Raw genomic sequence first — 57,671 nt, 5'->3', positions numbered from 1 at the left:
TCTTGGAATATAGGCGATATTCCCGCTCAATACTGGGACTTTCCTCAGCAGCACAGTGATCGGATAATCGTCTACAACTAGACGAAGCGGCTGCCAGAGTGGTTGCTTTAGATCTCCCCATTCCCATGATTGGAGGATGCTGAGCTGGAGCTCATCCCAAAGCTGTCTATATTTAGCTTCATCATTTATCTCTTGCACCATGAATTGTCGCTCCAGATTAATTTATCTTCTTAATTTGCCTTCGCTCTGTACTGGCTCAAGAATTTCTCTTTTAATGCCGGATTTACTCTGCCTTCGATGAGCAAGACGCTCTGATTGCCGAGGCTCTTGCTTAGCTCATCATACAGCTTCTCCTCACTATTATAATGCTTTCCGTTTTGCAGCTCATACTTAAAGAAGAATGAGTCAGTGGTCCACAATGTCGCACCAGTTTTGTTTATCTGGGCTGTGAGTTTTGCATATATTTCCTCTTTATCTCCACTGAGCTCTAGTAGCCCTCGCGATACAATGTGTAGGTCGCCACCTATTTGCTGCATTACATCTAGTGCTGCCAAGAAGCCCTCAAAGCTGGAATTGTAGCTATCATCAAGCAGTTTTATACTGCCTAAATCAACCAGATTTAATCTCTCTTTCGGTGCGGTTAGGGCATTAAGTCCATCTTGAATCTCACTCTGGCTCATTCCTAAGTCGAGAGCAATCGCAATTGCAGGTAAAAGATTTAAGATATTATGCTTGCCCAACACCTCGCATTCAAATTCATAATGATTCCCTTTATATTCGACCTTAAATGAAGATTTGGTTTTTATATCGACAACAATCTCACTAGCATATAGATCTGCCGAGCGATCTTCGAGAGAGTAGGTGATCTTTCTCCCTTTAATCAGGGGTAGGATTTCCGAGTAGTGAGCCGTGTCACAGTTAAGATATGCGACTCCATCCTCAGGTAGCTTCTGGAATAGCTCTGATTTGGCCTCGATTAGGTTCCTTTGCGAGCCAAAAAGCTCTAGGTGTTGATTGCCCAAGCCGGTCAGTACGGCGAATTTGGGTGGTAAGAGCTCGACCATCTCTTTGATCTCGCCTTTTCGATAAGCACCATACTCGGCGACTAAGTACCGGTCGTCACTTTTGAGCTGGTGAAGTATGGCTAGTGCATGTCCTAGAAGGGTGTTATTGTTGCTGGGAGTTTTAGCGACTTTAAATTTTGTCGCGAGTATCTGCGCGATATTTTCTTTCACAGAAGTCTTGCCATACGATCCTGTGATTCCGATCACCTGTAAATCCGGAAATTGAGCTAACCTCTGCCTTGCTGAAGCAATCTGCTTGCTGCGCTTTATATTCGCTATAAAATTACTTGCAACTAAAGCAAGTAGGAGATAGAGCTTGCCAAGTAGTGCCCAGACAATAGTAATTGCTGCAAGATGGAGATAGCTATCTATGGCTTCATTTTGCAGCAAGAATAGATATGTCGCGAGATTTGCAAGGCCTGCTAATCCAAAGATGATCAGGTTGTGCGTGCTCTTTGCAGGGAGCTTAAACGGGATCAGGCCGAGACGATTATCACCCCTTCTGAGGATGCGATAAAGCATATGGTCTTGTGTCTGGAATTGATAGATTGTAGGAAGCGAGCCAACAACAATCGTTAGGAAGAGGGTTGTCAGTATTATGAAGCTTACAGTTTGCATATGTGAAATGATAACAGATTGGTGCAGGAGTTGTCAGTTTTCATGATTTAATCTACTGGTGAGGGTATAGGGCCAACGGGTTGAGTAGATCTATTTCTTGCGACGACAAATCGCTCTTTTTCGTAGATATCTTTTACAGACTCACCGCTTAGATCTGTCTTGAGCAGTAGATTAAGGATACCATCTACGACTGATGGGGATGTCTCAAATATTACCGATATAATTTTGATAGACTTTTCATTAATTTCATTAACTATTCTTCGGTAAAATTGTAGACCTTCCTCATCAGCGACGAGCGCTATCTTTGGCTCGTACTGGGTCACTGACTTGTCTGCCTCCTCAAACTCAGCGCTGGTCACATATGGCGGGTTGCTTACAATAAATGTTGGTAGGGTGAAGTCAATGCTTGTTGCTCGGCTAAGCAGATCCGAGTGGATAAAAGTAATGCTATCTCTAGCTATTTCATTAAGCGCAGCGTTGCTTTTTGCTACCTCTAGAGCATCTTCGCTAATGTCGATCGCATAAAAGTTAAGTTCATTAAACTGCTCTTGAGGAAGTTCCTGTCTCAGTTTAATGAAAATGGAGGTGATTATGCAGCCGCTGCCTGTACCTATATCTATAATGTTTATTCTGCCTTTCTCCCTGGCGGGTTTAATGAAATTTTTAACTTCATTAAACATCAGCTCAACTAGCTGCTCACTTTCGGGCCGAGGGATTAAGACAGAAGAGTTGACTATAAATTTGTGGCCAGAAAAAAATGTCCAGCCCTGGATATACTCCCATGGCTCATCTTGCTTAATGCGGTCAAGAGTCTCGTAAACCGCTAATCCATCGCCCTTGCAAAATTCAACAATCTCACGAGCAATTCGATCAGTGTCGAGATAATGTTTAGACTCTAGAACGCTTTTTGCGTGGAGCAGCAGCTTAAGCTCTTCCGGTGTGGAATTAAATCTATATGGGGTAGGGGAGCCCTGGTGAGATTTCATTAAAACCTAATGAAAGTTTAATCTTTTAGCTCATCTAGCATCTGCTGCATCATCCCTCGATTTACCTCTTCGACTACCTCGTCGAGGTAACCATTTAAGATCGCTTCAAGGTTGTGCCATGAGGCTTTAACACGATGGTCTGTAATGCGGCTCTGGGGATAGTTGTAGGTGCGGATTTTCTCTGAGCGCATTGCTGAGCCGATCTGTGAATGGCGCATGTCTGAGCGCTTGCGAGCCTCTTCCTCGCGCTTCTGCTCATATAGACGTGCCTTAAGCATCTGCATTGCCAACTTGCGGTTCTCCTGCTGTACACGCGACTCTTGAGAGCTTGCAAATATGCCTGTGGGGATATGCGTGATTCGGATTGCTGAAGAGGTCTTGTTGACATGCTGGCCGCCTGCGCCAGAGGCACGCATCACCTCTACTTTAAGATCCTTCTCGTCAATTTCAATTTCCACATCCTCTGCTTCAGGTAGGATAGCTACAGATGCAGTAGAGGTGTGGATACGGCCACCTGACTCAGTTGCTGGGATGCGCTGAACTCGATGCACACCGCTTTCATATTTCAGATGCTTAAAGACATCACGGCCTTCGATGCGGGCGGCGAGATACTTAATGCCACCATTTTCGCTAACACTGTTTTCGATCACGCTCATATTCCAGCCTTTCATATCTGAAAATGCCTTATACATGCGGAATAGGTCAGCACCAAAAAGTGCAGCCTCTTCGCCACCTGCGCCAGGTCGGATTTCTAGGATTACGGACTTCATGTCGTCTGGGTCGGCAAGCTTCTTTTCAATCTCTTTTTGAGTTATCTGCTCATCTAATTGAGCTATCTTTGGCTCTAGGTCGGCTACTTCAGCACGGGCCATCTCTCCAAGCTCTGTATCACCCTCTGCGATTAGCTGTTGAGCTTCGTCGTACTTGCGCGCGGCTGAGTAGAGTGAGTCAACAAGGAGGTAGAGGTCAGAAATATAGGCTAGCTCGGCCGAGATCTGAGACATGTTTGCTGATGGGTTGCGGTGGGCACTGCCCATTCTTTCTTCGAGGGCTTCTTTCTCAGATTTAATCTTCTCCAGGTCATATTTTTTCTTTATCTCTTCCAGTTTCATTAAAATTTCATGAAGCTAAAATATTACTAAAGCGTAGTAGGGCAGATTAAAACCACTGAATTATATGCCAAAAGCCCTTGATTCACCAACTAAATGGCCGCATACAATAAGGAAGTGTAACTATTTGCCTGAACCGGCAAGAAGATCTTTGAGTGTAAGACCTTGTGAGGCCTCTGATTTCTCGTTGAGCTTTGTGAGCTTTTTCTTTCGCTCAGCCATTTTCTGCTTCTTTGAGCGGAATGATGTGCTAGCCTTGGCTCGCTTCTCTTCGAATTTGGCAACGAGGTTCTCTGTGTCAACAATCTTCTGCTCACCAGTGTAGAAAGGATGGCAATTTGAACAGAGCTCTGTCTTGATCTCCTCAAGGATTGAGCCTGTTATAAATGTGTTGCCGCATGAGCAAGTTACTTTGACGTTGTGGCTATATTTTGGATGGATATCTTTTTTCATACGGGGTGATTATATCAGAGGGTAGGGCGATGCGCAATCTATAAATCCGTTTAAATTCCATATTTGCATATATAAATCACATGTCTGCAAGTGAGTTGACATATACCCCGCGGGGTATTAAGATCGCTGATATATAACCTTGTCCCCTGGTATAAATGCCCAAGAAAGGCCCATCCACAATAAGTGAAAGGCTAAGCCGTGCATCTGGCCAGCTAAAAGCGGTCGAGCATATGGTGAAAGAAGAGCAAGATGTGCAAAAAGTAGTGATCCAGCTCCAGGCAGTCATTTCTTCGCTTGAAAGCGCCAAGCTTGAGATTATTAAGCAGCAGATCCGCTCCGAGATCCTCAAGGCTCTCGATAGCAGTGTCGGCTTGATCAAGTAAGCATGGCTCAGCCCCAAACAGGGCGTCCCTGACCCGGGACGGCCTACTCAGGGCTGCCTTGATTTGTGCTAGAATTGCAATGAAATATATGGAGAATCGTAATTTAATCAACAGCTCAATAAGCACAGGTGTAAGTAGCGCTAGGGTAGCAGCACTATCCAAGTCAAAAGATAGGCGTTTCAACATGCGAAAACCAAGCTTCGATATGCCTCGGATTAAGGCACCAAGTTTCTCCATACGCCATAAAGGAACACTCACAAACATCGCGCTTGCGCTCATCGTGATTATCTCGCTTTACCTCATACTTGCACCACTCGCACCATCACTCAACTACTACCTCAACAGCCTGACAGGCAAAGAGTACGACAACCGCGCCAACGACGACGGAGGAGAAGAGCAGGGAAGAGATTACCAGCTCTCGCTCAAAGGAAAAAATCAGCAGAGCGACTACTATAAAGATGACATAGTCCTTATCCCATCAATCGGCGTAGACATGGACATAGTAGAGGGCACAACTGACAAGGCGCTCGACAAAGGAGCGTGGATCCGTCCAAATGGTAGTACACCGAACAAAGGCAGCAACACAATTCTTACTGCACATAGATTTAGCTATCTGGATGGTGGGCGATCTTTCTATCATCTCGACAAGGTGCAGGCAGGCGATGAGATAATCGTGTATTGGAAGGGTGATAGGTATAGATATATCGCTAAGGATAGTAAGGTCGTAAGGCCAAGTGCAGTAGAGGTTGAGGATAGCAGCAGTGAGCCGATTTTGACGCTATACACCTGCACTCCGCTCTGGACAGCCGCCAATCGACTTGTTATAACTGCTGTGCCGGATGAACCGACCATAAATTTAATCGCCAAAAGGGCATCTCGCTAACTTATCATTCTTCGCTAAAGCTACGAATGATGAATTAAGGGTTGGTCGGAAGATAAATTACTTGCTAGAAAGACAATACAATGACGATCAAATCACTAGGATTCACATCATTTAAGATCTCGTTCAGAGAGGTCGACTTTATTACAGATCCGCTCCGCACAGAAGCAGCCGGTCTAAAAATTGGCTCAACCACGGGCGATGCAGTACTGATCACCGGCGACGAGAACCTCGGGAAAGAGAATATCTTAGCAGAAGCAGGCTTTAAAAAGATCAGCCCAAGCAACCGCGAGAATATTTTTGAGATCAATAACCCTGGCGACTACGAGCTGGGTGGTGTACTGGTAAGGCGCTTTGAAGGTACAAATACATATATATTGGCCCGCAAAGATCTGCGCTTGGTCTATATCGGCGCGCGCGACAACAGCATCGACGTAGACCAGTTTAAGAAGATTGAGGGTGATGTAGATGTATTGATCTTGCCAATCGGAGATGGTGAAACGCTTATTTCGTACGATAAGATTGAGAAGATAATCAACTATGTTGACCCTACATATCTTGTGCCATCAGCCTACAAGGTGGATGGCTTGAAAGCACCGTATGATAGCTTGAAGAGTGTGGATGATTTTGTGAAGCATTTTGGCTATACACATGTGAAGAATGAGAAGAGCTTGAAGGTTGTGAAGGGTGGGGGAGAGGAGAAGGCGGTTGAGGTGATTGTGTTGGGGTAGTTTGCCGGTTGGTTTTCATGATTGTAGGAAATACATCTATACGCTCAATTGTTTGAGTGCATAGATGTATTCGAAGAACGCTAAAAGCTTTGACAGGTCTAACCTGGTTTGGCTCCTAACGGAAGCATTTGGTCCTCCTCGGGCCAATATTGAGGCTTTTACCTTCGAACACTTGTTTGTTTTACCCTTCTGGGGACAGTTGGCCGGTTAGCTCATAAACAGCAAAGTCAAACAGCTCTGTCCAGCCAATGCTCCACTCTCGCGGAAATCTGTAGTCATACTGGAAGCTACCTTTTTCCTCATTGATTAACTGGAAGGAGGCCATACGGTCGCTTTGCACGTTGTGAATGTTTCCAACACTGCCGCCAAAGTAAAATCGGGATCCATTCTGGAGGTGACTACCATCATTAGTTATGTATACGTTATTCCGAATAACGTATACATCTAATGTAGATGTTTCCTGCATCCGCCATTCAGCGCCTTTGGGCTGGAACTCGATTTTTTGAAGGTTGTCACAAGCGTCGTATCCTGTCGAGAATGCATTGGTGTCGAGCCAATAGCCTTCGATCTGTATCCACCAGCTAACTGCAAACTGTGGATCAGTTCGACTACAGCTGGTTGGATCTGAGTTAAACTCTGTCCCTTCCTCCATTATCTTGAATGGTTGTCCATCCAGTGCGTACACGACCGCATCTCTACTCAGAATAAACCCGGGAGCTTCCTCTGTGGGAGAAACAGTCGGTGTGACTTCCACGATCTCTATCTCCACGACAGTTTCAGTAATCACACGGGTCACTTCCTCGATCTCTATCTCCACGACAGTTTCGGTAACCACGCGGGTCACTTCTATCGTTTCCGGCGTGTTGACGCACCCTATCAGTATCAACAGTAAAAAAGTGTAAAAGAAAAAGCGTAACATTGGTTATCTCCTTGGCTTTCGCCATTTTTTTGTTTCAGCCTCTAAATTTTGGGCTTTTATCACCCTACCAAGCGATAGGGTAATAAAGGCCCAAATTAGGACTGCAAAACTTCTTAAAGGAGAATGTGTTCAAAAGTTGCGTTCTTCGATTGTTAATGAACAGGAGACCTCAAAATGGGGCACTCCTAGCTATAATTCCAATCGAATTAAGCTGGAGTATTATACCACTATGGGTCTGAAATGTCAACGTATTGCGCCGCCACAAACGCTATGGCTGCGGGGAAAGTTTCAGTTTGGTAGAGTCTCTGGAAATAGGACACATTATCAATAATTCAACCCAACTAGATTAACTCTATCCATACTTCAGTAAAGCAGGGTGGGTGGATCTCTATTTATTTAATGAAACTTTCATTAACCGCTTTCACCTGATATTATCGGGTCATGAGAATTTGTTCGGCCACGTTCTTCGCAAGTGTCCTCACAAACTCTCGTGACCCGAATGCATTTACCAAATAAATATGGAAAAGATACCACCACAAAACAGCGAAGCAGAAAAGTCCGTCCTAGGCTCAATGCTCCTCGACAAGGACGCAGTGATCAATGTTGCCGGAATACTGTTGCCCGAGTACTTCTACGAGGAGCGCCATATGCAGATATATGCCAGCATACTCGAGCTGTTTGAAGAGGGGCTCCCAATCGACCTGGTCACATTGACTGACAAATTAAAGAGCAAGAAGCAGCTAAAGAAAGTAGGTGGACGAGCATATCTGACAGATCTAGTGTCGTTTGTGCCGACCGCGGCGCATGCGGAGGAGTATGCCAAGATTGTGAAAGGGAATGCGATGAGAAGGAAGCTGATCTCGACCTCGGCCAAGATTGCCGAGTATGCGTTTAATGAGGAGATCACGGTGCAGGATGTGATGGATAAGTCGGAGCAGATGCTATTTGGAGTGGCGGAGCAGGGGGTTACTACCAATTTCGTACATATCAAGGACCTGTTGAAAGATGCCTATGAGCGCGCTGAGAAGGCCGATGGGGACTCGGCCGTGCGGGGTGTGTCAACAGGTTTCAAGGATCTTGATGCGCTTCTTGGCGGCTTCCAACAGTCGGATCTGATAATCTTGGCCGCACGGCCGTCAGTCGGTAAGACCTCGTTGTCGCTGGATTTCTTGAGGCATGCGGCGATATCGGAGAAGAAGCGGTGCGCATATTTCTCATTGGAGATGGGCTCGATGCAGATTATCGACCGTATCGTGGCTATGCAGGCAGGCATCCCGTTTTGGGAATTGCGAACCCGTCAGATTAACGACGAGAAGCTGCTAAAACTGGCCGACGCGATGGGTGTGCTCTCTGAGGCTGATATTTTCATCGACGATAAGCCGGGGCAAAGTATCAACGAGGTGCGAACCAAGGCCCGCCGATTGGCATTGGAGCGTGGACTCGACATTATAATGGTGGACTACTTGCAGCTTATGCGTGCCGAGACCAAAGAGGGTAGGACGCAGGAGGTATCGATGATCTCGCAGGGATTGAAGAATATCGCTCGTGAGCTTGAGGTGCCTGTTATAGCTCTGTCTCAGCTATCGCGTGCGATTGAGACCCGCAACACGCGTCGGCCACAGCTATCTGACCTGCGCGAATCGGGAGCGATCGAGCAGGATGCTGACGTGGTAATGTTTATCGACCGTGAGGAGAGCTGGAATCCGGATACTGAGCGCAAGGGGGTAGGGGATCTATTCGTAGCAAAGCATCGTAACGGTCCTACTGGCATCATTGAACTGGCTTGGGTAAAGGATATTGCGAGTTTCCGAAATATTTATCGCGGAGCCGCTAACTCATAGTGTGTTTCTGAGTAGGCTAGGAGATAGCCCGGCAAAGCCACATTTGCCTGTTGCCACAGGATTTAATGAAGTCTTGTTACTCTATCCAGTCGTTTTGCGTTGTTTCTACAAATAGGGGATCTGCATAGTTCACAAATATTGCACTACAGGTTAGCGGCATGGACAATGGCGTGGCTTTATCGTAAAATAAGCCGTCTGGCGAGCTTTTTAGCACACCAGCTGTTTGTAGATATTAAGGTCGAGTGGTGGAACTGGCAGACACGCGGGACTCAAAATCCCGTGCTAGCAATAGTGTGAGGGTTCGACTCCCTCCTCGACCATATTGCCCCACAAAACTGCTTAATACGGTTAAGATTATTTTTAGAAATTATGGACTTCGAACAGTTTCTGCTGGGCTTCCTTGAGGGGAATGCACAGGTCAATTACAATGCCCTCATCTATACTATAGGGGTTGGGTTGGTACTACTCTGGGTATTCTATATCTTCTGGGTGTGGAATGATGCTTCACAGCGATCGACCAATCTATTTTTCAGAATCGGCAGTCTACTGCTTGTGACACTCCTAAGCTATATCGGGCTCATCATCTATCTCGTAATCAGGCCGAAGTTTACTATCGAGCAGATTTACTGGATGGATCTTGAGAGACGATACCTGATTTTTGAAACTGCAGACCTGAGAGATTGTGTTAGTTGTGGCTACCAGTTGAGACCAGAGTTTAACTCGTGCCCGCAGTGTGGCAATGCAATCAATGTCCCATGCGAGCAGTGCAATGAGATGATCAATCGATATTGGAAGTTTTGTCCTTACTGCGCATTCCAGGCTCGAGACCGTAGGGCTCCTGTAGAAGAGGTAATTAGCCAAGAGGTGATGGAGAAGAGCATCGAGGAGTCTGCACAGGAGGCGGTTGAGCATGTTGAGAGCAAGAAGGCTCGCTACGCTCGCCAGACAAGCATCGCAGCTTCGATCGGCAACTGGGTGATCGCGAAGGTAATGGTGGTTGGCAAGATGGTTGATAGGTTTATGCGCAGAACCTTTGGCATGAGGAAGAGGCCAGCTGCTGTAGCGGAGGCTAAAGAGGCGACCGAGCTGAATGGCCGTGTTGTGATTGACACACAATTCACCAAGAGCAAAAAGAAGAAGGATAAACGTAAAAAACGCAAGAAAAAGCGCAGGTAATCTCTCCGCTCAGGTGGCTCATTCAGTAAAGCTCCAAGACCCATGACAATTACTTGGCTCTGTGACTTTATTACCTGAAGCAAGGTCAAAAGTATAATCATAATAAACATTCACAGTTAGAAAGAGCCACGTAAGTGGAATGGGTCTTGGAGCTTTTATATGATATTATTTACCCATAAATGGAGCTACTTAACACAGAATTCATTAACAAAATCTTTCAAAGTCTCGGGTTCCTCACGGTGCTTCTAATAGTCTACCTCATTGCGCTGCTTTTCTTCTGGTACGAAAGCATGCGGGCAAACAAAAACCGCAACGCCATCTTCGACCAATGGTTTGTGACGACCATAGCCATGATCCTTTGGGGGCGCTTCATGTTCCTGTTGACCAACTGGAAAAGCTTCATCTATAGCTACTGGTTTTGGCTACCGTATGAGAAATATGGTGAGAATATCTATTTCTTCAGGGCAATGCCTTGGAGAGTCTTGCAGATATGGGATGGTGGATTCCTCTTTATTCCGATGTACTTTGCATTTCTCGTGATCAACTACCTATATGTGGTGATTTTCAAAAAGTGGAGATGGAAAGAGATGATGTACACAGTGCTGGCGTCGGCTAATATGATGCTGGGTGGTACGCTTTTTGTGTATGGCTATTTCATCCAGTCAAACGAGGTGGTTAATTACGGGCTTTATCTTTTGGCGTTCTTCCTGCTCTTCTGGTCACTACGCGGTGTCTTGAGAATGCTTTACAGGAGAGATAAGTTGAAGCTTGAGAAGATGATGGATCTATTCTCGGCGATCTATCTGGTGCTTTCTACAATCCTCATAGGGTATATATTCTTGAGTCAGGATATCTCTACGGTGGACAAGGTCCATGTTTATGCGACACTGGCTTTCTCGGCATTCATGCTTATGATTTTTCTGCTTGATGTGCGACGGGGTGAAGTTGCCCCACCTCAGCCAGACCTATCAATGGGGAAGGATAGGACGATTACATTGAATCAATCGATTAAGATTAAACCGCGCTAAAGGCATCGCCTTGAAGCCGGATAGCAGCTCTAACCAATGGAAATTTTGCAGATAGGTGACAATCATGTAGGGCAGCGGATCGACAAGGTGCTGCTCGAAGAGGCTAGGAAGGCTTTGCCGCAAGAGATCTCGGCCGTCTTATCTCGCACCATGCTGCAGAAAGCACTGGGTGAGAAGCTATTGAGGGTGAATGGCATCCCAGTAAAGCTTGCTTATAAGATCGAGCCAGGAGATAGGGTAGAGGTTGATTGGGAAGGGTTGCGTGCTGTACTTCAAAAGCAGGTAGAAGCAGCCGATGTACTGGGCAATATTGAGCCAGAAAGTGGCAGGCTGGACATTGTGGCTGAAACTGCTGAATATCTGGTGATCGATAAGCCGGAGGGAGTGCTAGTGCACCCAACTTTGGCCGTCAAGAAGGGCACAATCGCCAATTGGGTAAGGCAATATCTTGAAGAAAAGGGTGAGTATGATATTCGTGTGGAGCGCGCAGGAATCGTCCACAGGCTGGATAGAGATGTCTCAGGAGTTATGGTTATTGCCAAAACACGGGAATCACAGCTCAATCTAAAGTCGCAGTTCGAGAGCCATAAAGTAGTAAAGATCTATCTGGCAAGTGTGGAGCCACTTGGGGGTAGGGCATCTTCGCAGTTAATGAAGGGTGACGAGGAGCATGGGCTTGATGAAGGTATCGCGGCACTAATTGCAGATAATGAAGATGAAGGGGTCTATAAGCTTTCGGGCTACATTGGGCGTGATAGCGGTGATAGAAGAAAGATGAAGTTTAATGAGGCTAAGGGTCAGACTGAAAGCGCAATTACCAAAGAACGGCATGCTGTTAGCTCATTCTTCGCATTGAATGAAAATGCTGTACTAATAAGGATACACACAGGTAGAATGCACCAGATCAGGGCTTCATTGCTCTACCTGGGCTATCGAATAGTAGGAGATAGGATGTATGGAGATGCCAGCGATAGGAGAAAAATGGGTCTTCGATCTATCTACATAAACTTTACTGATTTAGCGGGCAATCCCGTTGAGTATATCCTGAAGGATAATCATATAGGTCTTGAAAATTGAGGCAAGAGCAGCTCTTGTCTCTCGAGGGAGTGCATTGGGGTCTATAACGTTGGATTGTATCAACCTGTCACAAATCTCCTTTGTATGAGCGATGATTGTACAGGGTAATAAATATATCCATATGTCATATCCTGTAAAAATTATTTAATCATCAAAAATGAGCAAAGCTGTTTGAATTGGTGCATATGCTAATTAGTTGGGTAGCGTGGGTTAATTACCGTAATAATTATATAACAGAGAAAAATGCGCGAAATTGGGAGGTTAAAGCCGAGTAAATACAGAAGTTGACCGCTATGGGGTGGTTGTAGAGTGGCACCGTTTACGATATTTTTAACTATGAGTCCGAAAGTTTCAAAAAGGAAAAACCAGAAAAGAGAAGCAAGTACTCGAAGGACGGTTGAGCCCGGAAGACGACCTGCGGCCAAGAGCACTAAATCTGCAAACAGGTATCTACAGCTGCTTCCCAAATTGATCCTAATTGTTCCCGTACTGTTCCTGATCTATAAAGTAGTAGACTTTGCCAGCTTTTATAGGAATGTTGAGGTAGGGGACGTTGTGAGGGGTCAAAACGCCTCAATAATTGATATCGAGAGGGAGAAGGAGGTCCAGCGTGTTGCACTAATTATTGAGGATGATTCTCAAGAGACGCACATTAGCTTTGTCTCTTATATGCTGCTCAATACTGAGAGTGGTAAAGGAATGGTTATTTATATACCTGGCTGGGTATATATGGAGCCATATTCAGATGGAATAGAGTCAAAGTATAAATTGGCTGATCTCTTATATTTAAGCAAAATTGTAGCACCTGAGAATCCGTATCAATTGGCCTTGCATGAGCTAGAAAATAATCTAGCAATGGAGATTGACGATTATATATGGTTTGAGCCTGGTGCATTTCAGCATATGCAGGAGATTAGCAACAACAAGCTGGTAGCAGAGGGTGATGCTCAAAATATCCATACATTATTAGATACATTTTCACGAATAAACCTCTTCTTTAATGCAAGCTCTGCTGAGAATCTATTTCAGCACACTTTATCTAGCTACTCATTTGTAAATATCTGGTCGGAATCAAATAAATTTAATGCTTTGATTGATAGCGGCTCTGTAGAGATAATTGAGGTGAGTGGGGAATGGGGCGTTGTGGAAGAGGCATTACCGATCGGGAAGACTATATATGTATATGGTTTCCAGGAAGTAGATGCGAAAATTGCGGAATATAGGGAGCTAGTAAGGAAGAAAGATGTGCAGAAAGAGCAAACAAAGATCGAGGTGTTTAATGGGTCTGAGGTGTCTGGATTGGCAGGTAAGTATGCAAGGCGGTTTGATAACGCGGGGATCGAGGTGATACGCGTAGATAACGCCGTAGAGCTATATGATAAGAGCACTCTATATATAAGCTCGCCTGAGAAATATGACGATTCGCTCGAGGTAGTTAAGGCCATTGTGGCGGATGCAGCTTTTAAAGAGGTTGATGAGATCGTAGTTGTAGAGAGTCGGCCGCACTTTTTGACTACCGGGGATATCGTGGTCGTCTTAGGCAAAGATGTGAAATGATATGAAATGGGGCAGCCCTGGTCCGGGACGCCCTAGAAGTGTCAGCCCGATGGCGGTGCAACCGCTGTCGGGCTGACACTTTATTTGCTAGAATGTAACCACTATGACATTATTCTGGGCAATACTGTTCGTATTTGCGGTTGGATTCAGCATTTTTGCACTGCTATACGGAAGAAGCCGCCCCTCAGAAGAAATCGAAGTATTTGAGGAAATCCGAAACCCTGTCATGATGCAGGTTTTGGTCCCTAGAGAAAACGATAAAACACCGCTCGCAGCGGAGCAGATGTTCGCTTCAATTCACGGTATTGTTAGAGACTCCAAGAAATCACTAGACATGATTGCATTCGAGATGGTGTCTACTTATAACGATGGACTGAAATTTTACATCGTGTGCCCCCAACACCTCACCAAATTTATCGAGGGTCAGATATATGCACAGTATCCAAACGCCAATATTGCGTATGTGCAAGATTACACTCAGAAACCGCTCCCAGCAACACTATCTAGCGGGCAGCCATATCAGGCATTTGTTACCACTGGTGAGGTCGAGCTGACGAAAGATTTTATTTTTCCAATCAAGACATTCAGAAGCTTTGAGGTAGATCCACTGGCTTCAATCACCAGCGCTATGTCAGAGCTAAAAGAGGGGGAAGAGGTGTGGGTACAGCTGATTGCTAGACCAGTCTCGGATTATTGGCAGGCTGAATCAAAGACATATATAAGTGCGATCAAAGAGGGGAAAGACCCTGCTGGCGGTCCGACGCTGCTTGAGCAGTTCTTCAAGGATATGGGTAGGGCATTTTCAACTTTGGGGCGCACTTCGGCTGATGGCAAATCGCCTGCAAAAGAGGTTGTAAAGCTTGCTCCTGGCCAAGATGAAGAATTGAGACAGATCGAAGAGAAGATGCTGAAGCCAGGCTTCGAGATCAAGATCAGGATCGTCGCTAAGTCTACCGATAATTTCCTATCCGAGCAGCTACTTCGAGATGTGGTGGCCAGCTTCAAGCAGTTCACAACCGCCCACCTAAACAGTTTCACCCATGCAACTCCGGAGAAGACCGGCGAAGAGATCTACAACGATTACCTCAAGCGACACATGCCAGCCGAGCCGTTCGACATCGTCAATATCGAAGAGCTGGCCTCAGTATTCCACCTCCCAAACAACTCAGTTGAGACACCAAATATCAACTGGAGCCGCGCTCGCAAGGCCGAGCCACCAATGAACCTCCCAACATTCAACGACGACGTCAGCATATTCGCAGAGACCGACTATAGAGGCGAGCGCGTAGAGTTCGGGATCAAGAGAGCCGACCGCCGCAAGCATATGTACCTGCTGGGTAAGACAGGCGTGGGCAAATCTTCAACATTCAAAAATATGTTTATCTCAGATATCCTGCACGGCGATGGTGCTTGCTTCATAGACCCACACGGCCAAGATATCGAGGATCTCCTCAACTATATCCCGCCAAACCGCATGAACGATGTGGTCTATTTCGATCCCTCTGACATTGACCATCCGATCGGCTTCAACCTACTCGAATTAGACGACCCAAGCCAGCGAGATCTGGTAGCTGATGGCGTAGTGGAGGTATTTAAGAAGCAGTTCGGCACATCTTGGGGACCAAGATTGCAATATATTTTGCAAAACTCTGTTGCAACTGTGCTTGAGGCGCAAGGGCAGAGCATCCTTGGTGTGCAACGAATCTTGATCGACAATAATTACCGCAAGTTTATCTTGAAGCAGGTGAAAGATCCGATCCTCCTCAAGTTCTGGGAAGAGGAGTATGCACAGATGGCGCAAAATTCACGGCTAATCACTGAGGCTGTCGCACCTATCCAAAATAAAGTGGGTCGCTTCATCTCATCTGCAGTCATCCGCAACATCGTCGGCCAGGTGAAATCGACAATAGATCTACGGCAAATTATGGATGAAGGTAAGATTCTGTTGATCAATCTCGCACAGGGCAAGATCGGTGAGGAGAGCGCTGCGCTGCTAGGCGGGATGGTTATCTCGAGGCTTCAATCGACCGCGATGAGTCGTGTCGACATCCCGGAAGATGAGCGACGAGACTTCTTCCTATTTGTAGACGAGTTCCAGAATTTCGCTACAGATTCATTTGCCAAGATCCTCTCAGAGGCTAGGAAGTTCCGCCTCAACCTTGTAATGACCAACCAGTATATCGAGCAGATTCCATTGACTGTGCGCCATGCTATTTTCGGTAACGTTGGGACTCTCTCATCATTTGTGGTAAGTCAGAGCGATGCTGCTATCTTGGCGCATGAGTTTGCGCCGATATTCACGGCTGAAGATCTGGTCTCGCTCGAGGCTCACTCGATGTATCTGAAGCTGAGCATCGACGGGATGACCTCGAAGCCGTTTAGTGCCAAGTCATTGAATTATAAAGATCGTCTGCAGCGCTTTGACCAGGCGGAGACTATTCGCGCGATGTCCCGCGAGCGGTATGGAACTGACCGGCTGATAATCGAGGATAAGATCATAAGGTGGGCGAATCAGAAGTATAGCGAGAAGGGGAATCGTTCGTCGATGGAGAAGCCCGCAACTGTGGTAAAATAGCCCAGAGCAAATATTTAGTGCATAAATCCAATGTCTGGTCATTCAAAGTGGGCAAAAATTAAACATAAGAAGGCAATCACCGACGCAAAGAAGGGGAAAGCATTCTCAAAGACAGCGCAGCAGATAGCTGTAGCCGCTCGAGATGGCGGCCCTGACCTCGATGTCAATTTCAGCTTGAGGCTCCTCGTCGATAAGGCGCGTGCAATAAGCATGCCAGCCGAGAATGTGAAGCGAGCGATCGAGCGTGGCTCAGGTACTGGGAAGGAAGCATTTCAGGTAGATGAAATCGTGTATGAAGGATATGGTCCTGCAAAGGTCTCATACATTGTAAAGACATTGACCGACAACAAAAACCGTACGGTGGCTGACTTGCGAAAGCTATTCTCTGACTATGGTGGCAACCTTGGCGAGTCTGGGTCTGTTTCTTGGAATTTTACCCAGAAAGGTATGGTGATCGTCAAAGCTGCACGGCTAGAGAAGTCAGAAAAATTTGGTGAGGATGCTGCCGAAATTTCATTAAATAAAGATGAAGTGGAATTATCACTCATGGATATCGCCGGAGTCTCAGATATTAAAGAGGGTGAGGAGAGCTACCTTATTGTTTATACCGACCCGAAAGAGTTGGCTAAGGTGCGAGATGCGATCTCGGAGCTGCAGTTTATTATTGAGGAGGCTGAGCTAGTCTGGGTTGCAAACAATGAGAAGGATGCAACCGATGATGATATCGAGAAAACTGAGAACTTTATCGAGGCTCTCGAAGAGATAGAGGATGTCCAGAGCATCTGGACCGATGTAGATAGCAAGCTTTAGGTCCTGAAATAGCTCTGGTTCAGGTAAATTTAATGATATTCTCATGAAAGTTTTAGGAATTGACCCAGGTTATGCGATAGTAGGGTGGGGGGTAGTCGAAATCGACGGCACTACATCTTCGGATTATAATGGGATCACACTTATAGAATGTGGTGTTATCCGGACCGACTCGAAATTAACTCTGCCCGAAAGGCTTAATGAAATTTTCACAGACATTAACCAGATCTTTGGTGAATTTAATCCTGATCTAGTTGGGATAGAGACCCTGCTTTTTCAGACCAACGTCAAGACGGCTATGGCAGTGAGCGAGGCTAGGGGAGTGATAATGCTGGCAGCTCACCAGGCGAACTTAACTGTTCAACCGGTTACACCGTCGCAGGTCAAAAGCTCGATTGCAGGTTACGGCAAGGCAGACAAGAAGCAGGTTCAAGAGAGTGTAAGGCTTCTTTGTGGGCTAGCAGAAGTGCCGAAGCCGGATGATGCTGCCGATGCCGTAGCAATTGCTATTGCGGCCAACTCGCTATACAGAATGTAACTCAAGCACATAGTCACATTTTTAAAAGAGATGTATAATCGCGTAGCTTAGTGCGACTTGCCCCACCGCCGAGGTCTAGATAACATCATATATTATACTCAAATATGGTAAGACATAAGTTTACCCTCCCTCTGTTTTTCCTGATTGCGCTATTCACGTTATTCTTCCTTAATGCACCTATTTACGCGGTCAAAGATAAATCAAATAGTACGACTATTTTTCATGGGAACAAAGTTTCCCAACCTAATACTGCTACACTCTTGCGTTACTATCCTGAAGCACCAGAGGCACACTATGTTGGCGATGGTTTTGAGGAGGTACAGACTTTTGCCTTTAGGTCCGACGGGGGTATATTAGCGGCTGATTACTATCTGCATGGTGGACCTATGCGCATTTACAACGGTGATGCATCATTTAAGATCTCAAGAGAAGGTAAATCGTATAGTCCAGATATGATGGATGTCGACAATGAAGGCAACGTGTACGTTGTTAACTGGAACTGGGGTGCTATAACAAAATATAATGAGAACGGAAAGAAGCTATTGGATATAGTCTGTTGGGAGGTTAAGGATCAGTCTTACTGTTTTGATTATACTTGGTTAGATATAGCTGTTGATGATCTCGGTTACCTGTGGGTGGCTGACTATACGCAAGGCTTGATGAAATTTGACTCAAGCGGTCAATATATCTCAACGCTTTCAGAAGTAGCACCTCTAGGAGTAGATGCAGATGATGAATATATCTACATATCCAGAGGGAATAAGGTCGAGCGCAGAAGGGTTACTGATTATCAGCTTGTAGGCGAGTTTACATACCCAGGGGTTCAAAGCTTTACATCATTAGAAGCAACAAACGACTCCAAGCTGTATGCAGCCGCAGATAATACTTCATTAGTTGTGTTCGATCTAAGCAATGTAGCTGATTCCTCAGCTGTACTTAACAATATCGAGGATGTATCTCAGGTAAAGCATATTGAATCCAATCAAGATGGTACGGTTTTAATCAAGGCGAGCTATCTCGGAGTGCCAGGCGTGTACTGGCTTAATAGCAAGGGGGTTACTGGCGAGTGGAAAAGTCGTGCTGGAGAGGAGCCACAGTTCTTTTCATCTCCTCGTGGAATCGCTAGGGACGGTGCGGGTAACTTCTATATATCCGATACTGAGAACAGCAGGGTTGAAAAGTATGATAGTAATTTTAATTATATTGGGACCATAGTAGATATTAGTGACTGGCCATATGGGAAATTTGGCCCGATAAGTGTTGACAATGATGGGAGTATATACTTGCGGCAGACAATTGGTTGGGACTATCGAAAGTATGACTCAGAAGGGAACTTAGTCTATAAGAAAGAGGATAGCGTAGGTCACACGCACCACGAGCTTGAATTTAATGACTCAGAAATAGTGGGTGAATATTGGTATTCAGATGGAGAGATACGATATAAGGAAAATGGCGAGTTGGTAGGTTACTCTGATTGCGTGAGTGGTTCACTTGCGAGAATAGGTGATGCAATCTTCGCAGCCACTGCTGACGGACAGCAGATCAGGGTCTGTAATTTGCAGGGCGAGCAAGTGAACAGTATAGATCTAGGCTACAACGTATGGACAGTTGAGGCGGCTGGAAACAGATTATACGCTGTGGGTTCGGATCAGAAGATTTATCAATACAACTCAAGCCTTCAACTTCTAGAAGTAACGAGTTTGCCACCAGTTACAGATGAGAAGTTCGTTATGTATATAGACATGGTAATTCTTGGTAGGAAGGTATATCTGGTCGACTATATGCACTCAAGGGTTACCCTTGTAAAGATATAATTAGCCTTATAAAGGTTCGCTTCTACCGCAATCGAATAGGTCATTGTCATTAGCAAGGTGCATCAAGTCATAAATTACTGTCTTTGTCAGAAAAACGTAGCTGCCTTAAAATCCCTCTGTTATTTATTATCGCCATTACTGTTACGGTTATCTTCCGCTGGCTTGGTACTTCTTTGGTCAAGGAGGGTTGTCAGTAACTGTTTGTATGAGGCTGATTGCATATGGCGTGCTTATTCTTGATATACGGCGGCTAAATGGTTAGACTGGAAGCAAGAGTCTCAAATTTATAGATCATGCGAAGACCACGATTTTTAAAACTTATTCCGTTTATAGGTATAGCATCAATTGCAATCGCGGTTGGATATTATTACCAAAGTAAGACTGAACTCTCTACGATCCCGCTCTCGTCGCCAGTAAAGGCTGATGAGCATGATGAGCTTCTCTATACTGTAGATAGGGTAGTACCTGAGGATGATTCAAAGAGAGGAGCTATATTTCCTGAGGCTGTGTGGTTAACAGGATTAGCAATCGACCCTGATGATAGGCTGGCCTTTCTTACCGGATCATACGGAAGTAACGTTCACTTCTATAGCAATGACGGTAAGTACGCACTTCCAAGTACAGCGCGGTTATATGACGGTTATGGCTTGAATATTGACCAGTATGGCGTATACGCCACTAATTCAGCTTTTTGTATACTTGATGTGCTCGAACTTAATGGGTGGAGGCATTGGTATCACGCTATCAGCTGTAGTCCGAACTGGGTGATCGGAGATGGTGAGGGGCACGTATATATTAGCGACTTTGATACGACAGAGATATTTGTTTTTGACACATCCGGTGTTGCTCTTAATAGCTGGGATCCTGGCGTATGGTATTCAGCCTATCCATTGATCCCTACTATTGGCGGTGGTTTCTTGTGGTATCCAGATGGTGCAAATGGTATTGGCAAAATCGATCTAAGCGGCACTACAAGCAGTGGAGGCTCTGGTACATTTGTTGGGTATATAGGTTTGGCGAACGAAAAGCCAATCTTTAATGAGTACAACAGTCAGGTATATGGAGTAAACGGCACCTCTGTACGCAGATATGATATTAATGGCACCTTGCAAGGGAGTTTCACTATCAATGCAGCTAGTTACTATGATTTTGACAGCCAGGGTCGCCTCTATACGTTGAACGCTTTGACTAGTGTGGTTGAGGTTTATTCACCAACTGGCACTTATCTGTACGACTGGGAGTCTTATAGCAGTGCTGATGTCGACTCTCTCACCTCGCCAGGCGGCTTTTATAGGGACGCGGAAGGTGATTATTACCTCTCGGATACATTTAAAAATAGGGTTACGTTGTATGATTCAGAATTGAACTTCGACAGCGTTGCCTTAGACTACTCAGCTGAGAACTCGTATTACTACCAAGATATTGTATTTCTCGAAGATCACTACTATGCTATTTCCTCTACGGGTCAATTTCAGAAGTATGACAGTGCTGGTATCAGGCTAGTAGGAGATGATGACGGTGGTGCATATGGAGATTTCAGCAGGAATCGACATCCTATTGATACCTATAATGGCAATCTATATTCAGCTGGCGCGAGGCATGATCAGAGCGGGTCTATTACAGCAAATAACTCTAATTGTTACGGGGAATTTATCTCAATCAACTCGGTCGGGACTTATTATGCCACTCAGGCAATGACCAATATGGCATTAGGTTATCCATCGAGGTTGATAAGGTGTAACTCTAACCTTGGAGGCTATACGTTTATAAATCTCGATTACCAAGCTAAATCAATTACTCATGACATAAACGACAATACATACATCATGGGTATGGATAACATTATCAGGGTATATGACAGTAGTGACACTCTGATACATGAGATTCAAATATCTGGTCTTGATGTTACTCCATTTGTGGACTTTGTGGATATGGCGGTAGAAGAGGATCACGACATAGTGCTGCTTGATCAAGCTGGGTCAAGATTAATACGAATAAATACAGAAATTGACCTAATCGATACCCAGAGTGGTGGAGTGACGGAGCTTTCATTTGACAGTAACAGCGACACAGTTGAATTTGCCCTGTCCAGCTATCCATATGAGGATGTGACAGTTATGGTTACTTCGAGCCACCCCGATTTGCAGCTTTCACCTAACACATTAGTATTCACGCCCGAGAACTGGAGCACCCCTCAATCTATCTCATTAAGCTTTGAAGGAACTTTCCTGACGGAGGATATTACAGAATCGCTATCGTTCAGTGTATTTACAGGAGATATAGCATTTGCTGCGGTAACTCCATCAGATATCGCGGTGGACATTCTTGGGTATACGCCAACTGAGCCGCCAACCGAACCACCAACCGAACCACCAACCGAACCGCCAACCGAACCGCCAACCGAACCGCCAACTGAGCCGCCAACCGAACCACCAACTGAGCCGCCAACTGAGCCGCCAACCGAACCACCAGCAGAGCCATCAGAAGAGGATGTAGACCCGACGGATGAAGATGATGAGGTAGAGGAGCCAGATATTGTTCCTCCTGAAGTAGAGCCTCCGGTGTCCGGTGACAGTGATCAGCCGGCAAGACCATTCCTTTCCGGGGTAAGCCTGAGAATTTCAGCGATAGTTGAAACGGTTGGTTCAACTGTGGTAAAAGCATCAGAAGTGTGGGAAGAAGAGAATTATGGTGCTGTGACAGCAGGAACTGTAACAGTGGTATCTTTTGCCTACCTGTTATTCTTCCTGAATGAGCTCCCAGCTATTGCGATGCGTACCTGGTTTGCGATATTAAGCCTATTTGGCTTGCGCGAGGCACATTCGTTTGGGGTCGTATATGACTCATTAGATAAGTCACCAGTTAACAATGCGGTTGTACGAGCATACTCTGCGACAAATAGATCCTTAGTCTCAACAGACGTTACACAGTACAACGGAGTATTTAATATGCAGCTGCCTGAGGGTGAGTATACTCTCGATGTGCAGAAGGCAGGGTATAGGTTCCCATCACAAAGTGTTAAATCGCCAACCGACGGAATTTATCAAAACATTTATACAGGAGAACGGTTCTTGCAAGGCCAACAGATGGTTGTTGAAAGGGCACTTCCGGTAGATCGTGAGGATGCAGAAATCCTAAAGCTTCTGGGCTCACTAGCCAAGAACGGCCTTATAAATGGATTCTTCCTGTTCCTGAGGGTATTGCTTATAGTCGGATTTATTCTTTCGTTAATTGTATTACTCTTCGACCCTTCACCGCTGAATTTTGGAATAACCTTAATCTATCTTGTACCGTTCGCACTCTCAGCAATCCAGCGATTGCTACACAGGACATACTCATGGGGGGTGCTAACTGATGAGAACGGCACTCCAATACAGGGTGTGGTCGTGACGTTGGTTGAGGAGGGAAGCGAGCGGACAATCCAAAGATCAGAGACAGATAGCGAAGGTAGGTACAGGTTTGTAGTAAACCCAGGAGCATATCATTTAAACTTCGGTGGTGGCTACGCAGTTAACAAAGGTAAGACTCGGTTCAAGTTTAAGAGGAAATTTAACATTATCGCCTCTGATCTTCTACTGTCACGACGACCGAATGGAGTGGTATAGAGACCTCTCGTAATCTCTTTCTCATGGCTAAGGGTTGCTATTGCTCCTGCATTGCAGAATCGGCAATTAATAGTCAAGCCGCTTTAAACACCAAGCCACTTGAGATAAAATACACATGAGTAAATTTACTGGAAAGCAAGTTGATCAGCTATATTGAGGGAAAAATTATCCTGCTCCAATTTAATGAAAAAGTAATGAGTGTAGATATTCTTACCAATGGTGGGGTGGGGTATAGAGTGCGTGTGCAGCCCGGTGATTTCCTAGAGGGAGAACAGGCAAAGCTTTTTACTAGCTTTAAAGTGCGCGAAGATAGTCAAGAATTGTATGGATTTAAAGATAAAGGGACACGTGATTTCTTTGAGAGGCTGCTATCTGTATCCGGAGTAGGGCCGAAAACCGCGATGGTTATGCTCTCCACTAATTCGGTAGAAAAAATCAGCAGCATGATTGAAGAGGGTGATTACAAAGCATTGAGCAAGACTCCTGGGATAGGGGAGAAGAGCGCGAAGAAGATTATAGTAGAGCTTCAAGGTAAGCTTGACCTTACCCCAAGCGGTGGTAAAGATCCGATCTTGAGCGAGCTTTCCGACGCCTTAAAGGCACTGGGTTATAATAGTAGGGAAGTGGGGCAGATGATTGAGAAAGCAGAGGTGATGTATAAAGAAGATTCTACGGTTACAATCGAGAAGCTTATTCAGGCAGTATTAAATTAGACTAAATTTATAGATGTGCCGCTAACCTATACTCCTTCGCTGAAGCTACGGAGTATAGGTTAGCGGCACAGGGTTGTTTAATGATCTCACGCTATTCAGAAGCTAGAAAGACAAAAAGTTCCGAAAACAAGAGCAAGCCCGTCGATAAAGGCTCAAGCCTATCCTCTCCATCTCCGCTCGACGATCGTATCCGCCCAAAAAAGTTCGACGACATCATTGGTCGAGCACAAGAGAAGCAAACTCTCCGGATGATGATCGCAGCTGCGACTAAGCGCAAGAAGGCCGTGGACCACATCCTGTTTTACGGCCCTCCTGGGCTAGGCAAGACTACATTCTCGATCGCGATGGCCAATGAGATAGGCTCGAGCATCCGTATCACCTCAGGCCCTGCTATAGAGCGTCAGGGTGACCTCGCTGCGATCCTTACTGGTCTGAAAGCTAACGATGTACTCTTCATCGACGAAATTCATCGACTCTCACGAATAGTGGAGGAGAGCCTATATCCTGCAATGGAGGATGGAGTGATCGACATCGTGATGGGAAAAGGACCGTCGGCGAAGACAATTCGTCTTAACCTAGAGCCATTTACACTTGTCGGTGCCACCACGCAGATAGGGAAATTGAGCTCGCCAATGAGAGACCGCTTTGGACTAGTGCAGCGGTTAGACTACTTTGGGACCGAGGACCTTGTAGAAATTATCAGGCGTGCAGCCAATCTTGAAGATATAGAAATTGAAGAGGCGGCTCTAGTTGAAATAGCTAATCGGTCGAGGGGGACGGGTAGGGTAGCCTTGCGGCTTTTCAGGCGAGTAGTGGATTACTATGAATATATGGTGAAGCAGGGTGAAACATTGACCGTTGATGTAGTGAAAGAGGCGCTGGACCTCCTAGGTGTCGACAAGATGGGGTTGGAGGAGATCGATAGAAGGATACTTGAGATAATCTATAGTCATTTTAATGGTGGACCTGTCGGCCTATCTACTCTGGCGATAGCAATTTCGGAAGATCCTGTGACACTTTCTGAAGTTTATGAGCCGTTTTTAATGAAGCAGGGATTGATTAAAAGAGCCGCACGGGGTAGAGTCCTAACAGAGTCTGGCACATTATTTGTACAACAGAATCTGAGCTCGAATGGATAAGAATCTTTATGTTGATAATGGTAAGAGAGGGCGACTGTTTTTCCTTGCAGCCTTGCTTGCGGTCTCGCTTTTTGTATTGCGGGCCTGGAATGTTGTAGACCTCAATAACTACTGGCACCTGGCGGGTATGTTCTTTATATACTTCTTTGCTTCATACCTTGGGATGATCTGGGGCTTCAGATTTCAAGTGACGGTGCGTAGCCTCCTGACTATTTTGCCCCAAAGTGCTATCTTCGTGGCCTCGCAGGCACTTTTCGTTATGCTTTTCTTCTTCCGCGACTTCGCTAGAGTGTATGAATTCCTGCTTTTATTTGTGCTGCTGATTGTGGTCTTGGTTACAACATATATCAGCTTCCTAATGGCAAATATTTTTAATGTAGCGACGTTTAAGAGGGTGCCGCTAGAGCAGGTGGCCAAGACGACTTCATATATCATCACCTTGCTGTATGTGTACTTTATAACCTTTGGTGTTCTGTCGTTCGAGGTGCATGTGATTATTAGCGTAGTTGTGCTATTCTTCGCTTATCTGGCGGGTATTTTCTTCCATTCGCTACATCTAGACTACACAAGGCAGGAGATCTACTCGTCGATAATCATGATTTCGGTCTCTATGACAGCGATATTGATGGGTGGCGTGATGCTTGGCTCTAGTTATGAAATCACTGCATTGCTCCCAACCACAGTAGCCTTCGTGCTATTTGGCGTAGAGATGAACCGCGGCAAGCTAAACAGCTTCTCATATCTGAAGTACTTCATAACGGTGCTTATTGCAGTGGCAATAAATATATTTTTGCAATAAAGCAACGCATTTTTAATGAAATTCATTAATGTGAAAAATTTTTCATCCTGACAGCGGTGGAGGAGTGGGGGAGCTCATAGTGTTTCACAGCCTATAGTGGGTAATATCCTGTAGTAAATTGTGGATAACTCGCAAGAGTAGAGTGAAAGTGCTAATAGGATAGGCGGCAAATAAAGGAATATATCAGTAGAGTATAGCTGCAAGTATGTACATCCAATGTAGAATTCTCCGAAGTATGCAAAAGGTACACTTTACATGTTCATTTACTTTCTGGTATAACCGAGCATAATCACCCTTATATGCGGTATCGGGTGTCAAGAGCGGCAGGGGACTGGCTCTGGCTGCTGCCCATGTGCACTGATTTGCACTGTTTTATTTCATTAAAAACTTATGAAAAACATTAATTTATCGATATTTTATGAATTTTCTGAAAATGCCCTTTTGGCCACTTTTCATGAAATTTTCATTAAAAATCACCTATTTGGTTCTCCAAAAAAATTTTCAGACCCCTACTCTGGTCAAATTTCATTATCAAACCGCCATTTCCCATTAAATTATTTTAATATTTCTGTGATAATATAGAGAGATGGATATTCCAAAACTACCAGAACAAGACGATTTCTTGCTTGATCTGCAAAATAACAACTATTCAATGCTTACCGTATACAATTACGCACGCGACCTGTGCATATTTGCCGTATTCCTAAACGGCCAAAAGATTAAATTTGATGAAGTCGATAAGAAGACGATCACAATTTACAAAGGATATCTGAGAAATGGAGATCACTTGGTCGATTTGAACCAGTTTCGAGAGGAGTATCTCAATAAAGCCTTTGACATCAAGGATAATGATATGACGCGCTCTAAGGGGTCTAAAACCGACGATACCGATCAGGGTGCCACTGATACACCTGGCGAGCTATCAAAAGATGAGGAACAGCTGGAACGGATCATGTTTGAGGGTCGCTTACCAGGCAGATCCGACCACTCGCAAGGTCGAACCACCCAGACCTACCTGGACGACGTATACAAAAAAGTATTTGGCAGTCTGAAGGAGCTTAAACCACCAACCCGCAACCGCGGCAACAAAGAGCAAGGGCTCGACGCACGCAGCGTTAACCGGATGCTTTCAGCAATCAGATCATATCTGAAGTATAGAATTGATTTTGATCTAGATATTCCGATTGCGCCCGATGCGATAAAACTTATCAAGGCCGACCGCAAGAAATCGCAGGTTGCCGAGTTCGACGAGCTGGTCAAATTAATCGAGTGTCCAACAGAATTTGAACGCGACCTCAAAGTAGCCTTGAGGAACCGCACAATGATGGAAATGCTTTTCTCGACCGGGATGCGTATTTCGGAGCTCACAGGGCTCAATCTGGAGCAGATTAACCTTGACGGCAAGCTATTTATTGAGGGTAAGGGCCGCAAGCAGCGCTTCGTATACCTGACCGACCGCGCCAAGGATTGGCTCAATGAGTATTTGAAGATAAGGCTTAACTACGTTGGTTATAACGGCTCCGCCGAGGGTCTTGAGGATATGTCGAATGATCCAAATTGGGTTGTGAACTTGCTGACAGATAATAATGTTGAGATTAGCGATAAATCTGGTGCTGGCGGCTCTGATGCTGAATCAGCTGCGGATCAGATTGAAGCCGACCCCGGCGATTCTACATCTGACCGTGAAACATCGGAGGATAGCTCTGTTTCACGATCTGGTCTCGATGGTTTTGACCGAAATAAACTCTCTGCCGATGGCAAAGGGATCGAACTAGTGGAGCAGTATCGCCGCACCGGCTACCTCAAAAAGTTCTACTCCCCTGCCCTGTTCATCCCTTTCAGCGGTGGTCGAAACGGTCGGCGCGGCAAAAGGATTTCAACTAATTATTTCCAGGAGAAGATCGCCGAGTATCGTCGCAGGATCGGTATCCAGGTGCCTACCTCGGCGCACAGCTCTGAGGCATGGCTTTGCAACTTACTCTGGCTGAGAATGGTGCTTCTGCAGCGGCGATTCAGGTGCTGCTTGGGTCACGAGAGTTTGAATACGACGACTAGATATGTACACGCTTCAGATCGTTTCGCGGAAGAGGAACACACATCAAAACATCCTTTAAAGTAAGGTATGCTTGTCCCGCGAAGCTTGCGGAGCGGGATGCATGCGTCGGATAGGTTTGCTGAGGTGGAGCATACATCAAAACATCCTCTAAAGTAAAGGATAGATCGAAGCTCGTACGGGCTTCGATCTATTACTGCCTAATCCTACTGAACTGGTACTCGCTGTAGATTGACCTGATTTGGGTTCGCCGCGTCGAATAGCTGAGCTGGATCAGTCAGATCAGTTGAGTATGTTTGACCTGCTTCAACCACGATACCGTAAACATTCCCGTCAACTTTTACACCATTCGCCAGCCATAGGCCTTGAGGTGTAATTCTTGCAATCTCACCTCGGGATACTGTTTGAACGACGTTTCCGCTATCATCACGCACCTCGAACTGTTGATACTCGGCACCAAGCATGAAGTCCTGGCTCATGCCTGGAGCATCATAGAGTAATCCTGTCTCGTATCCTCGAGCGCTAAATTTCGCGTTACCAGCAGCATCGACTGTAACTGCTGTCTCAGAGTTACTAAAGTCTGTCTGTATGGTTTTACCAGCTTCTGTTCCGTATCCATATACATTGCCCTGAACAAAATGCTGACCAGTCTCATCTTGGTATGTCAGACCTTCTTCGGTTACGATGACAACCTTGCCTGCATCATATTGAAGTACAGTCCCGTCAGCTTGCTCTACGGTGTATTCATCATATAATGACTCCGGGATAGTCACATTCTCAGTCCTCCCATTCATGTCATACAAAGGTCCTTCACCGCTACCAGTAAGCCCAGTTACGAAGTCGCCAAACGCATCTTGCGCTCTATTGACGCCTGTCAATATTGCACTTGTTATTGGACCACCATTTGCCAAATTCCTATCAGCCAAGTCATATGTCGATACTACAGGATCAGATTGGCCGTTTTCATAATGGATGGTGACATCACCAGCTACGAAAACTTGTTGTCCTGCATCATTAATGATCATAACTCCTTCACCATTTCCATCTGGGTCCCCGGGCACTACTGCCACTACTTGCTCAGCACTATATTCCGCGGGGTCGCTGTTAGGGAAGAATCGATGTGTGACACTTACATGGTCTGTGCTTGGTGGGAGCGTCAACGATGCAACAGTAGTATCACCTACTGTAACTGTACCAACCTGACCTGATGAAATAGCGCCAGTTGTGACTGCAGCTGTTGCTCCAACTGCTGTACCCTGTACGGGTACTGTAAGTGTAGCCTGTGTACCAGTAACAACCGCCTGACCTTCACCAGCGACAACTGCCCCACCACCCATACCTTGCTCAGCTTGAGCTGGTTGAGTTGCCTGTGAGGAGGTTGCGGCAGTCTCTTCAATTGGCTGCGGTTGTGGTGCATACTCATCTCTTCTGAATATTCTGTCCCAGAAGTTTGTCCACGCTGAGTCTGTATCTTCAGGTGGTTGCTGTAAGTTGCCAAACCATACTGCGACATGCTGTGACGGATCAACAGCTGGCACGCCTGTAACTGGCTGTGCTGGATTCGCAGGATTCAATACCATGTTTATGCTCCACTCAATTTCTTCGCCTCCACCTGCGCTACCACCTCCTGGTGCCCCATATGCTGCGCTAAATGGCTGGTCCGGGGAGATACCGACAAAATCTACTCCAGTTCTCTCCTCAATTCGAGCCATCGACTCTGGTGCAAGTTTGCCGAGTATGGCTGAATTCCACTCATCATCTGGTTGGAATGCTGTCATTTGAGATCTTTGGTCAGCAGCTAATCGGGCATTATGATCATTCTCCTGGAAGAAGGCATAAAGCTCGTTCAGTGTGCCATTTGCTTGCGCTTCATTGATAATATCTGCTGTGTCTTGTCCTACAGCTTTCTCACCAAAAATTTCTTGAACCATATTGGAAGTTGCAACCCATGCTGAGTCTCCAGGTTTTAATACATATGAAGCTTGTGAAGCGACTGCTGCGCCTTCACCGCCTCCAGTTATTTCACCGGTGCTATCCATTGTGAGTGTGTATTGTGGCTCTACTAATTCTCCACTGACAGGATCTGTATAGCTATCAAGTGGCTGACCTGTGACAGGGTTTATTGCTGCTACTACTACATCTTGCCCATTAACTTCGGAAGTATAGACCAGTGCTACGGAGTTAGATCCGGTTGGAACTACGTCTGTGAACTCTACAGTTGGAGCTCCAATCGTTGTATCCTCAGACACAAAGGTTACATTGTACATCTGGTTTGCATACTCTTCTCCGTAGATCGCTACTGTTCCATCTGCTTGTTCGACTGTGACAGATACTTGCCCACTGGCAGCATCATCGACAATAAATCCTGAAATATTTCCTGCACCAGCAGGAGTATCTTGTGCTTGCATCACACTTATCCCAGCTACATTATGCCCAGTTTTGAGAGAGTACTGCTCAGAGATAGTTGCAACGTCTAGTCCTCCATCTGCAGTGTGGCGTGAATTTGTAATGCTTACAGCATCAAAGTTCATTTGCTCATCACCGCTGAAGTCTAGCTCGGTAATTTCTTCTGAAGTGACATTATTGACTTGAACCATTGCATCGACAGTAGATGCGTCGCCATCAAGATCGACAACAGCATAGAACTGTCCATCAGCCGCCTGTGTTACACCTACGACGCTTCCAGTTTCGCCTGACATACCAAGAGATTCAAGCCTTTGATCTAGCTGACCTTCAAGATTTGTGTTTAGTTGTTCTGCTGGTTCGAAGTTTGGTCCACCAATACCCTCGAACCATTCACTGATACTACTTATGCCTACCGGTAAGCCACTGAACGTCGCTGCGCTACCAACCCAGAGTTTTGTAGTTGCAGAAGATACGCTCCAAGCCATTGTATTTTCTCTTGCTACTCTGTTGATCTTCTTGGCTTCAAGGCTTGCCGCAGCTACTGTTGCTTTCTCAGCTGTTAGCTCTGCCTCCATGAGCTCGCTGAACTGTCTAATTCTCTGTCGGACTTGTGTATCTCCTGGGTTCGCATAGTAATTGGTCCTTGCATCATTAATCGCAGTCAGAAGTGCTGCCTTATCTGGATTGGCTGGGTCATGTGGGAGTGCGAGTGCTCGAGCAACCTTGATGAGCAGCTCCTTATCTGTTGCGACAGTTAGATTAAGACCGTTCAATTTTGTCTGAAGTGCTGTTTCATATGCTGTGTGAGCATCGGAAAGTGCCTTGTGCTCTTTCTTCATCATGTGGCTGTTATACCCCCACAAACCTATTGTTTCCGCTGCTGTTAATGCAAATGTAGTAATTGGATATGGAAGGAAGGCGTATACTGCAGCGTTTGCTGCAACCGCTCCTGCAATAAATGCCCACTTTTGCTTGTTCTCAAATCCGTGTATGTTTTTGCCAGCTTCAAAAAGCGCTCGTCCCTGCCTAAATCCTTGGAATATTCTCCAAGCTGTCCAGCCTACCGCGATACCTACTCCTAGTGGAGGTGCGAATGTCGCGGCTGCAGTTGTCAGTGCCCATGCTCCACCCATATAGATTGAGGCACGTGCTATCTTTGAGACAGCCATTTTAGCTGCTGCTAAGAAACCTTTCCAACCTGTTTTTCCACCAAGGTCTTCGTAGTTCTTCATGACCATAGCTCTCTGCTCTTCGATTGAAAGCTCTAAGCCTTGAGCAGTCACCACATCGCCAACCGCTGTACCGGTAGTAGCATTTGCCTGATCTTGGACAGCGTCAATGAATTTCTGTGCAGACAGCATCTCAGCGTTCTTTAATGTCTCGTGTACTCCATTCCCTGTGCGCAGGTAGTCTTCATAGGCACGGACAATATTTGTGTAGTTTGTGCCTTCTGGTGCTGGTACACCTTTAGTTGCATAACCGATCATCTCCGGCAATGTTGTCATCTCAGTGCTTGTAGCTGCGAGCACTTTGTTTAGTCTATCCAACGCTTCGTTGAGTTGATTACCACCGACACTGTCGACAATGCCAAACTGATCACGGAGGTATTGCTTCTTTTCTACGTCAGATTTACCAGCGAGATCCATTAGCACTCCGCCTTCAAGGCCTCTTCTGATTATGCCGTAAAGCTCGTGTGCTATTGATGCCGCGTTTCCGGTCAGACCATAAGCATCAATATTTACTGCCGTGATTGGTGTATAAACGCCAGGATGTAGAGATTGCATGTATGCATGTATTGGGTCGCCAGCAGGGACATTTAGCGTAAGCGCTGTATTTCCAGCGTAAAGTCTATCTCTCAATGCCTTTGCAAGCTCAGCTGGGCTACCAGCGGTTGGGAGCCCCATGAAATTCTGATCGGTTCCGAATTCTCTTGTGAGAACTAGCATGTAGAAGTCATAGTTTGGACCAGAATCCGCGCCTGCTAGCTGCTCTGCCATTGAGTTAACAACTTCAAGAGTTGTAATTGCACGTAACTTATCGGCGACTGCCTGCCTTGTAGCGTTATCTGTAAGCCCCATCATTAATGCGCTAAGCTGCTCAAGTCGTGCACCATCTACTCCTTGCCCTGGTGAGGTCAGCTCCGTAATGAGTCTTTGGAATGCAAGCAGCTCCGGTGAAGGTGGTGTAGTTACATTCAAGCCACGCAGTTCTGGAGTAATCTTATTCGCTACTACGTCGGCCAATATTAAGACCTTCGCCTCTGATACAAGCTTCGCGACCATACCGTTGTATGTCTCAACTGGTGATCGGAACTCACTCATCTCATTCTTATTGTCTCTGAACCTGTCTTTTGTCAGTGTTGAAAGAGTTAGTGTCGAAACCTTTGCCTCCAGTGCTCGATAGTTTGCCTCTCTGGTCGCACGGTTGGGCTCTTTCAGAACCGCTTTGACGCCTAATTGAAGCATGTCGTAGAAATTGGCTGGAGACTCTGAAGCAATAAACCCAATATTGAGTGCAAGAGATTGTGCCAATTTGTCCGACCTGTCTGAAGTTCGCGGCGGTATGAGTAAACCCTTAAAGATCACATTGTTACGATCATAATTACTCAGTCTGGTTGCATTGTTAGGGTTTGCTTTTGAGGTGAGCTGTGCGGAAGCGTTAACCATTTCCTTTGCATTCGAAGTTGTTGTGGCCAGATTTACAATAGATCCAGTCTTTAGCGGCTTTAGCGGTGCTGGGACACTCCTGCCAGTCGTCGGCTGCAAGTATTTAATTTGCATCGTAGCTGCAGTCTTTCCTGGAACTCCTTTTACTACATCAAGGAGCTCTTTAATATTTGCCTCCGCAGTTGCTTCATCCACCCGAGTTGTTCCTGCATATGGCCCTGTTAACCTCACGTGAGGTGAGAAGTAGTGATATTTTCGATCAAGTTTATCAACGACTCCTTTAAGCACCCTATTCTGGAACGCCTCTCTGAGACCAGGAAAATCATTAAATATATCCGTACTGCCTGTCTTGCCAAGCTTATCTATAATATCTCTTGCCTTCTCAGGATTTAGTACCAATACCGAAAGCAAGGCGTCTGAGAGCATCTTTTTCACATCTGCATCCGTATTGGCAGGTTTGAGCTTTTCCGAAACTGAAGATCCGCCCCTAGTGTAGGCTAAGGTGATTGTGTCATTTAATGTCTCTAATGCTCCTTGGAATGTTGCACTTGTAGTATCAATATTTGCATCAATATGCTCAGCGACTTTAGTTACCAACTCTGCACCATATACTGCCTTTGCGATCTCATTTAGCTGAGCGGAAAGCTGATCTCCTTTGATGAGTGTTTCTGCGTCTATTTTTGCTACTTTTTCTATATTGCGCTGGCCTGTTGTATGGTTTACCTCATAGAGGTAATCAACCTTTTTCTGAGCGGCGGCCAAGACAGTACCATCAGCTTCCATGACCGATGCCGTAGGGCTCAACTCCAAGTAGTTGGCTGGTACATTCGGATCTACTGGTCTAGTATACTCGGCAGCAACACGTTGGAACTCTGTAACTGCCCTTTGAAGTGCCTGCTTGTTGTTAGGATCGCCAACCATTCCAGCCTTACCCTCAATGTTCAGATCTTCATATGCGGCCTTGTCGGCAGCTTCGATACCTGCTGGGATAACAGCGTTAATATATTCTGGCCTACCCTCTTTTGCTGCTTGTGCAATTGATTCTTTGCTTGGTGGTGAGTCAGCCCTAGATGGGATTGCTACATGCTCATTTCGTGCCATTGCTTCCTGCGAATTGATAAATTAACTGTATTCCAAGTTCATGATCATTCTTGTCGAATGCATCTTTGACCTGCTGCGTCTGTTCAGGAGTAAGACTCGAAACTTTCTCGATACTCTTACCCTGTGTATCGAATATGCCTGCTACGAGATTTGTAAGGTTCTCTAGCTCCTCTTCATATATATCGTCCAATGTCATCTTCATCAGGCTTGCAGCCGTATGATCAAGCAAGTAGATCTGTTGTGCGGGATTTGGCTCATGTACCTGTAGTTCATCCCACGCCTGCTTTGTAGCTGGATTCATGCTCTCTATGACTCTGGCGATCATCCTCTCGTTTGCTGTCCTCAACAGATCAAAGAGCATGTTTTTTACTACGTCCTCATCAACACCCGCCTGTACAAGCATGGACTCGAGCTCTTTTATCTTCTGCTCGCCAATGCTTAGCTCAAATAGTGAAGGGTCAACCTGTCGAAGCTCCTGTGCGATTGCGATTTTCTCAGGGTTGCCGGACTGCTCAAGTTTGTCAGCTGTCTCTATTATCTTCTGATAGCCCATGCCCAGGAATTGTGCGAAGTCGATTGACTGCATACTCTCGAACATCTCATCATAATCTGGTTCAGGCATATCTGGTGGTGTTTGCTGTGGGGCCTCCGGTACTTCTACTTGGTCTGCGACATCTGCTTCAGGAGCTGGAATGTCAGCATCCACTGCTACAGTCTCATTTGTAATTTCAGTTTGCTCGGCTGGGACCTCTACTGTCGTGTCTGCGTCGGCCGGAGAGTCTTGTACTGGCACTGGGTCAACAGGTTGAGGTGAGGCAGCAGGATCGGTCGTTGTGACCTGATTAACGGCACCCGTGGTAGTTACATTGGTCGTATCCGTTGCCTGTGTCTTATTTTGTATGTCGTCCATAGAGAATTTGAGCAGCTACTTTAATCTACTTTTAATATACACACTCGCATATTTGTTGACAAGGTTCTGAGTCAATTGAGATCACACTTGTGAAGTGCGACTTCATCGGGGTGGAGTTGGTTTCACGCTCCGGCTGTCGACTAGCCTTGAAATATGTATAATGTTTTAACAACAAGTAATTTCTAGACCAACTTACGATGAGCAAAAAGAACTTCTCTCTGCTACTAATTCTCACACCACTAATGATAGCGCTTGCGTTTGCAGTTGCTAACTTCTTCTGGCGAGTCAGTTACATCATCGGGCTCGACAATATCTCTCCTTACTGGGGCTTAGAGATACTTGTCTACAGAGCATTTCACTCAGGCAACTTCTTCCTGTACGGTCCGAGCCTATTTAACCTGCCTGTTATATTTGCTGGCCTTATCGGACTGACGCCCTCGATCCTATCGAAGCTAAACACGGCCTTGCCATTTATCGTCGGTATGGCAGGCTACATCGTGTTGGTAAGGTTGAGCCTTGGCGCATCTGTAAAAGAAAAGCGTACCGCAATTCGTGAAGCATTCTCTCTGGTGTCTGGACTGCTACTTGTTATTGGAAGCCTTATATCAATATGGATTTTCAACCAGCCAGTTACTATATTCCTTGCGATGTTTGCCGCGCTCCCATGGACTGTACTATTATTACAAAGGAAAGACAGAACTGTTAGTAACAGAGTCGGCATGATATTGCTCATCTTAGGCTTACTCTTAGGCGTAATCTACCTCTTCCTTTCGTCGCTAAACCTTGTTGCCTTCTTCCTGCTGGTACCACAAGTATTGCTTCTAGCAGCAATGCTTAATTTTGCACAGACAAGAAATGTAAATAAGGCGAACTCTCTCAGGGGTCGGGTCCACTTTCTGATAACAGAGTCAAGGTTGAAGGAAGTAACGGCATATACATTGTTGTTGCTGCTATCTTGGGCGGTTATTGTACAGGGACTGCTTCTCTTTCACTCCAGAAAAAAACTTCCTTCCGACGGAAATAATTAGGCATGCAAGCTCTCTTCAGTCTAGCGAATCAATCGATCAAGTAACCTCTGACTTAAGGCAGGCCGAGCTGACAAGAAACACTCTTGTGAATTCATTTAGGTATGCCACAGGTTGGATGGAGTTGCACGACGCCACTGGGGAGTCGATTTTTCAATATTATGATACATACAACTCAACTCTATTCGTGCTTCTAGGCTTGACACCTGTACTATTCATATTCGCTACATCATATCGAAAGGTTCGTGAAGATCGGAAGATCTTGGCTCTTATTGCTGTGTACACGATCACAGTGCTAATGATTAGCAAATATGGAGTAATGCTGATGGGTAATTTCTACTATCTTGAAAATGCGCTTCGATGGGCATCGAGCAAGCTGTGGCCAGCGATACTAGTCACTTATTTGGTTCTCTTTATCGTGTTGATGCGAGCGCTCGATTTCAAAAAATTCAAGACTGTAAGTATCGGGATGATATTGCTGCTCCTGCTCTACTCTCTGCCGTGGCTTCAAGGGAAAGTTCTCTCTAATTATGTAAATGTTGAGATGCCTGATGAGTACTACACAACCTTCTCAGCTTTCGACCAACAGGATAAGGTGCTCTACTACCCTCCTCCACAGCAGCTTTACTTTAGGCAGTATGATTGGGGCTACTTTGGCTCTGATTTCCTAAACTTCATGACCAAGGCGGAAGTGATAGATATCGCCACTGTTTCAGATGTGAACGATTTCTATTTTGAGATGACTGCGTTGCTGCAGACATGTAGCGCTGATGAGCTGAAGGCTAACGGCATCACGCATGTGGTAGTAGATGGCTCGGTGACTGATCATGGTGAGCTCACGCTGCCAGATTGCGCTGGCTGGGAGGTAGTTGAGGAGAATGAATATTTTGTGGTGTACGAGCTATAGTCCTCATGCATTAATCGGCAAGAAGCTGACGGTACTCATCCCCAATTTTCTCCCATGATCTTGACTGCTTTAGCCGCCTCGACAGCTCTGTCAATTTTTCCAAAAGCTGAGAATCGTTTTTTATCCTCTCGACCTTGTCGAACAGATCATCTTTATCTAATGAAAAGATGAAGTCGCTTTTATTTATCCCTAAGTCGTGCAAGGCACTCTCAAAGTCAGCAGTTCGTGTATATGGTTCAAGTACTTCGGAGAGTATAAATGGCTTCTCATATGTAAATGCTAACGAGAGCGGTCCACTCGATGACATGAGAACTCTATATGGAAGTACAACAAGATCGGATTCCATAAAATAGAAGGCAATATCCCTCTCTTCTACAAACCCGGTATGGAATATCTGGCTTCGATTCTTCCCTGCTTCGTTGAGGAACTCTTTATAGTACTTCTGGTATGTTGGAGTCTCTCTCTGTGTCGGGCTTTCGCCACCTGCTATCAGCAGTTGGTATTGATCTGCGTTGTGGTTTGTGTTGGCAAATTTGTTGAAGTTTTGTGCGAGCCAATCAGTGCCCTTGTACCATGCAATGAAACCGAAAGTCATAAGGTTGAATTTGTCTAGGTCAAATCCACCGGTGAGGCTTGTTGGCCATTGTGGGTTGAGATTGTCTAGCTCTTTCTGTTCTACACCGTGAGGTATGACGTAGATTTTCTCCCCGGAAGTTAGCTCTGAAAGTCTCTCTTTATGCACTAGATCAAAAACGACTATCTTATCTGAGAGCAAGCAGTTCAACTTGAGGTACAGCTTTGTTAGCAGGCTCCTGACTGATGTGGCAGGACCTGTGGAGATACCCAGGTGAGATGAAAGACTTTTAACGTCTGTTACTACTTGGTGCTGCACGAGGATTACCTTGTATCCAAATACTCTGGCGGCAATAAGTATGGTCGGAAAAAACCCTGATACTATTTCGCCACCAAAAATCCCAAACTCAAACTGGATCATCAGCTTCTTGTGACCATCCCTTAGCTTCGCAAGCTCTCTTATCAACCGTGGGTAAGTCGAATAGCTCCCTCTCTTCCATACTCTCTTTATTGTATGGAGACCTTCCTTATATAATTCTTCGGTATCACCTATTTGATCAGCAAGTATTGTGAATTCAAATCCCTCAATTGAGTTCACGGTGTTTTTGGCAAATGACGCGAGTCCGCCTACGCCTTTGCTATGCAGAGCTCCTTGGGCTGGGTAGCTAGTTATAAGCACTACTTTGTTACTCATTGGTTGCGGCTTTCTCAAGTAATGCTAGGTACTGCTTGGAGATTTTCTTCCAGTCAAATCTGCTCAAATCAAACAGGGCTTCACTTGGGTGGAAATTCTTTATGCTTGTAGCAATATCAGGCTCGGACAAGGAAATCTTGTTCGGATAGCCTGCAAGAACCTCTGCTAGACCTCCTGCCTCACTAGTGATAATTGGCTTATTAAAGATAGCACCCTCAAGTGCGATAAGACCAAATGGCTCCCAGATCGATGGAACCACAAAGAAGTCGCATTGATTTATGTATTGCAGCTTAGTATTGAGATCGTGCTGGCCAACAAACTCTACCTGACCCTCAAGATTAAGGGCTTTGACCAGCGCCTGAAGTTCGCTCAAGTAGCCATCATCTTCACCAGCGACGATATACTTTATATCGATCCCTTGCGACATTAATATAGGTATCAATCTAATAATATTTTGAAATCCTTTCATCTCAGCTAGTCGGCCAAGTGAGTAAAACAGTAAGGTCTCTGCTCCTACATTGTGGATCTCATGTACGTTGATCGTATTGCCTGGGTAAGCATGCTTTTCCAGATCAATGCCGTTATATATTGTCGTGGACTTTTGCACTGCAATATTCCTTGGATCATTTTTAACAAAGTCAGAAATGGCTGTAACCCAACTAGCATTTCTTAAACTTCGCTCCTGATATACCTTCTCGAAGACCCGCCAAGCTAGTCTCAAGACCATATTCGCTTTCTCCTGCGTCTCGGGATAGCCATGGAGCGTATACACATATGGAATGTGGAGTTTCATGCAAATACTCGCCAATTGATTAACAAAAGGCCAGCCATACCCGTGGATATGGGCAACATTAGGCTTAAGATCTTTAATAATTTTCTTCAGCTCACGAGCTTTACTTGGCACCATGGGCATTGCAGTCCTCAAGTTTGGCATGCTCTTCGGATATGGAATCTCGGGAATTTCGTAAAATGTGATCCCTTGATCTTCGTAAACCTTCAATGGCTCACGCAATGAATTCGACTTGTACTGGCCAAATATGACTGTTACTTTGTGACCTGATTTACTGTATTGTTTTGCAAGCTGTTCGTACACCTCTCCCCCACCACCAATATGGTGCGGCGGGTACTCGGGAACAATTAGAAGAATGTGCATCTAGTGTGTCCGTATAAAATATGTCAAATTTTAGTATAATTTCAAAGATAAATTAAGGCTTTGTCGAATATCAAGGATCGAGTTGTAAAGATAATTAAAAATCCAACACTTCAAGCATTTCTGATTTTCTTCGGTATCAGCCTCGGGATTCACTTGATCGCTTTGCAAGGGAGATTTGATGGGATAATAAATGGTGGGGATATCGACTATCCGATTGATCCGCTGTTAGAACTGAAAAGAGGACTTTCAGTCTGGTCGAATGAAGCACTAGGTGTCCCCGAGTACTTTCCATTGAGCAAAATCTTTCTTACCCTCCCGCAATTTTTAATTCTGCAAGTTGTTAGGTCGGATTACTGGACCAATTACATCTATTTTACTCTCCTTCTCGCTTTAAGTGGCTTCTTTATGTACTTGCTACTGAAAAAGCTTGGATTTAAGAGACATGCACTGTGGATTGGTGCACTCTATTTCATGCTGAATACATTTGTATTCTTAAGATTTCAATTCCCGCAGCCTCACTTACGTTATGCCTATATGGCATTGCCGTTGCTTGTTTACATAGCTGTGCGAGTTAGCGATAAATCGATGAAGCTGTATACAGGCATAGGCATATTTGCTCTGATCATGATGGCAATTTCACGGACTGCGAATATGTACCTGCTCTACTGGCTGCTCGTACCATTGATCGTGTATCTATTAGCCTATGTAAGACTTGTGAAGATCAAGGTTAAATTCACAAGCTTGCTGCTTTTCTATGGGCTCTCCTTGGCATTAAATGCAGTGGTCCTATTCTCATATTTGGGAATGCAGCTGAGCTATGCTGACATTTCCCAAAACAGTGTTCTTGAGTTCTACCGAGAAGATGCGATCAGATTCGCTGCTGATTACAAAATACACGAGGTAATTGGTGGCTTCGGGTCATATGCATGGACACACAATCTGTCGAAGATCTTTCCAGGGGACCACAATTTTACAGTACTTGCATATGTCTCACGCACAGTGCTTTGGGTGCTGGCAATTATTCCGGTTGTCTATGCTCTGATTACGAATTTTCGAGGTAGAAGAATTGCTTTGGTCGTTGTGGCAATCATATTTGCAATTCTGGCTACAAGCTACGGCCAGCCATTTGGGGAGATATATGCTGATACATTGGGTAAGCTGCCAATCTACTCGGATTTTTTTAGAGACTCGTGGACCTACTGGTCTATGCCACTCTTCTTCATTCTTTCAATCATGCTTGCTTTCTCATTTAAGGATAAGCTGAGCCTCTCCCACTTGAAGAAGATGGATAAGAACTTTGCAAGTAGCTTTATCAAGTATCAGGTAATTCTAGTAATGATTGTCGGATTTGTGGTGATGTACATATCTCCAGGTTACGCCATAAACCCTGCTTGGGTTAATGCGATACCATATGGATATCGAGAGACGGCGCAGTACCTAAATGAAAATGCGAAAGGTGAAAGAGTCTTACCGTTGCCGCTGAGCAAGCATATATATGGCTATACATATTATGAGTGGGGTTATGCAGGTCCAGATATTATGAGGCGCATGGCTGATGTGGGCTATACAGATAAGTACTTCAATCAGATCGCGACAAACAAAACTGTCTCAATGCTTGAGGGAATAATCGAGCCACAACCAGAAACGCTAAATGAGTTCTTGTACAGAACGCAAACGAATTGGATTCTCCTACGCAAAGACTTTGTTGACCTCCCACACGAATACTCGAACGAGAGAGCATTGCAGTTCGAAGAGATATTAAACAATTTTGAGTGTTGGCAGAAAGTTAGTGAGTACGAAAAGCTCAGCCTTTATGAGAATAAATGTGGAGACCATGCAAAATCAGATATCCAGGTAAGCAAGAACTATGTATATGGTGATAGCAAGTGCTACCAAGGAATCCCTCTTGATCAGTATTACGAAGACTCATCAGTGTGTGGGTCTAATCCAAAGAACGACAATTTCGAAATTGAGCGAGATCTACTAAGGATAAATAATGAGAATGAGACAACCAGGCTCGATCTAGAAGATGGTGAGTATGATCTGTTAGAAAATTACGACTTTAAGAACGGTCTCTGGAATGAAGGTGATCTGTACACATGTGATCCAGATGATTCAGAAGCTCTAAGAATAGAGACGAGTGAGAGGAGAGCTGGAGGCGTAACGATCGAATCGGATGGACAGAAGGTGTGCATATTTGAACCGATTATTAACGAAAATATCGGTTCAGGGGCAATGCTGAAGATAAAGTACAAGAGTAATAACAGTGACCCAATGAGGTATTGTATCTTCGGGCTAACAGATGATTACTGTTACATCTTGGGGAATATGGACGAAAAAGATCGTGAGGGCATTATCGTGAAGGGAGAGAATGAGGGTGACTTTAATGTGGACTATCTCTATATCGACAATTTAGCAAGTTACAGTGAGAAAGAGGATATGTACCTCTATATGTACTTTAATGATAGCCGTACTAGAGACTTTAATATTGAGATCGATGAGTTGAGGTTTATAAGTACTCCGGCGCAGTTTGCAGATCAGTTTGAGCCTAGCGATGTATATGACGAGGATTCGATTGGAAGTGTGAAAGTAAGTGAGCGTTTAGGGGGAAGCTTGAAGGTTTGGAACAGCGATGCGAATGGAGATGTTCTTGTATCTTTTAATCAGAGGTATGACGATCAGTGGCTATTGTTAGGCTGGAACAAAGAATTCATGCCTAAGGTAGTAGTCGCCGACCATGTCGAAAGCTACCAGTATGCTAATGGATGGCTCGTAAAAAGTGTGGAAAAGTATGATCGTTTAGGAATTGTGTATATCCCACAGTTGGTATATGCGGCTGGGATATTGATCACTGCATGGATATATCTAATGTATGTCGGTATAAGTGTCTGGGGGAAATTAGGTAGTAAGAAGGTCAAGCTGACCTAGTGTAGGTTCAGTAATAAAGTGATCAACATAGCCTCTCAAAACCCACAAAGGGTCCAACCGTAAACGGTTGTAAGAGAGGCTATGCTGTCGCGCGGTTCTGTTCCGCGGTTAGATCACACGAGTGGCTATTGTGCGGCCGGCAGGGGGCAAGGCTTGAGGCCAGGCTGGTAGTTGCTCGGAGTAATTTCCGGGCGAGTCCCAACAAGGTACCCCTTACCAATTGCCGCTGCTGCGATGTCTTCAATCTTGATCCAGCAAGCACCAGGGTTCCAACTTCCGTCTGGCTTAGTTGATAGCGTCTGCACGCGCGGGTCTGGATTGTGCACCATGTCTACTACGGCCGTTGCTCCTAAAAGCGCTGTTAACTGCTCCTGGGCTTCCAGATGCGTTGCTACGCTAACGACAGTGCAACGTTCCTTGTGAGGATCGAAATAATCGACCTCCACAACATCGGGAGTCAGAGCAGTTGTCGAGTCTACACCTACAGACACCAAGATGCAGACATCGTTGTCGGTGCTGTCGGTGCTGTCGGTGCTGTCGGTGCTGTCGGTGCCGTCGGTGCCGTCGGTGCCGTCGGTGCTGCTTGCTGTGCAGGCGTTACCACTGGTGCCGCTGGTGGTGCTACTGGCGCAGGTGTTGGTGTCACTGGTCTCACTGGTAACTTCCCAGGTGATAACCACTGGCTCAACGTCAACCGTCGCTGTACCACGCCCGCTGCACGCAGCCAAGAAAGAAGTAAGAGAAACAATAATCATGAGGATCAGTTTTTGGGTCATTTTGGTCTCCTTTTTGGGTTTTATTTGGCCGAATTGGCCTTGATCCTTAGAAAGCACATTTCTAAATATGCCCTTTAAGGATCAGGCCTAGCCAATTAACAAAATGGAGATTTCCCTTTTTGCCATTCGAGTGATCTAGTCTTTGGAAATATCGGTTGAGAGGTTGACCTAGCCAGTACATTAAGTACAGGTAGATCTATAACTCTACAATACCTCTACTCCTCTGACATTTTTAAAGAACTCCACTATCGTCATATGACTTTAGTAGAATGTCTGCCTCCTTAATAAAAAGAGACATATGCAAATACCCACCGGTATAAACCTATGTCGCTTCTTTCAGGCTTGGGAAATTGGTTAGTAATGAGCAGAGTTAACTATTTCTACCCTAGTATTGTACCATAAACATGCCCGTAAGTCAATGTTATAGGCCTTGGTAGGGTGGTGGGTGTAGACACACACTAAAGCTTTGTCTTCAATCCCCTAACATCCCTCACAAACTCTACATCCATGACACTCTCCAAAACATTACACACTTCAGCTGCAGCATACCCAATCTGGCAATCATCTGCTCTGAATAAGTATTGTCCCTCGGCAAGGTTCTGATAGTATCCCTCCTCAAGGATTACGAAAGAGAAGCGGTATCTTCTGTAGACATGGTCAATGATAGCACTCTCATGGACAAGTGGTCGCATGTTTGTAGTTGCCAGTTCTGATGGGGGTAAAGTCGTCCAAGGTAGTCCAAAGATCAAGCTGTACTCATAAAGCATATTGAGGTAGTGTGTTGTAACAAAACGAATCTGCATTTCCTTACTGAGACTTATTGATTCGGCGGTATGTATCTGATCCCATAATCTTCTAAGCCCACGTCCGACAATGGTTGGTAACATTACCTCGTTCGCTGCAGGTTTTAGCCAACCTGTCGCTTGCATTGAAGGGTAGAGTGTGCTCTTTGCCCAACGTTCAGCGCTTTCTGCATCTCTATCAATCAGGTCACGAGTGTCCTCTCTCAGCAGCTCTGATAGGGAGAATCTTGGAGGGCACTTTTTTTCTGATCGACTATCCATTGTGGTTCTAGTTTTCCTGAATAAGTGATTTAAAAGTCTCACTGTCAACCCCCAACCTCTCCAGCTCATCATCCACCATGTCAATAAACTCCTCCCTTGTGCTAGCAATAAACAAAACCAACATCTTCGCCATATACCTGTTCACAATCACATACGTCTTATCATTCTCCACACTCTCTTGGATATACTTAATTGCTTGCTTATCAAACTCCACCCTATCCTTCCCCCACAGATCTGATACTTTAGTGAGCCTTTCGGCGTCAAAATGATGATCTAAAGAAACAAGCAAGAGTTCGTTTAGCCCTTTTAGGAAGGTATCCCTAGTTGGCTCAATATCTTCGGTGTAAAACTCTGGCCTGCTCAGCATGAAGTGGCATGCCTTCGAGAGCTTCTTATACGTTTCGAATTGGGATGAGTTTTTCATGTCGTAGCCTTGCGTTTAATTATTGCAATGCTTATATGGGCAGTATGATTCTACTTAAGCTGCAGGTGCAGGCAGTGGGACTGGATTTTGTTGGGTTGCCTGATCAGCGTTTAATGGACGCGGCCTGAATATGTTAGCCAACCAGATTGCATACCACTTTCGCATAGTATCCCTATACTCATCATGCTGTTGGTTTGTAAAATCGCCAGTATACCACCTCTCAGCATATTTAACTGTGAGCAAAGATGAGATTCCGGCGCCAATGCTAAGCATCCTTGCAACAATTGGCCTGTACAGCTTCTGGAAGAATGTTTCGTTTTCTGTCCTGAGTGAGGCACGGATATATTCGTAGGTAGCTGTCACTTCTGCTCTTGTTGCAAGCCCTTCTCCGGCGATCGCGAACGCATCAGGAATCTGAGCACGTGCAGCATCAACCTCAGTAGCGGTTATTCTTTCAGCTTCTGCTTGAACGCCTTCATCTGCGAAAACCTCATATGCAGTTTTCCTGATCCTCCCTCCTATGCGAGTGTCACCTGTTTCTGATGCATCAACTGTTTGCAGTGCTGCAGTAACAATTCTAGCCAAAAGGCCGCCTAATATTGTTGGTCTCTGTTCATTTTGCGCGTTACTCATGATCGCCTTTGATTATATTTTAGATAGAAAGAAACTTATCGACCAATCTCTGACCCTCACCATTTACCCTATATTTCCAGAAACTATTAAGCAGCTCAATCGGCACAGTCTTGAAAGCCTTTCTCGCATTCAAAGTACTATCCCTCTTGTACTCCCATACCGTTGGGATATCTATTACCTTCAAACCTAGCATTTTCGCCATCAAAAGCACATTAAGGTCAAAAGTCCATCCCGCTACATCGTTGTTGGCCATAAGGTATTTACCCGCCTCTTTGCGGAAGGCCTTAAGACCACACTGTGTGTCGTTATACTTCAAGCCGAACATAAAATGATATGCAAATCTGAATCCAACGCTGAAAATCTTACGGCTAATTGGAGTCTTACCAATGATTGTAGCCTCTTTTGAATATCTGTCTGCAATGGCGATTTGGGCGTTCTCGTCAGCCTCCAGCTGTTCAAAGAGTCTGAAAAGCTCATATGGAGAAGATGATCCATCTGCGTCGATATATGCGATAAAATCACCCTGAGCTTTATCGAAGCCATACTTGATAGCTCCACCTTTCCCGATTGGATCGGGGATATTGAAGGCGCGAATAAATCCAAAGTGGTTTTGGAAAACCTTGACGATCTGGTAGGTTTCGTCAGTAGTGTTATTAACTACAACGATAACCTCTACCTCGTCTGGATAAAGGCCACTTTCTTTCTTGATGAAGCGACACAATGATGCCAATGTCGCAGGTAGCCTCTTCTCTTCGTTTTTAGCTGGAATGACTATTGAAAACTTCATTATTCTTTAACGAATAAATTAGCTAATTCAGTTAATCTTTTAGTAATAATTTGAAAGGACTTTGAATTGCTAGTCGTCTGGCTGGCGCTTATCTGGCGTTGATCATAGCCTTCACCTTTGAGGCGTAGACTACAATTCCAAGCCCAGCAACATACAGTACAAGACCTGATGCGATCATTAGATCTGTAAGTCCACCCAATGCAGTATCTGTAGGCGGATGGCCGTTATAAGGACTATATGGGCTATATCCGGTGCCAGCTGCAAAAGCAGGAGCCGCGCTAAACATAACCATGATGGCCAATACTGCTACAAATATGATTGTCTTTTTTGTACTTTTCATAATTTGGGCTGTTAAATTGAATATAAGATTATACTATATCCTGACTGAGTGTGCAACGCTATAGGCTATGCCCCGGTCAAAGCAATATACGCACCTAAACAGCTAGAGTAACAGCCTTTCCCTATCTACCTGACAGAAACTGTACCTCATACGCCCCAAGATCCGGTGCCCCATCCCTCTTATTACCATCACGATCAAGCGTGACCGAAGTCACCAACCCCATACCAACCGCAGGCGAATCCTTCGCAATCCTCAACTCAGAGTCAACATAAAGAGGATCACCCTTAAAAATATTTGTATCTGTACCGCCACCAGGTGCACCCTGTCGGAAAAATTTCACATTATGAACCAGCGTGTTAGAGCTATTTATGGTGCCGGTATTCTGGGTGATAAATGAATAGGTATTGCTCACGATCGTGTTCTTGACCGATGTCGCACCATGGTTGATATGTAGGCCGTGCGTCAGCGAATCAAAAGTGTTGTGCCATACATTGAATTGGCCACCACTAGAAATACTGATGCCGACTGGGCGATTCATGAAAACATTGTTAAAAATATTGAAGTTCCCATACCTTGGCGCCAATACTGCATTATTGAAAATGTTTGAATCGATTGTGTGGGTTGCCATTGACTGGCCAACTGAGACTGCGCCATTGTTGAAGCTATTATTTACGAGGGTAAATTTCTGACCCTGAAGCATAAGTATCCTGTTAGCAGTATCAAATGTGCACCCCTCAAACCTATATTGAGAAAGGAGACTCCCCCCTTTGATCATGTCTTTTGTCGGATCACCGCTCAAGACATATGACTTGCTACCGCAGATAAAACTGATATTTCGTCCTGGATACACATTCGCGATAGTTGTCTCTGTGCTCTCTGCTGGCAAAGATGAAAGTATGCGGATCTTGTTTATGCCTGAGTTAGCGTGGATGTGATTAACAGCAGCTTGTAGTGTGGTGAAATCGCACTCGCGATCAGAGCCCTCGTCGGTGATGCAGACTGTAACTGTGTCTGAGTTGGCATAGGCATTGTTGCCCATCATCAACGAAGTGATAACGGCGAGCAGGGATAATGCGAGGATAACTGACATTCGGGCGAGTCGAAGCGTTTTGTACTGCTTCATGTGTGCGAGTTGGTTTATTTTATGCGACCCCTAAGTTGGTATATTATAGCATATGTTATGGGGTTTCGCGTTTATGAACTTCGTATAGAACAGGTCAGCCCGGGTGCGGGCTGACCTGTTTAGGGCTGAGCAGTATCCTTCCGTCCATCAACAATGAGGCTAGCAATTCAAAAGACAAAGTCATGGTAACCCTCTCGAGGGGGGGATTATCACTTAGAAACGCCCGACTGCTGTCATTGGGAATATGTGCGATGACTTCGAGATTCAAGCCTGGCTTACTTACCCACGTTGTCTTCCCTAGCTCTGTGTATTCATGATAGTCACCATGAAATGTATCACCAATAAGTAGCTGAAGCTCAGGTATTTCGACAATGCCACCAGATGCAATACGATATGTGAGTGGTGTATCCATTAAACCCCTCTTCGACATCGTCGCATAACTCAACCCGGCAAGAGTTTCAACACCAAACGCCCCCCTCTCGCTTCTTGCGAATTTGTAGAAGGCATTAGCTGCTTCGTATGAACTACCAGTGGTTCGAAACCCTGTGAATTCAGGCACATGATCAAGGAACTCATCGTCAAAAGGCGAGAGATCAATGCTACCCCAGTATCTAATATCAAGTACGGTTGGGTATCTGCCGACATATTGCTTCAGAAGATCACGAATCGCAAGGAAATTTACTGGCCCCGCTATCGGGCCAGCCTCGTCATTATCTGGGGTATTCAATAAAACTTCCGCAATATCTTTAAAAAGCTGATTTCTCTCCGCAGTGTATTCTTTGGTGAGAGGAGGAACCTTAAATAGCCCTTCATCCTTCGGACGTATTGCAGGTGGCTGGAAATCTATAAACTCAAGAACCTTCAACATACCCACGGTGAAGAATAATCCCAATGCTTGCCCATCGTCATATTCAACCACCTCACTCTCTGGGTAGAAGCCTCCAAGCTCTGCTACGCAACGGTATAGCGACTCATTTAATGTCTCATACAGTCCTAATCGATAAAAAGCCGGCGCCCAAAGCTGTTCAAGCATACTGGGATTACTTATACCCAAGGAGGATTTCCTTATATTATCAAACTGGTAGTCGAGCTCATATCGAGCCTGATTTGTTAGGACGAGCAAGCTAAGAAGAGCTTTCGGTATCTGCTCGATCTTTCTATCTTGGGTATATAGTAAACCCCGGCTTATTCCACCAAGCCAGCTAGCTTGGTAAGCCTGGTCATTTTTGTAGTGTCTCTTGCCAAATGCGCTATTTAACAGCCAGTTTGGTACCGTCAGTTCTCTTTCTTGTGTACCCCAACGATTAACCGCAAATTGAGCCGACTCTGAGTGATGGATAGCATTCTTTTCTACTCTTGGAGATGCAAGGTTGCCGGTCGGATTACCTAAATTTCGACCGTTCCAATAAGCGTTGCTCCATTTTTCTGATTTTGAGAGTATCTCGTTAAATAGCTGTATAGTTGGCTGACTCTCTGATGTAGCGCCAATGCCTTCTGTTGTGGCGCCAATGTCTTCTGCTGCGAATATGCTCCATGCGCCATCATTCAAATTTGCATCTGCTGCAAATCTACGCAAAGTAACAACGAACGTTTGCTGCACTGTGCTGAGATTTCCTGGTTGCTTAGAATCTTCTCTTTCGTGTTGAATCAAAATTCTGACAGTCAATATTATTCCGACAGTGATTATACAGGATTTGACCTATAGTGTCTCAGTTGGGTTGCTTATTGACTTGCCCTCCTAAACACCATCTCTCTCGGACTCACAACACTATCTCCAACACCCCCTCTCGCATACTCGTGAACATACGAGACGCTTCTCTGATAATTATGCGCTGCCTCCATGGCCTCCAGCTGAGGCATTGTAAAGTAGCCATCAAGAACCATCTGAGTTTCATTCGCTGTTGTACGCCGATGACCATCTTGATTTAGCCTCAAAAATGGCGTAACTATACTGCCTCCCTCAATAGCCGATGACATTGCCATTCTTTGTCCCCTTCGTGACCTGCTCTCTTTTTCTCCGAGGCGGATCGAAGCAATATGCTCCCAGAGCATATGCTTCAACGAACTATCCCACACAGGTGCGATATTACACTCGTATCCGTGCCCCCATCGCATATTTCTATTATTATAAGTAATATTCAGTAGCAGCCTATCATCATCCGAAAGGAAATATTCAAGGAAAATATCTCGACCTGCTAGCTGGATATCCACAAAATAGCCTGCAAACTGTATTCCCTGCTCTGGGTCGCCATTTCTGTAGCGGATCTCTCTCCGAAATTCGAGGTATTCCAGTCTTAGCTCGTGTAAATGTGGGTTCCGATTAGCAGAGAAACGGTCGCCAATACGGGAAACAGTGTGAAAGCCATGCTTCTCCATCTCACCGTGTAGATCGCGAAGCTCTTGCTCTCGAGCTAAAAGCTCTCTAGCTGTTGCCACAGCTACTTCTGGGTGCATGCTTTTGGCTAGAAGCTCTGTAACTCTTGTGGCTATCTTGCCATGTTCAGTGGGATGCTTATTACCTATATTCTGTACTGATTCCGCTAATTCTGCCAATGCATTACTCCCGAAAGCCTGTACAAGCTGTTCTGGATCAGTAAAATTCTGTCTTGCCTTGTATAAGATTGGGTCGTCAGGTACATGGAGTCTTGAGAGTGCATTGACCAGCGAGTTGCTTTCGCGTGGATGGAATTGAGACAAAAATTTTTTCTTGGTGAGGTTGGTTTCTTCAATGCCTAGAGATCCAGGTTTGGTTATCCGGACAAGCTGCGAATATATTTGGTGGGATAAGGATAATCCTGCTAAAACAATCGATATTGTTCTTGCGGTTATACGAAGACCAATTAGCTTTGGCACCTGGTCGTATATGCCTTGGTTGCCTATGGCAGAAGCTATGGTTATGGGCTTCTTCAGTGCTTGATTGGGATCGAAACCCACAAGAGGCTTGCCGATGTTTCTCAGGTCTGATGTGAGTGCCGTATACTCTAAATTCCTAAGTTTTACGCCATTAAATGGCAATATCGCTCTACCGTCCCTTCCTGGCTCATATGTTGTATGTCTGCTTACTACTTCGGTAAATATCTCATATATTTTGGCCACACTCCGCCAATTTAATGTCTGCCATGCTCCAATTAGCGTATTGTGCAGCCCGATAGCCAGATTCATTGGCATATCGTAGTCTGCAAGTAGCTGTTCAAAATAATCTTCAAGCAACTTTGTATATAGTCGCTCAAGTGCTGTGTGGACGCGTTCAAATTGCTCTTCTCTTCTCACACTGCTTGGCGTAATGTATCGGGTCATCTTTTGAAGTAGATCGGTCTGGACTTGTGTGGGCAGCCTATCTGCCGGTATGACTACATGTGTGAGATCTGGCCTCTGTTCGACAATATCATAGATAATTGCAATATACTGTTCGAGCTGCGAGTCTTCAGGATTTGTATCGGTGCTTTCGGCAAGTGCTATATGGATTAGCTCCTGGAATAGTTGTTCTGGATCCGCGAGGTAATCTGTGAAAATGTCTCCTTGGAGCTGTGCAAATTGGGCATCATCATGTTCTCCGAGGTCTTCGCCTTTTTCGAGCTTGAATAGCAGGTCTGCGTATCTATCAAGGGTATCTTGGAAATGTATTCGGTCATAGCTGTCAGGTAGCTCTGCTTTGCTCATACTGTATTAGTATATAAGCCTGGTAGTTTATCTATTGGGGTATTATACCACCATCGATTGGCTCAATAAGATTTGTTCCAAATTTTAGGACGAACCAGTTAGTGATTTATGTTACTATGGGGTATAATCTGCGCATGGATATACATTTACATGAAGCGATCGGCCTGGCATTCCAAAAGCCTGAAAAGCCTCCTGCTGCTGATGAGGTCCATGTAGTCTGGGATCCTTACAGCACAGAAGTTGTATCACAAGTCGATCCTCGTGAAGCTTCCGCGAGCGTATTTGAAAAGTACCGCGAGGCTCAGCAAGGGCCAATTTATCATCGGGTCTCGCTAGATGGCACTTCAGCAACAGTTTACGCTTCGGCTTATCCACAGGAGATGCCCGAAGGTGTCGTATTTGTTAATAATTATGCTGATTACCGTGAGGTTGTGATCTCAGAGGCAGTGAGGCGGGCCAGACTTAGAGACATAGGTAAAGAAGTTGAGCTAAATGTAGTCCTTATCGAACTTATGGATGGATACCGTGAGATTTCGCGAGCAAGAGAATGGCTGCTGCACGGGGATATTTCAGGTGTAGATGTTTTTAAATCAATATGTAAGCTTGTTTCAGATCGAGGATCCTCACTAAATGCCCTACTTAATGTTGTGGATCCTGAGTATTCTCGCAGCAATGAGGGTAATGAGGTGTTGCAGCTTCTATTTGACGTACCAAACCTGATCGAAAGCTACAATTTAGCAGTTGCCGTTGGTGATCAAACCTCGCCAGACCTGTATGAAGCGGTGCTTAAATTAACCCAGTTTGTAACAAGCCATACTTCAAGAATAATGGAGTCACTTGGGATTCCATACTTTGCAGTACTAGCTCTAGATGGCGCTGCTCGAAAAGATTTTAGCGAGATTCCATTGAGAGATTTATATAAGCAGATTGCTGAATGTAAGAAAATACATCAGCCGACTATCGAGCAGGCAGAATCGTTGTTTGTGCCTATTGCAAAGAGTATATTTAGGGGCGGTATGCGACCTCTTGCCGACCTTTACGTTAACTCTGTTCTTTGTGAGGTGAAGCTGCATGATCTGTTTAGTGATAGAGTGAGAAATTACAATAAAATGAATGGTGTGAAGGAGGGTCAAGTAGTTGATACAAAGTTTATGCAGTTTGAGTTTAGCAGTGATGAAGTTGATTTAATTCTACAAAGTAGCGGAATCGACCTGCGCGAGCTTCTGGATCGCGGAGTGTTTCTTGATGTAAGCCGTAGTAAGCGAGATGAGTGGGAGCGGCTTAAGGCTGAATTGGGTGAGAATCTGGCAGGTGCAGTTAAGATTTTCCAAGAGAGATCCTGGGTGATGGTAGATAGGATGGGTCTAGGGATTGCCGGCAGTGGTAATTACTATAGAAGTGAAATTTTGATCGCTTTTGACAATGTTAATATGTCCGTTAGTCGGCTTTTGGAATGTGCAGATGAAAATGGCAGACTGACGAAGGTATCGTACAGAAATATTGAGTTATTGATATTAAATTTGCGCAAACTGAGGAAGGCAATCCTTATGTAGAGCTGTTTCTTCTTTGTTGCTCAGACCCGATCGGGTCTGAGCAACAAAGGTCGAAGCTCGAAAGGGCTGATTTACACAGGTTCGACCTAATTCCTCTCCGCCAACCACTCCTCAAGCGTTTTCCCACTCGCCCTCCACTCCGCCGCATTTGCCACACCGATGTACCGATAATGCCAGCTCTCATAAGCATACCGCGTAATCTCCTCTGCCCCTTGCGGATAGGCAATCACAAAGCCATACTCCCATGCATGATTCCCCAACCATGCTGCTGCGGCCGTATCATGAAAAACCGCCCCGATCTGGTCGCCTACCTCGCTGCTGCTGAAATCCACTGCCGTCCCTAGCTGATGCTGGCTATGCCCTGCCCTGGCCGAAACCTGGTCGGCGGCGTCAACACTCCCTCCGTTGTAATTTACCCAGTACTGATATGTTGATTGCTGGGTGGCATAAGAGCGGTAAGCCGATTTGATCGACATGTCGAGACCGGCAGCTTGAGCTGCATTTGCTAGGTTGCGCAGGTCATTTATCACTATTGAGCGCAGGTAAAAAGTGCTAGTAAGACGAATATTTAAATTTGGCTGCTGAGCTAGATTCACTAGATCGGATGGCGCGTAGGTTGAAGGAAGCTGATACTGCTTGTTAACTAGCACGAGTAGATCGTCTCCAGAGCGAGTGGTCGCCAGTGTAGGAGTTGGGTAGCTCCACCAATTTGCTGTTGGCTCCGGTGCAGGATCTGGTGCAGTTTCCAGCCCGGGTTCCGGCGATGGTGTCGGACTTGGGAGTGGTGATGGTTCTGGCGACGGCTCTTCGGTCTGCTCCTCTTCAATCTGCTCGTCTAATTCTTCCTCCTCCGGTTTGGTGTCTTCATCAGCCTCATCTGCTGGATCTTGAGTCACTATCTCCTCTGCTGGCTTATCCCCTCTAGTAGTAAATATGTAGATGGTGGTGGCTGTGAAAGTAATGAGAACGAATAAAATTGCCGCACAAACTGCAAAATACTTGCCTCTCGACCATCCTTTAGGATTTAACCTCTCTTTTAATGAAACCTGAGTCTTCTGATCCATCGGCTGATTCCTGTTAATTGGTCCTATGTGCATATCGGAATATCCTAATAGGAGAATCCCAGATAAGCTTGCAGGTATAAAGGATCAGATCGCCCGAGTAATCCTCTATTTGAGTTGTCTCTCCAGCGGCATAGATTTCATATTCGTACCTCCTCTGGTTCCAGATAATTTCAATCTTATCTCCTACCTGGGTATCGGGCAGGCTGTAGAACGACATGGTCTTACGCTGCTCAGCATTCCAACCAACTGCCCCCCACCTGTGCGAAGCTATAATGACAGGAAAAAATGGCGTCTCCTGATAGTTTGGCAATCCGAAATTGTAAACTCTCCACGGCCCTTCATTTAGTGCCGCTGTGCTATCGTCGCTTTCCTGTATCTCAGCGTCAACGCCAATCTTGCTTATTATTATTCGGTTCTCTTTTGGCAATGTCGGGTCGTATGGAGGCAGAGGTCTAATCGCTGGTGGGTCTCTAGTCTCATCGACATGCTTCTCACGAATTTCTTCGAGCCGGTTTTTATCCTCTTCAAGCTGGCCAGTGAGCGCGCTCACTTCATTATCGGTGGCTTGCGGGAAGAGTCTGTAAGCGACCGCTGGAACGACCGGTGTGAGTATTAGCACAGCGGCCACGATCCAGAGGGCTACCCCTAATCCGATGTAGATATTTAAGATGTTGTTTAGTTTTCTTTTCTTGCTTGATTTCATAGCTGGTTAATTATATCAAACGTCGGGGTCAGACCGTAGTCACTCAGACCTTTATTGCTCAGACCCGATCGGGTCTGAGCAATAAAGGGATCTGGCTTTATACCAGTGTTTTTGATACGATACAGATACAGAGATTAAATTTGGTATGGCATATCTATGGGCAAGGTAAAAGGCACAGATGTTGGGATCGTTTTAGGGGTTGTTGTATTCTTTATCCTGCTGGGGACTTTTGTGTACCCGATACTTGAAGGTTGGACATATATCCAGTCGTTTTATTTCTCCGTAACTACACTTGCGACCGTTGGGTATGGAGATCTCCATCCAACTACTGAGGTTTCAAGGATTTTTACCACTTTCTATATACTGATCGGCGTGACAATGGCGGTATCATCATTCAGCTTCTTAGGGTCGAGAAGGCTGGATAGGCGGGTGGAGAAAAAAGTCAGGAAAAAGCAGGTTTGAGTGCAATTGCTCAGACCCGTTCGGGTCTGAGCAAGCTAATAATCTAAACCCCGAGTCGCCTCGTTTTCAATTCTGGCCTGGACTTGTGCAAGTAGTCGTGAAGGCCGTTTTATCGATCGAAGATGAGTTGCGAAATTTTCAGATTGAACAAATTTCAAATAATGACTTCGGCTCTTAAAGTATTCAAGCACGTAATCTGTACGCAGATGTTCATTTGGGCTATTTGCGGAAAGATAATTCTCAAGTGAAGAGCATTTATAATTAATGTAGCTCTTGGATGATTTATCAGTACTGAAGGTAAGCTTCTTTAGTGGGTTTCGGTGAATGTATCGGCTCATGTAAATCAGGTCTACTCCCTCTTCGACAACTCTATGTCTGTATCGTCCCTGGCATAGATGTCCGACAGTGTTATATTTTTTATTGAAATAAATCGCGGAGGCAGAGCCAAATCCTCGCATGAGCTTCACAAACTTATCAACTTCGTTAATCCTAACAAGAAAATGGTAGTGGTTTGGCATGAAACAAAAGGCGAGAAGTTCTTGCTCAAACTTCATGAAAAAATACCACATCAACTCGAGGTATCTTTTGTAATCCTCTTGGCTTGGAGCGATTAGCTGTTTTCTATTACCTCGATTATATATGTGGTAATAGGCTCCTTTTTGTAGCTGACGGTTGTCTCGATGTTTGCCTATGTCCTATTTATACAGGATGATCATTAAAAATTTCTGAAATTTTCCAGTTGCTCAGACCCGCACGGGTCTGAGCAACTCGGGTCTGCCCTAAAACTCCGTCCTCACCCTCTCCCCTCTCTTTACCCTTGGATCGCTGACTGCCGCACTTCTCCAAGCAAGACTGTAGAGATTCTTCACACAGTAGGCAATCTCTTTATCCTCTACTACAAGCGCATACGGTGCCTCCTTGTTAAAAGATACGAAAATCACTTTGTTGCCGTAGACCATAAAATCCGTTTCTGTAGGCCTATCCCCTACATCCACCAGTAGCTGTAGATTTTTCTCTGAGCCCCATTTAGCTGCGTACTCCTCATCTCCGGCTGTCAAAATCTCCTTCGACTTAATCTTTGAGGCAAAGAATCGCTTAAAATAGCTATCGAAGAATCCACCGTCTACCACACCCTTGTAATCCTCTGTCAGACACTGAATCCATACCTCTTCGCCTAATTTCTCGGCTTCAAAGCTCATCTCATATGCCTGCTTGATCCCATCTGCACCTTCCAGGTAGGTCAGGCGTGGCTTATTTTCGCCTTTGCGCATAAATAATTGAATGCTGTCCATTTTTTCATTTAATTCTGAACTTAAGTTCTGAATCTCTTTCGACTTCCTTTCCAGAAGCTCACCTAGAAATTCAGGTTCAGCCGGCACATAGTTCTTTTTCCCATGTTTTAATGATTTTTTTAGAATCCCCAAGGCTACAAGCTCCTCCACAAATGGATAGGCTGTAGTCCTCGGTATACCGGCTCTTTCAGCTAGGTTGGTGATCGACGTCTCGCCCCACTCTAAGCTGGCTACATAAATTTTTGCATGCTCTTCATCGAGGCCTAAGCCTCTAAATATATTGGATATATCCATAGCTATTGTCGATTAATTAATCGCGGCATAATTATAGGCCGAAAGAAGTGTTATATTCAAGGGTTTTGTAACGCTTTGTGGCGACGTAATAGTCGTCGCAGTTGCTTGCGACGTCGTATTCCGCAGTCACATGTTACTTTTACTTGCTTCACGCGTTTAAATCTCTATGAAAATAGCAAGAATCTTAACAGCGGGAGCAGCAGTTGCTTCACTTGTTGCCTGTAATGAAAACCAAACACCAGCACAAGCTACCCAAGTGCCCACTTCGTCAATACCTGAGAATGAAGGCTACATAGTTATACCTGGAAACATTGAGGAAAGAGTACCATTTACTTGTGAAGTGGCAATATCTTTAATAAATGATGCTACCAATGAAGACGCAAACTTCGCAGCTGCAACTGCAGCTACAGATATCCGAAATCTATATGTATCGGGCGGACTTGTCGAATATGACCCCGCAGCTGTACCGCCACAAACCAATTCTGTTGTCACAAGAGCTTTGAATGATAAATTTATTATTCAATACATAAGCGATATTGAGAGGCGTGGCACTGTGCAAGGAAAAACCTTCCCTGCGATCGGGCTGAATGGCGAATTTGTAGTTATGGTTAATCTAGATTTTAACTACTCTGGGGCAGTAGCTGGCATAATTGCCGATCACGAGTCGGTTCATGTGAGACAGTTTATTAATATCTTTATGTATCTATTTGACCAGGGATACAGCGACCAAGAGATTGCAGATATTATCCGCTCAATCGATACGATGATTACACAGAGTGATATAGAAGCACCTGCTTGGTTTAGCACTTGCAGACTTGTCAGTATCTCTAAGGATCTTGACCCAGGCTTTGGCGAATTCTACGAGATGCTTTATTACAGTGATCCAAATGGAGGACTCCAGAATCTGTGTGGTAAATTTACTGAAATATACGGAACGCCTGATCAGGTACCTTTTCAGTATGGTGTAGACCCTGCTAGGGACAGCTTGTTCCGTGGGGCTACGAATGATTATCTTCTCTACAAAGGCATTAAAGTTAATGGTAGCAACAAACAAAGCGGAGTGTATGCCTATACTGGTAGAAATAGGGCTAATCATGCAAGGTATGGTCATCGACCTCCGCCGTATACGCATAATAATTGGAGAAATCATAGACCGGACCGTGGTGCTTACCGTGGGAGATAGCTGTGCAGATTTCTTATCTGAATACTTATCACCTAAAGTATAAAACCATGCTCAACATTGCCCGCCTCAAACTGCTCACAGCAAG

General features: G+C 45.2%; 44 protein-coding genes, 1 tRNA gene and 1 pseudogene (1 of these 46 running past the window's edge). 24 read left to right on the top strand and 22 right to left on the bottom strand.

Annotation, left to right across the window (positions count from 1 at the left end; genetic code table 11):
• The 5 genes and pseudogenes from QY318_01080 to rpmE all read right to left on the bottom strand — a co-directional run.
• On the bottom strand, positions 1-201 hold the beginning of the coding sequence (locus QY318_01080) for a peptidoglycan bridge formation glycyltransferase FemA/FemB family protein (protein WKZ31350.1). It extends 858 nt beyond the left edge of the window; 201 of the gene's 1,059 nt are visible here — the first part of the coding sequence; it begins with the start codon at positions 199-201; the stop codon falls past the left edge of the window.
• Positions 202-230: 29 nt separating this feature from the next.
• Positions 231-1,682 (bottom strand): UDP-N-acetylmuramoyl-tripeptide--D-alanyl-D-alanine ligase, encoded by a 1,452-nt coding sequence (gene murF, locus QY318_01075; GenBank protein WKZ31349.1) that lies wholly within the window; start codon positions 1,680-1,682, stop codon positions 231-233.
• Between the two features lie 47 nt (positions 1,683-1,729).
• A complete protein-coding gene (locus QY318_01070) occupies positions 1,730-2,668 on the bottom strand; it encodes a HemK/PrmC family methyltransferase (protein ID WKZ31348.1) in 939 nt (312 codons plus the stop codon).
• 17 nt (positions 2,669-2,685) lie between these two features.
• Positions 2,686-3,780 carry a peptide chain release factor 1 gene (prfA, locus tag QY318_01065; protein ID WKZ31347.1) on the bottom strand — a complete coding sequence of 365 codons (1,095 nt, stop codon included), beginning with the start codon at positions 3,778-3,780 and terminating at the stop codon, positions 2,686-2,688.
• Between the two features lie 219 nt (positions 3,781-3,999).
• Positions 4,000-4,230: pseudogene (rpmE, locus tag QY318_01060) on the bottom strand (50S ribosomal protein L31).
• Positions 4,231-4,385: 155 nt separating this feature from the next.
• Between rpmE and QY318_01055 the strand changes: the two are divergent.
• From QY318_01055 to QY318_01045, 3 genes are all read left to right on the top strand, one after another.
• Positions 4,386-4,613 (top strand): metal-sensitive transcriptional regulator, encoded by a 228-nt coding sequence (locus QY318_01055; protein WKZ31346.1) that lies wholly within the window; start codon positions 4,386-4,388, stop codon positions 4,611-4,613.
• A 79-nt stretch (positions 4,614-4,692) separates the two neighbouring features.
• Entirely contained in the window at positions 4,693-5,496 is an 804-nt protein-coding gene (locus tag QY318_01050; GenBank protein ID WKZ31345.1) for a class E sortase, read from the top strand.
• Between the two features lie 80 nt (positions 5,497-5,576).
• Positions 5,577-6,224, top strand: a complete 648-nt coding sequence (locus QY318_01045; GenBank protein WKZ31344.1) for an MBL fold metallo-hydrolase — start codon at positions 5,577-5,579, stop codon at positions 6,222-6,224.
• Positions 6,225-6,405: 181 nt separating this feature from the next.
• Here QY318_01045 and QY318_01040 read toward each other — a convergent pair whose 3' ends face one another.
• Positions 6,406-7,110 carry a hypothetical protein gene (locus tag QY318_01040; GenBank protein ID WKZ31343.1) on the bottom strand — a complete coding sequence of 235 codons (705 nt, stop codon included), beginning with the start codon at positions 7,108-7,110 and terminating at the stop codon, positions 6,406-6,408.
• Positions 7,111-7,661: 551 nt separating this feature from the next.
• Here QY318_01040 and dnaB point away from each other — a divergent pair.
• The 15 genes from dnaB (at position 7,662) to QY318_00965 (ending at position 27,931) form a co-directional block, all read left to right on the top strand.
• The gene (dnaB, locus tag QY318_01035; protein ID WKZ31342.1) at positions 7,662-8,984 is read left to right on the top strand and encodes a replicative DNA helicase; all 1,323 of its coding nucleotides are present in this window, start codon (positions 7,662-7,664) and stop codon (positions 8,982-8,984) included.
• Positions 8,985-9,220: 236 nt separating this feature from the next.
• Positions 9,221-9,304 (top strand) — tRNA-Leu (locus QY318_01030).
• Between the two features lie 49 nt (positions 9,305-9,353).
• On the top strand, positions 9,354-10,160 hold the full coding sequence (locus QY318_01025; GenBank protein ID WKZ31341.1) for a zinc ribbon domain-containing protein: 807 nt from the start codon (positions 9,354-9,356) through the stop codon (positions 10,158-10,160).
• Positions 10,161-10,339: 179 nt separating this feature from the next.
• Positions 10,340-11,188, top strand: a complete 849-nt coding sequence (locus QY318_01020) for a hypothetical protein (GenBank protein ID WKZ31340.1) — start codon at positions 10,340-10,342, stop codon at positions 11,186-11,188.
• A 36-nt stretch (positions 11,189-11,224) separates the two neighbouring features.
• Entirely contained in the window at positions 11,225-12,265 is a 1,041-nt protein-coding gene (locus tag QY318_01015; protein WKZ31339.1) for an RluA family pseudouridine synthase, read from the top strand.
• Between the two features lie 336 nt (positions 12,266-12,601).
• On the top strand, positions 12,602-13,822 hold the full coding sequence (locus QY318_01010; GenBank protein ID WKZ31338.1) for a LytR C-terminal domain-containing protein: 1,221 nt from the start codon (positions 12,602-12,604) through the stop codon (positions 13,820-13,822).
• Between the two features lie 103 nt (positions 13,823-13,925).
• The gene (locus tag QY318_01005) at positions 13,926-16,397 is read left to right on the top strand and encodes a type IV secretion system DNA-binding domain-containing protein (GenBank protein WKZ31337.1); all 2,472 of its coding nucleotides are present in this window, start codon (positions 13,926-13,928) and stop codon (positions 16,395-16,397) included.
• Positions 16,398-16,427: 30 nt separating this feature from the next.
• Positions 16,428-17,207 carry a YebC/PmpR family DNA-binding transcriptional regulator gene (locus tag QY318_01000; GenBank protein ID WKZ31336.1) on the top strand — a complete coding sequence of 260 codons (780 nt, stop codon included), beginning with the start codon at positions 16,428-16,430 and terminating at the stop codon, positions 17,205-17,207.
• 43 nt (positions 17,208-17,250) lie between these two features.
• Positions 17,251-17,742 (top strand): crossover junction endodeoxyribonuclease RuvC, encoded by a 492-nt coding sequence (gene ruvC, locus QY318_00995; GenBank protein WKZ31335.1) that lies wholly within the window; start codon positions 17,251-17,253, stop codon positions 17,740-17,742.
• A 104-nt stretch (positions 17,743-17,846) separates the two neighbouring features.
• Positions 17,847-19,556 carry a hypothetical protein gene (locus tag QY318_00990; protein ID WKZ31334.1) on the top strand — a complete coding sequence of 570 codons (1,710 nt, stop codon included), beginning with the start codon at positions 17,847-17,849 and terminating at the stop codon, positions 19,554-19,556.
• A gap of 293 nt (positions 19,557-19,849) precedes the next feature.
• The gene (locus QY318_00985; GenBank protein ID WKZ31333.1) at positions 19,850-23,161 is read left to right on the top strand and encodes a carboxypeptidase regulatory-like domain-containing protein; all 3,312 of its coding nucleotides are present in this window, start codon (positions 19,850-19,852) and stop codon (positions 23,159-23,161) included.
• A gap of 140 nt (positions 23,162-23,301) precedes the next feature.
• Positions 23,302-23,874 (top strand): Holliday junction branch migration protein RuvA, encoded by a 573-nt coding sequence (ruvA, locus tag QY318_00980; protein ID WKZ31332.1) that lies wholly within the window; start codon positions 23,302-23,304, stop codon positions 23,872-23,874.
• Between the two features lie 80 nt (positions 23,875-23,954).
• Complete coding sequence (gene ruvB, locus QY318_00975; GenBank protein ID WKZ31331.1) at positions 23,955-25,013, top strand: Holliday junction branch migration DNA helicase RuvB; 1,059 nt, start codon at positions 23,955-23,957, stop codon at positions 25,011-25,013.
• Entirely contained in the window at positions 25,006-25,812 is an 807-nt protein-coding gene (locus tag QY318_00970) for a hypothetical protein (GenBank protein ID WKZ31330.1), read from the top strand. Before ruvB ends, QY318_00970 begins: the two co-directional genes overlap by 8 nt.
• A 586-nt stretch (positions 25,813-26,398) precedes the next feature.
• Positions 26,399-27,931: a tyrosine-type recombinase/integrase gene (locus QY318_00965; protein WKZ31329.1), complete on the top strand. Its 1,533-nt coding sequence runs from the start codon at positions 26,399-26,401 to the stop codon at positions 27,929-27,931.
• A 140-nt stretch (positions 27,932-28,071) separates the two neighbouring features.
• Here QY318_00965 and QY318_00960 read toward each other — a convergent pair whose 3' ends face one another.
• Both QY318_00960 and QY318_00955 read right to left on the bottom strand, forming a co-directional pair.
• Positions 28,072-34,038, bottom strand: a complete 5,967-nt coding sequence (locus QY318_00960) for a hypothetical protein (protein WKZ31328.1) — start codon at positions 34,036-34,038, stop codon at positions 28,072-28,074.
• Positions 34,025-34,948 (bottom strand): hypothetical protein, encoded by a 924-nt coding sequence (locus tag QY318_00955; protein WKZ31327.1) that lies wholly within the window; start codon positions 34,946-34,948, stop codon positions 34,025-34,027. The genes QY318_00960 and QY318_00955 overlap by 14 nt, the downstream gene beginning before the upstream one ends.
• Before the next feature lie 197 nt (positions 34,949-35,145).
• Here QY318_00955 and QY318_00950 point away from each other — a divergent pair, with 197 nt between their 5' ends.
• Positions 35,146-35,976: a hypothetical protein gene (locus QY318_00950; GenBank protein ID WKZ31326.1), complete on the top strand. Its 831-nt coding sequence runs from the start codon at positions 35,146-35,148 to the stop codon at positions 35,974-35,976.
• An 85-nt stretch (positions 35,977-36,061) separates the two neighbouring features.
• Entirely contained in the window at positions 36,062-36,880 is an 819-nt protein-coding gene (locus tag QY318_00945; protein ID WKZ31325.1) for a hypothetical protein, read from the top strand.
• Between the two features lie 10 nt (positions 36,881-36,890).
• Here the strand turns inward: QY318_00945 and QY318_00940 are convergent, their stop codons facing one another.
• Positions 36,891-38,147, bottom strand: coding sequence for a glycosyltransferase (locus QY318_00940; protein WKZ31324.1), 1,257 nt, complete (start codon positions 38,145-38,147; stop codon positions 36,891-36,893).
• Complete coding sequence (locus QY318_00935) at positions 38,140-39,300, bottom strand: glycosyltransferase family 4 protein (GenBank protein WKZ31323.1); 1,161 nt, start codon at positions 39,298-39,300, stop codon at positions 38,140-38,142. Before QY318_00935 ends, QY318_00940 begins: the two co-directional genes overlap by 8 nt.
• A gap of 60 nt (positions 39,301-39,360) precedes the next feature.
• Between QY318_00935 and QY318_00930 the strand changes: the two genes are divergently transcribed.
• On the top strand, positions 39,361-42,228 hold the full coding sequence (locus QY318_00930) for an alpha-(1->3)-arabinofuranosyltransferase family protein (protein WKZ31322.1): 2,868 nt from the start codon (positions 39,361-39,363) through the stop codon (positions 42,226-42,228).
• Positions 42,229-42,353: 125 nt separating this feature from the next.
• On the opposite strand, the gene QY318_00925 is transcribed toward QY318_00930, so the two are convergent.
• The 9 genes from QY318_00925 to QY318_00885 all read right to left on the bottom strand — a co-directional run bounded on the left by QY318_00925 (position 42,354) and on the right by QY318_00885 (position 51,035).
• Positions 42,354-43,061, bottom strand: coding sequence for a hypothetical protein (locus QY318_00925; protein WKZ31321.1), 708 nt, complete (start codon positions 43,059-43,061; stop codon positions 42,354-42,356).
• 401 nt (positions 43,062-43,462) lie between these two features.
• Complete coding sequence (locus tag QY318_00920) at positions 43,463-44,068, bottom strand: hypothetical protein (GenBank protein WKZ31320.1); 606 nt, start codon at positions 44,066-44,068, stop codon at positions 43,463-43,465.
• 7 nt (positions 44,069-44,075) lie between these two features.
• Positions 44,076-44,492, bottom strand: a complete 417-nt coding sequence (locus QY318_00915; GenBank protein ID WKZ31319.1) for a hypothetical protein — start codon at positions 44,490-44,492, stop codon at positions 44,076-44,078.
• 54 nt (positions 44,493-44,546) lie between these two features.
• Positions 44,547-45,125: a hypothetical protein gene (locus QY318_00910; GenBank protein WKZ31318.1), complete on the bottom strand. Its 579-nt coding sequence runs from the start codon at positions 45,123-45,125 to the stop codon at positions 44,547-44,549.
• Between the two features lie 19 nt (positions 45,126-45,144).
• Positions 45,145-45,912: a glycosyltransferase gene (locus tag QY318_00905; GenBank protein WKZ31317.1), complete on the bottom strand. Its 768-nt coding sequence runs from the start codon at positions 45,910-45,912 to the stop codon at positions 45,145-45,147.
• Between the two features lie 88 nt (positions 45,913-46,000).
• Positions 46,001-46,252 carry a hypothetical protein gene (locus QY318_00900; GenBank protein WKZ31316.1) on the bottom strand — a complete coding sequence of 84 codons (252 nt, stop codon included), beginning with the start codon at positions 46,250-46,252 and terminating at the stop codon, positions 46,001-46,003.
• Between the two features lie 121 nt (positions 46,253-46,373).
• On the bottom strand, positions 46,374-47,375 hold the full coding sequence (locus QY318_00895) for a hypothetical protein (GenBank protein ID WKZ31315.1): 1,002 nt from the start codon (positions 47,373-47,375) through the stop codon (positions 46,374-46,376).
• A 94-nt stretch (positions 47,376-47,469) separates the two neighbouring features.
• On the bottom strand, positions 47,470-48,975 hold the full coding sequence (locus QY318_00890; protein WKZ31314.1) for a hypothetical protein: 1,506 nt from the start codon (positions 48,973-48,975) through the stop codon (positions 47,470-47,472).
• A gap of 122 nt (positions 48,976-49,097) precedes the next feature.
• Positions 49,098-51,035 (bottom strand): hypothetical protein, encoded by a 1,938-nt coding sequence (locus tag QY318_00885; GenBank protein ID WKZ31313.1) that lies wholly within the window; start codon positions 51,033-51,035, stop codon positions 49,098-49,100.
• Between the two features lie 134 nt (positions 51,036-51,169).
• Here QY318_00885 and QY318_00880 point away from each other — a divergent pair, with 134 nt between their 5' ends.
• Complete coding sequence (locus tag QY318_00880) at positions 51,170-52,588, top strand: hypothetical protein (protein ID WKZ31312.1); 1,419 nt, start codon at positions 51,170-51,172, stop codon at positions 52,586-52,588.
• Positions 52,589-52,674: 86 nt separating this feature from the next.
• On the opposite strand, the gene QY318_00875 is transcribed toward QY318_00880, so the two are convergent.
• Positions 52,675-53,652: a M15 family metallopeptidase gene (locus tag QY318_00875; protein WKZ31311.1), complete on the bottom strand. Its 978-nt coding sequence runs from the start codon at positions 53,650-53,652 to the stop codon at positions 52,675-52,677.
• A gap of 13 nt (positions 53,653-53,665) precedes the next feature.
• Positions 53,666-54,355 (bottom strand): hypothetical protein, encoded by a 690-nt coding sequence (locus QY318_00870; protein WKZ31310.1) that lies wholly within the window; start codon positions 54,353-54,355, stop codon positions 53,666-53,668.
• 156 nt (positions 54,356-54,511) lie between these two features.
• Between QY318_00870 and QY318_00865 the strand changes: the two genes are divergently transcribed.
• Positions 54,512-54,817, top strand: a complete 306-nt coding sequence (locus tag QY318_00865) for a potassium channel family protein (protein WKZ31309.1) — start codon at positions 54,512-54,514, stop codon at positions 54,815-54,817.
• A 779-nt stretch (positions 54,818-55,596) separates the two neighbouring features.
• Here the strand turns inward: QY318_00865 and QY318_00860 are convergent.
• Entirely contained in the window at positions 55,597-56,403 is an 807-nt protein-coding gene (locus QY318_00860; protein ID WKZ31308.1) for a helix-turn-helix domain-containing protein, read from the bottom strand.
• 166 nt (positions 56,404-56,569) lie between these two features.
• Between QY318_00860 and QY318_00855 the strand changes: the two genes are divergently transcribed.
• Positions 56,570-57,586 carry a hypothetical protein gene (locus QY318_00855; protein ID WKZ31307.1) on the top strand — a complete coding sequence of 339 codons (1,017 nt, stop codon included), beginning with the start codon at positions 56,570-56,572 and terminating at the stop codon, positions 57,584-57,586.
• Positions 57,587-57,671 lie beyond the last annotated feature (85 nt).

This window comes from Candidatus Dojkabacteria bacterium (assembly GCA_030583845.1).
GTDB lineage: Bacteria > Patescibacteriota > Dojkabacteria > SC72 > JAHDCA01.
This window is presented reverse-complemented; position numbering and strand designations above follow the sequence as displayed.

Coding starts and splice junctions, on each gene's coding strand:
- QY318_00950 (WKZ31326.1), top strand. CDS start 35,146: ATGAGCAAAAAGAACTTCTCTCTGCTACTAATTCTCACACCACTAATG.
- QY318_00985 (WKZ31333.1), top strand. CDS start 19,850: ATGCGAAGACCACGATTTTTAAAACTTATTCCGTTTATAGGTATAGCA.
- ruvC (WKZ31335.1), top strand. CDS start 17,251: ATGAAAGTTTTAGGAATTGACCCAGGTTATGCGATAGTAGGGTGGGGG.
- QY318_00960 (WKZ31328.1), bottom strand. CDS start 34,038: ATGGCACGAAATGAGCATGTAGCAATCCCATCTAGGGCTGACTCACCA.
- QY318_00965 (WKZ31329.1), top strand. CDS start 26,399: ATGGATATTCCAAAACTACCAGAACAAGACGATTTCTTGCTTGATCTG.
- prfA (WKZ31347.1), bottom strand. CDS start 3,780: ATGAAACTGGAAGAGATAAAGAAAAAATATGACCTGGAGAAGATTAAA.
- QY318_00885 (WKZ31313.1), bottom strand. CDS start 51,035: ATGAGCAAAGCAGAGCTACCTGACAGCTATGACCGAATACATTTCCAA.
- QY318_01070 (WKZ31348.1), bottom strand. CDS start 2,668: ATGAAATCTCACCAGGGCTCCCCTACCCCATATAGATTTAATTCCACA.
- QY318_01015 (WKZ31339.1), top strand. CDS start 11,225: ATGGAAATTTTGCAGATAGGTGACAATCATGTAGGGCAGCGGATCGAC.
- QY318_00865 (WKZ31309.1), top strand. CDS start 54,512: ATGGGCAAGGTAAAAGGCACAGATGTTGGGATCGTTTTAGGGGTTGTT.
- murF (WKZ31349.1), bottom strand. CDS start 1,682: ATGCAAACTGTAAGCTTCATAATACTGACAACCCTCTTCCTAACGATT.
- QY318_01020 (WKZ31340.1), top strand. CDS start 10,340: ATGGAGCTACTTAACACAGAATTCATTAACAAAATCTTTCAAAGTCTC.
- QY318_00895 (WKZ31315.1), bottom strand. CDS start 47,375: ATGAAGCAGTACAAAACGCTTCGACTCGCCCGAATGTCAGTTATCCTC.
- QY318_00910 (WKZ31318.1), bottom strand. CDS start 45,125: ATGAGTAACGCGCAAAATGAACAGAGACCAACAATATTAGGCGGCCTT.
- QY318_01000 (WKZ31336.1), top strand. CDS start 16,428: ATGTCTGGTCATTCAAAGTGGGCAAAAATTAAACATAAGAAGGCAATC.
- QY318_01050 (WKZ31345.1), top strand. CDS start 4,693: ATGAAATATATGGAGAATCGTAATTTAATCAACAGCTCAATAAGCACA.
- QY318_00870 (WKZ31310.1), bottom strand. CDS start 54,355: ATGAAATCAAGCAAGAAAAGAAAACTAAACAACATCTTAAATATCTAC.
- QY318_00935 (WKZ31323.1), bottom strand. CDS start 39,300: ATGCACATTCTTCTAATTGTTCCCGAGTACCCGCCGCACCATATTGGT.
- QY318_00955 (WKZ31327.1), bottom strand. CDS start 34,948: ATGGACGACATACAAAATAAGACACAGGCAACGGATACGACCAATGTA.
- QY318_01045 (WKZ31344.1), top strand. CDS start 5,577: ATGACGATCAAATCACTAGGATTCACATCATTTAAGATCTCGTTCAGA.
- ruvB (WKZ31331.1), top strand. CDS start 23,955: ATGATCTCACGCTATTCAGAAGCTAGAAAGACAAAAAGTTCCGAAAAC.
- QY318_00990 (WKZ31334.1), top strand. CDS start 17,847: ATGGTAAGACATAAGTTTACCCTCCCTCTGTTTTTCCTGATTGCGCTA.
- QY318_00860 (WKZ31308.1), bottom strand. CDS start 56,403: ATGGATATATCCAATATATTTAGAGGCTTAGGCCTCGATGAAGAGCAT.
- QY318_00920 (WKZ31320.1), bottom strand. CDS start 44,068: ATGGATAGTCGATCAGAAAAAAAGTGCCCTCCAAGATTCTCCCTATCA.
- QY318_01005 (WKZ31337.1), top strand. CDS start 13,926: ATGACATTATTCTGGGCAATACTGTTCGTATTTGCGGTTGGATTCAGC.
- QY318_00880 (WKZ31312.1), top strand. CDS start 51,170: ATGGATATACATTTACATGAAGCGATCGGCCTGGCATTCCAAAAGCCT.
- QY318_00970 (WKZ31330.1), top strand. CDS start 25,006: ATGGATAAGAATCTTTATGTTGATAATGGTAAGAGAGGGCGACTGTTT.
- QY318_01055 (WKZ31346.1), top strand. CDS start 4,386: ATGCCCAAGAAAGGCCCATCCACAATAAGTGAAAGGCTAAGCCGTGCA.
- QY318_00905 (WKZ31317.1), bottom strand. CDS start 45,912: ATGAAGTTTTCAATAGTCATTCCAGCTAAAAACGAAGAGAAGAGGCTA.
- QY318_00915 (WKZ31319.1), bottom strand. CDS start 44,492: ATGAAAAACTCATCCCAATTCGAAACGTATAAGAAGCTCTCGAAGGCA.
- QY318_01025 (WKZ31341.1), top strand. CDS start 9,354: ATGGACTTCGAACAGTTTCTGCTGGGCTTCCTTGAGGGGAATGCACAG.
- QY318_00940 (WKZ31324.1), bottom strand. CDS start 38,147: ATGAGTAACAAAGTAGTGCTTATAACTAGCTACCCAGCCCAAGGAGCT.
- QY318_00900 (WKZ31316.1), bottom strand. CDS start 46,252: ATGAAAAGTACAAAAAAGACAATCATATTTGTAGCAGTATTGGCCATC.
- dnaB (WKZ31342.1), top strand. CDS start 7,662: ATGGAAAAGATACCACCACAAAACAGCGAAGCAGAAAAGTCCGTCCTA.
- QY318_00855 (WKZ31307.1), top strand. CDS start 56,570: ATGAAAATAGCAAGAATCTTAACAGCGGGAGCAGCAGTTGCTTCACTT.
- QY318_00875 (WKZ31311.1), bottom strand. CDS start 53,652: ATGGATCAGAAGACTCAGGTTTCATTAAAAGAGAGGTTAAATCCTAAA.
- QY318_01010 (WKZ31338.1), top strand. CDS start 12,602: ATGAGTCCGAAAGTTTCAAAAAGGAAAAACCAGAAAAGAGAAGCAAGT.